The organism is Variovorax sp. V213 (assembly GCF_041154455.1).
Classification (GTDB): domain Bacteria; phylum Pseudomonadota; class Gammaproteobacteria; order Burkholderiales; family Burkholderiaceae_C; genus Variovorax.
This window is the reverse complement of the sequence record NZ_AP028664.1, coordinates 4,137,652-4,195,083: the sequence shown is the minus strand read 5'-3', so window position 1 is coordinate 4,195,083 and position 57,432 is coordinate 4,137,652. Positions and strand designations below refer to the sequence as shown.

At 67.4% G+C, this 57,432-nt stretch carries 45 protein-coding genes and 1 pseudogene (2 of these 46 cut by a window edge); 26 read left to right on the top strand and 20 right to left on the bottom strand.

Annotated features, from left to right (window positions below):
• From ACAM55_RS19915 to ACAM55_RS19895, 5 genes are all read left to right on the top strand, one after another.
• A protein-coding gene (locus ACAM55_RS19915; RefSeq protein WP_369653194.1) for a helix-turn-helix domain-containing protein crosses the window boundary here: on the top strand, positions 1-408 show its 3' portion. The gene continues 180 nt to the left of window position 1, outside the view; only the last 408 of its 588 coding nucleotides appear in the window; the start codon falls outside the window, past its left edge; the stop codon is at positions 406-408.
• Position 409: 1 nt separating this feature from the next.
• On the top strand, positions 410-946 hold the full coding sequence (locus ACAM55_RS19910; RefSeq protein WP_369653193.1) for an N-acetyltransferase family protein: 537 nt from the start codon (positions 410-412) through the stop codon (positions 944-946).
• Between the two features lie 94 nt (positions 947-1,040).
• Positions 1,041-5,861 carry a CapA family protein gene (locus ACAM55_RS19905; RefSeq protein WP_369653192.1) on the top strand — a complete coding sequence of 1,607 codons (4,821 nt, stop codon included), beginning with the start codon at positions 1,041-1,043 and terminating at the stop codon, positions 5,859-5,861.
• Positions 5,858-6,826 (top strand): hypothetical protein, encoded by a 969-nt coding sequence (locus ACAM55_RS19900; protein ID WP_369653191.1) that lies wholly within the window; start codon positions 5,858-5,860, stop codon positions 6,824-6,826. The genes ACAM55_RS19905 and ACAM55_RS19900 overlap by 4 nt, the downstream gene beginning before the upstream one ends.
• A gap of 20 nt (positions 6,827-6,846) precedes the next feature.
• Positions 6,847-7,947: an aldose epimerase family protein gene (locus tag ACAM55_RS19895; RefSeq protein ID WP_369653190.1), complete on the top strand. Its 1,101-nt coding sequence runs from the start codon at positions 6,847-6,849 to the stop codon at positions 7,945-7,947.
• Here the strand turns inward: ACAM55_RS19895 and ACAM55_RS19890 are convergent.
• Positions 7,944-8,897 (bottom strand): SMP-30/gluconolactonase/LRE family protein, encoded by a 954-nt coding sequence (locus tag ACAM55_RS19890; protein ID WP_369653189.1) that lies wholly within the window; start codon positions 8,895-8,897, stop codon positions 7,944-7,946. The two genes, ACAM55_RS19895 and ACAM55_RS19890, sit on opposite strands and share 4 nt — an antisense overlap.
• A 134-nt stretch (positions 8,898-9,031) precedes the next feature.
• On the opposite strand from ACAM55_RS19890, the gene ACAM55_RS19885 reads away from it, so the two are divergent.
• Positions 9,032-9,808 (top strand): SDR family NAD(P)-dependent oxidoreductase, encoded by a 777-nt coding sequence (locus ACAM55_RS19885; protein ID WP_369653188.1) that lies wholly within the window; start codon positions 9,032-9,034, stop codon positions 9,806-9,808.
• Here ACAM55_RS19885 and ACAM55_RS19880 read toward each other — a convergent pair whose 3' ends face one another.
• Positions 9,809-10,768, bottom strand: a complete 960-nt coding sequence (locus ACAM55_RS19880; protein WP_369653187.1) for a LysR family transcriptional regulator — start codon at positions 10,766-10,768, stop codon at positions 9,809-9,811.
• 145 nt (positions 10,769-10,913) lie between these two features.
• Between ACAM55_RS19880 and ACAM55_RS19875 the strand changes: the two genes are divergently transcribed.
• From ACAM55_RS19875 to ACAM55_RS19830, 10 genes are read left to right on the top strand one after another with little or no spacing between them, the layout of a single operon-like run.
• Positions 10,914-12,365 carry an aldehyde dehydrogenase family protein gene (locus tag ACAM55_RS19875; RefSeq protein ID WP_369653186.1) on the top strand — a complete coding sequence of 484 codons (1,452 nt, stop codon included), beginning with the start codon at positions 10,914-10,916 and terminating at the stop codon, positions 12,363-12,365.
• Between the two features lie 51 nt (positions 12,366-12,416).
• Positions 12,417-13,382 (top strand): ABC transporter substrate-binding protein, encoded by a 966-nt coding sequence (locus ACAM55_RS19870; RefSeq protein ID WP_369653185.1) that lies wholly within the window; start codon positions 12,417-12,419, stop codon positions 13,380-13,382.
• Between the two features lie 30 nt (positions 13,383-13,412).
• Entirely contained in the window at positions 13,413-14,483 is a 1,071-nt protein-coding gene (chvE, locus tag ACAM55_RS19865; RefSeq protein ID WP_369653184.1) for a multiple monosaccharide ABC transporter substrate-binding protein, read from the top strand.
• An 8-nt stretch (positions 14,484-14,491) separates the two neighbouring features.
• Positions 14,492-16,051, top strand: a complete 1,560-nt coding sequence (gene mmsA / locus ACAM55_RS19860) for a multiple monosaccharide ABC transporter ATP-binding protein (protein ID WP_369656431.1) — start codon at positions 14,492-14,494, stop codon at positions 16,049-16,051.
• Complete coding sequence (gene mmsB / locus ACAM55_RS19855; RefSeq protein ID WP_369653183.1) at positions 16,038-17,264, top strand: multiple monosaccharide ABC transporter permease; 1,227 nt, start codon at positions 16,038-16,040, stop codon at positions 17,262-17,264. Before mmsA ends, mmsB begins: the two co-directional genes overlap by 14 nt.
• Before the next feature lie 4 nt (positions 17,265-17,268).
• The gene (locus tag ACAM55_RS19850; protein ID WP_369653182.1) at positions 17,269-18,789 is read left to right on the top strand and encodes a sugar ABC transporter ATP-binding protein; all 1,521 of its coding nucleotides are present in this window, start codon (positions 17,269-17,271) and stop codon (positions 18,787-18,789) included.
• Entirely contained in the window at positions 18,786-19,820 is a 1,035-nt protein-coding gene (locus ACAM55_RS19845; RefSeq protein ID WP_369653181.1) for an ABC transporter permease, read from the top strand. Before ACAM55_RS19850 ends, ACAM55_RS19845 begins: the two co-directional genes overlap by 4 nt.
• Entirely contained in the window at positions 19,817-20,845 is a 1,029-nt protein-coding gene (yjfF, locus tag ACAM55_RS19840; protein WP_369653180.1) for a galactofuranose ABC transporter, permease protein YjfF, read from the top strand. The genes ACAM55_RS19845 and yjfF overlap by 4 nt, the downstream gene beginning before the upstream one ends.
• Before the next feature lie 38 nt (positions 20,846-20,883).
• Positions 20,884-22,635, top strand: a complete 1,752-nt coding sequence (locus ACAM55_RS19835; RefSeq protein ID WP_369653179.1) for an IlvD/Edd family dehydratase — start codon at positions 20,884-20,886, stop codon at positions 22,633-22,635.
• 6 nt (positions 22,636-22,641) lie between these two features.
• Entirely contained in the window at positions 22,642-23,559 is a 918-nt protein-coding gene (locus ACAM55_RS19830; protein ID WP_369653178.1) for a dihydrodipicolinate synthase family protein, read from the top strand.
• Between the two features lie 31 nt (positions 23,560-23,590).
• Here the strand turns inward: ACAM55_RS19830 and ACAM55_RS19825 are convergent, their stop codons facing one another.
• From ACAM55_RS19825 to cphA (ACAM55_RS19805), 5 genes are all read right to left on the bottom strand, one after another.
• Entirely contained in the window at positions 23,591-23,845 is a 255-nt protein-coding gene (locus ACAM55_RS19825) for a hypothetical protein (RefSeq protein ID WP_012746204.1), read from the bottom strand.
• A gap of 165 nt (positions 23,846-24,010) precedes the next feature.
• Complete coding sequence (locus tag ACAM55_RS19820; RefSeq protein WP_369653177.1) at positions 24,011-24,538, bottom strand: hypothetical protein; 528 nt, start codon at positions 24,536-24,538, stop codon at positions 24,011-24,013.
• An 81-nt stretch (positions 24,539-24,619) separates the two neighbouring features.
• Positions 24,620-25,021, bottom strand: a complete 402-nt coding sequence (locus tag ACAM55_RS19815) for a hypothetical protein (protein WP_369653176.1) — start codon at positions 25,019-25,021, stop codon at positions 24,620-24,622.
• 170 nt (positions 25,022-25,191) lie between these two features.
• On the bottom strand, positions 25,192-27,759 hold the full coding sequence (cphA, locus tag ACAM55_RS19810; protein WP_369653175.1) for a cyanophycin synthetase: 2,568 nt from the start codon (positions 27,757-27,759) through the stop codon (positions 25,192-25,194).
• 67 nt (positions 27,760-27,826) lie between these two features.
• Entirely contained in the window at positions 27,827-30,070 is a 2,244-nt protein-coding gene (gene cphA, locus ACAM55_RS19805) for a cyanophycin synthetase (protein ID WP_369653174.1), read from the bottom strand.
• Between the two features lie 139 nt (positions 30,071-30,209).
• Here cphA (ACAM55_RS19805) and ACAM55_RS19800 point away from each other — a divergent pair, with 139 nt between their 5' ends.
• Entirely contained in the window at positions 30,210-32,489 is a 2,280-nt protein-coding gene (locus ACAM55_RS19800) for an ABC transporter ATP-binding protein (RefSeq protein WP_369653173.1), read from the top strand.
• Positions 32,489-32,983, top strand: a complete 495-nt coding sequence (locus ACAM55_RS19795) for a DUF1854 domain-containing protein (RefSeq protein WP_369653172.1) — start codon at positions 32,489-32,491, stop codon at positions 32,981-32,983. The genes ACAM55_RS19800 and ACAM55_RS19795 overlap by 1 nt, the downstream gene beginning before the upstream one ends.
• 25 nt (positions 32,984-33,008) lie before the next feature.
• Here ACAM55_RS19795 and ACAM55_RS19790 read toward each other — a convergent pair whose 3' ends face one another.
• Positions 33,009-34,112 carry an acyltransferase family protein gene (locus ACAM55_RS19790; protein ID WP_369653171.1) on the bottom strand — a complete coding sequence of 368 codons (1,104 nt, stop codon included), beginning with the start codon at positions 34,110-34,112 and terminating at the stop codon, positions 33,009-33,011.
• A gap of 164 nt (positions 34,113-34,276) precedes the next feature.
• On the opposite strand from ACAM55_RS19790, the gene queC reads away from it, so the two are divergent.
• Positions 34,277-34,981 (top strand): 7-cyano-7-deazaguanine synthase QueC, encoded by a 705-nt coding sequence (gene queC, locus ACAM55_RS19785; RefSeq protein WP_369653170.1) that lies wholly within the window; start codon positions 34,277-34,279, stop codon positions 34,979-34,981.
• Here the strand turns inward: queC and ACAM55_RS19780 are convergent.
• Both ACAM55_RS19780 and ACAM55_RS19775 read right to left on the bottom strand, forming a co-directional pair.
• Positions 34,978-36,768, bottom strand: a complete 1,791-nt coding sequence (locus ACAM55_RS19780; protein WP_369653169.1) for an ABC transporter ATP-binding protein/permease — start codon at positions 36,766-36,768, stop codon at positions 34,978-34,980. The genes queC and ACAM55_RS19780 overlap by 4 nt on opposite strands.
• 106 nt (positions 36,769-36,874) lie before the next feature.
• Positions 36,875-37,435, bottom strand: coding sequence for a phosphonate degradation HD-domain oxygenase (locus ACAM55_RS19775; protein WP_369653168.1), 561 nt, complete (start codon positions 37,433-37,435; stop codon positions 36,875-36,877).
• Positions 37,436-37,656: 221 nt separating this feature from the next.
• Between ACAM55_RS19775 and ACAM55_RS19770 the strand changes: the two genes are divergently transcribed.
• The 7 genes from ACAM55_RS19770 (at position 37,657) to ACAM55_RS19740 (ending at position 45,044) form a co-directional block, all read left to right on the top strand.
• On the top strand, positions 37,657-38,691 hold the full coding sequence (locus ACAM55_RS19770) for a putative 2-aminoethylphosphonate ABC transporter substrate-binding protein (protein WP_369653167.1): 1,035 nt from the start codon (positions 37,657-37,659) through the stop codon (positions 38,689-38,691).
• Between the two features lie 22 nt (positions 38,692-38,713).
• Entirely contained in the window at positions 38,714-39,787 is a 1,074-nt protein-coding gene (locus ACAM55_RS19765) for an ABC transporter ATP-binding protein (RefSeq protein WP_369653166.1), read from the top strand.
• Positions 39,788-39,790: 3 nt separating this feature from the next.
• On the top strand, positions 39,791-41,506 hold the full coding sequence (locus ACAM55_RS19760) for a putative 2-aminoethylphosphonate ABC transporter permease subunit (RefSeq protein ID WP_369653165.1): 1,716 nt from the start codon (positions 39,791-39,793) through the stop codon (positions 41,504-41,506).
• A complete protein-coding gene (locus tag ACAM55_RS19755) occupies positions 41,506-42,642 on the top strand; it encodes a TIGR03364 family FAD-dependent oxidoreductase (RefSeq protein ID WP_369653164.1) in 1,137 nt (378 codons plus the stop codon). The genes ACAM55_RS19760 and ACAM55_RS19755 overlap by 1 nt, the downstream gene beginning before the upstream one ends.
• Positions 42,643-42,652: 10 nt before the next feature.
• Positions 42,653-43,480, top strand: a complete 828-nt coding sequence (phnX, locus tag ACAM55_RS19750; RefSeq protein WP_369653163.1) for a phosphonoacetaldehyde hydrolase — start codon at positions 42,653-42,655, stop codon at positions 43,478-43,480.
• A 72-nt stretch (positions 43,481-43,552) separates the two neighbouring features.
• Positions 43,553-43,687, top strand: coding sequence for a hypothetical protein (locus ACAM55_RS19745; protein WP_369653162.1), 135 nt, complete (start codon positions 43,553-43,555; stop codon positions 43,685-43,687).
• A gap of 91 nt (positions 43,688-43,778) precedes the next feature.
• Complete coding sequence (locus ACAM55_RS19740) at positions 43,779-45,044, top strand: MFS transporter (RefSeq protein WP_369653161.1); 1,266 nt, start codon at positions 43,779-43,781, stop codon at positions 45,042-45,044.
• A gap of 5 nt (positions 45,045-45,049) precedes the next feature.
• Here the strand turns inward: ACAM55_RS19740 and ACAM55_RS19735 are convergent, their stop codons facing one another.
• The 10 genes and pseudogenes from ACAM55_RS19735 to gspL form a co-directional block, all read right to left on the bottom strand.
• A complete protein-coding gene (locus ACAM55_RS19735; RefSeq protein ID WP_369653160.1) occupies positions 45,050-47,293 on the bottom strand; it encodes a phosphocholine-specific phospholipase C in 2,244 nt (747 codons plus the stop codon).
• A gap of 13 nt (positions 47,294-47,306) precedes the next feature.
• Positions 47,307-49,493: a phosphocholine-specific phospholipase C gene (locus tag ACAM55_RS19730; RefSeq protein WP_369653159.1), complete on the bottom strand. Its 2,187-nt coding sequence runs from the start codon at positions 49,491-49,493 to the stop codon at positions 47,307-47,309.
• A 52-nt stretch (positions 49,494-49,545) separates the two neighbouring features.
• A complete protein-coding gene (locus ACAM55_RS19725; RefSeq protein ID WP_369653158.1) occupies positions 49,546-49,743 on the bottom strand; it encodes a hypothetical protein in 198 nt (65 codons plus the stop codon).
• A 194-nt stretch (positions 49,744-49,937) separates the two neighbouring features.
• Entirely contained in the window at positions 49,938-50,837 is a 900-nt protein-coding gene (locus tag ACAM55_RS19720; protein WP_369653157.1) for a 5'-nucleotidase, read from the bottom strand.
• A 24-nt stretch (positions 50,838-50,861) separates the two neighbouring features.
• Positions 50,862-52,097: a type II secretion system inner membrane protein GspF gene (gene gspF / locus ACAM55_RS19715; protein WP_369653156.1), complete on the bottom strand. Its 1,236-nt coding sequence runs from the start codon at positions 52,095-52,097 to the stop codon at positions 50,862-50,864.
• Between the two features lie 15 nt (positions 52,098-52,112).
• Positions 52,113-53,504 carry a GspE/PulE family protein gene (locus ACAM55_RS19710; protein ID WP_369653155.1) on the bottom strand — a complete coding sequence of 464 codons (1,392 nt, stop codon included), beginning with the start codon at positions 53,502-53,504 and terminating at the stop codon, positions 52,113-52,115.
• A 7-nt stretch (positions 53,505-53,511) separates the two neighbouring features.
• Entirely contained in the window at positions 53,512-55,821 is a 2,310-nt protein-coding gene (gene gspD, locus ACAM55_RS19705; protein WP_369653154.1) for a type II secretion system secretin GspD, read from the bottom strand.
• Between the two features lie 2 nt (positions 55,822-55,823).
• The gene (gene gspN, locus ACAM55_RS19700) at positions 55,824-56,624 is read right to left on the bottom strand and encodes a type II secretion system protein N (RefSeq protein ID WP_369656430.1); all 801 of its coding nucleotides are present in this window, start codon (positions 56,622-56,624) and stop codon (positions 55,824-55,826) included.
• Between the two features lie 11 nt (positions 56,625-56,635).
• Positions 56,636-57,168, bottom strand: a pseudogene (gene gspM / locus ACAM55_RS19695) (type II secretion system protein GspM).
• Positions 57,165-57,432 carry the 3' end of a type II secretion system protein GspL gene (gspL, locus tag ACAM55_RS19690; RefSeq protein ID WP_369653153.1) on the bottom strand. The gene runs 944 nt beyond the window's last position, so the window shows 268 of its 1,212 coding nt (coding positions 945-1,212); its start codon lies off the right edge, out of view — the gene reads right to left on this strand; it ends in the stop codon at positions 57,165-57,167. Before gspL ends, gspM begins: the two are co-directional and overlap by 4 nt.

Genomic DNA, 57,432 nt, shown 5'->3' with positions numbered 1-57,432 from the left:
ACAGGCCTCGGCGTTCCGTTGGCCTCGTTGTTCGAGGCACCTCGGCCTGTGCCTGGGCCGGTATCGCGGCTGGCCGATCAGCCGCAATGGCGGGATCCGCATTCCGGCTACGTGCGCCGGAACGTGTCGCCGAGCGGCGCCGCATCACCCATCCACATCGTCGAAGTTCTGTTTCCGCCCAAGGCGCGCGTGGCCTATGAAACCGGCGCGCGGGAACCCCAGGTTCATCAGCAAGTGTGGGTGCTCGAAGGAACCATCGAAATCACGGTCGGCAACGATCACTACCGCCTGGACGGGGGCGACTGCCTGGCGCTGGTGCTCGACCGCCCCATGAGCTACTACAACCCCACCAGGCAGATTGCGCGCTATGCCGTCGTTATCGCAACCTCGCCCTCTTCGTGGAGATGACATGACGTTCGACCTTGCAACCCCTGTGCCACGCGTTCGCATCCTTTCCGACTTCGCCGACGCGCAGCTCCGGCAGCTGGCCGACGTGCTCATCGATTGCGTCGAAGGCGGCGCGTCGGTCAGCTTCATGCTGCCGCTGACCCCCGAGCGCGCACTGGCGTTCTGGCAACGCGTGGCCGAAGGCGTGTCACGCGGCGAGCGCGCGCTACTGGTGGCCGAAGACGCGCAGGGCATCGTCGGAACCGTGCAGCTCGTGCTCGAACTGCCGGAAAACCAGCCGCATCGCGGCGAGGTGGCGAAGTTGCTCGTGCACCGGCGCGCCAGGCGCCAGGGCATGGGTGCGCTGCTCATGCAGGCCGCCGAGCAGCTCGCCCGCCAACGCGCAAAGACCTTGCTCGTGCTCGACACGTCGGGCGCCGAGGCCGAACGGCTCTATGGCCGCCTCGGCTGGACGCGCCTCGGCGTGATCCCGGGCTTTGCGTTGCTGCCGGACGGCGGGCTGTGCGACACCACTTACTTCTATCGCTCGCTGGCCTAGGGCGTGGCGCCAAAGGTGCGGTCGTCCGGGATTTGCGGACGCGGCGCAGCCTGTCATCATTCGCGGCTGCATGACCCAAGAACCGACGCCCCCCATGGATCTGTTGAACCGCGCCAGGCAGGTCCTGGCGGGCCCGGACGGCACGCTGCAGTGCCAGCCCGCCACGCCCGAGGCCGGCTGCGTGGTGTTCATTGCCCTGGGCGACGGCATGAGCCGCGCACGCGTGGCCGTGGGCCGCGGGGGCAGCGCCGAGGAGGCTTGGCGCGAGGCATGCGATGCGGCGCTCGCGCTCGTCCAGCGCATCGGCATGCGGCCTGGCCGCGTGCGCGTGGAGCTCGTCGAACAGGTCGAGGCCATGACCTGGGGCACGCTGAAGGCCCGCCTCTCGCGAACCAAGCGCAACTACTTCAGCCAGGGCGTGTCGTTCGATGCGAGGTTCGACGCGGCGCTGCTCGCACAAGAGATCAACGGCAGCGCCATCTTCTACAACGGCACCGTGGAACACGCGGAGCCCAACCCCGGCAACCTGCGCCTCCATGCCAAGAGGCGCTTCGGCGCCGAGTCCGATTTTCCGTCCGACGATGCGGCGCCGGTGTGGTGCTTCATCACGCGCGGTGCCTACGCCGATGCCGAGGGGGCCTGGCCGCTCACGGCCACGGGGCAGGCCGCGGGCTATCGCACGCTGCCCGACTGGAACGCGGGCCAGGTGCGCCGCCTCGTCGACACCGCGAGCGAGTATCTCGCCGCGCAGGTCAAGCCCACGGGCGAGTTCCACTACGGCTGGTTTCCGTGCTTCGACCGCGCGATTCCCACCTACAACACCCTGCGCCACGCCAGCTCGACCTATGCGCTGCTCGAAGCCTGGGAGCTGACCCGCAGCGATACCCAAAAGGCTGCCATCGACCGTTCGCTGGGCTTCCTGACGGCACGGCTCATCCGACAGGTCGAGCTGCCCGACGGCACGCGCGCGGCCTACCTGCTGGACGTCGGCAATGAGATCAAGCTCGGCGGCAACGCGGTGTGCCTGCTGGCCTTCGTCAAATACACCGAGCTCACCGGAGATACGCAATACCTGCCGCTGATGGCGCAACTGGCGCTTGGCATCCAGGCCATGCAGGACCCGGCGAGCGGGCGCTTCGTCCACGTGCTCAACCACCCGGCGCTCGACGTGAAGGATGCGTTCCGCGTGATCTACTACGACGGGGAAGCGGCCTTCGGCCTCATGCGCCTGTACGGGCTCACGCGCGATCCGCGCTGGCTCGCGGTCGTCGAGAAAGCCTTCGACCATTTCATTGCCGCGGAGCACTGGCGCGCGCACGACCACTGGTTGAGCTATTGCGTGAACGAGCTCACGCGCCATCGGCCCGAGACGCGCTACTACCGCTTCGGCCTGCAGAACGTGGCCGACTACCTGGACTTCGTGCTCGAGCGCATCACCACCTTTCCGACGCTGCTGGAACTGATGATGGCCGCGCGCGACATGGTGGCGCGGCTCGCTGCCGACCCCGCGCTGCGGCCCCTGCTCGAGGGCTTCGACCGCGACAAGTTCGACCGCGCGCTGGAGCATCGCGCGCGCTACCTGGCCAACGGCTACTTCTGGCCCGAGCTGGCGATGTTCTTTCGCAACCCCGACCGTGTTGCCGGCTCGTTCTTCATCAAGCACCACAGCTTTCGCGTGCGCATCGACGACGTGGAGCACTATCTCTCGGGCTATGTGGCCTACCTCAAGTTCATGCAAGCGCGGGAGAACGAAGACCCCCACAAGTGTGCCGCGCATGCGGACGAAAAGGCGGCCGCATCGGTGGTGGCATGGGGTGGCGACGTCAACCTGGGCCGCAGGCAGCACTACCGCACGCGGCAACTCGGCGTGGCGTCGGTGCTCGGCGGCGTGCCGGTGCTGGCCGAGGCGGACCTGCGCATCGTCAATCTGGAGTGCGTGGTTGCCAGTCGGGGCGAGCAGGGAGTGCCCAAGGGCGAGGCCGGTCCGCACTACTACCGCGCACGGCCCGAGATGTTGCGCCTGCTCACCGAGGCCGGCATCGACGTGGTCGCCACCGCCAACAACCACAGCGGCGACTACGGCGCCGAGGCACTCGCGGAGCAGGCCGCGCTGCTCGACGCCGCCGGCATCGGGCATGCAGGTTCGGGTCCGAACCTGGACGCCGCGCTCACGCCCGTGCTGCGGCGCGCAGGGCGCCTGAACGTGGCGCTTTTCGCCCTCGACGCCACCCAGCCGCGCTTTGCCGCGGGCAAGGCCACGGCCGGCAATGCGTACCTGCCGCTGTCATCGCCCTCGGAGTGGGCGGCGTGCCTCGCACCCCGCATCGCCGCCGCGCGCGAAAAGGCGCATGTGGTGCTGGTGGCGGTGCATTGGGGAAAGAACCGGGAGCCTTGCCCTGGCACCGAAGAGATTGCCGTCGGCCGTGCCATCATCGAGGCCGGCGCCGACGCGGTGCTGGGTGCGTCGGCGCACGTGCTGCAGGGCGTAGAGATCCACAATGGCCGGCCCATCATCCATGACGCCGGCGATCTCCTGTTCGACGCCATCAGCCGCAGCAGCAAGGACAGCGACGAAAGCGGCGTGTTCTCGCTGCACCTGGGCGTCGACGGCGTGCGGCGCGTGGTGTTCACGCCGATCGCAACGGGCTTCGGCCATACGGCGCAGCTCGAAGGCGAGCGCGCGGTGGCGGCGGCCAGCCGCTTCTTGCAGAAATCCGCGGCACTCGGATCGGACTTCACGTGCGCGCCCAGCGGCCAGTGCACGCTCGACCTGCTTCCGCCCGCCAGGAAGCCGAAGGCATTGCCGGCGCTGCCGCAGGTGGCTCGCAGGCCCGAGGCTGTCCAGCCCGTGCAACAGCCGCGCGAGGAATGGCTTGTTTCGGCGGTGCCACCCGGGGCGGCGCTCGAACAGCCCCTGTCGTTGGGGCCGCTGCGGCTGCTCGGCGTGCGGGCCGCGCCAGCAGCCATGGCAGGCCGCGGCATGCTGTACGTCGAGACCTTCTGGCAGATCGACGAGGCCATCGACACCGACTGGCGCCTCGACATTCGTGCCGTGCCGGCAGCGCCGGCCACCATGCCGCCCTGGGGCCTCGCAATGGACCACGACCCCTGCGACTGGATGTGGCCCACCAGCCGCTGGCAGCCGGGCCGCATCTATCGCGACTTCCATGGCCTGCGGCCACCCGCAGCCAGACTGCTGCACGACGCGCAGCTTCGGCTCGAGATCGGCCTGGCCAGCGATGCCGGGCCCATCGAACGGATCGGCGTGCCGCGGCCTGTTTCGTTCGCGGTCCGGTCCCATCGGGATGCACGGCCGCCCGCGCCGCGCTACCGCGTGACGCCGCCCGATGCGCTGCCACCCGACCTGCCCGACGAACCAGGGCAGACCTGGAATGCCGCGCAGCTGGCGGCGGTGACCGGGGGCACCTGGCTGGTCGAACCGCCGCCCGGCTGGTTCGTGCGTTCGGTGCCGCGCGGAGAAAAGTTTCTGCGTCTGCTGCCCGGGCCGGCGCTGTTCGCTGTCTCGGACGCAAAGACGCGGGCACTGCACGAACGCTATGCCAAGCCCCAGGGCCCACAAACGCCGGACTGGTCCGAGCATCTGGTGCGGCTGCAGCCGCGCCTGGCGGGCGCGATGCTGAGCAAGCCCGTCGACGGGCTCGATCCGAAGCTCCCGGTGCTGCGGGTCGACGATCCGATCCAGGCGCTCATCGAACTGGGCGCCGCGGCGCGTCAGCGCTTGCGGGGCCGCGTGGTGGCCGTCACGGGGAGCGCCGGCAAGACCTCGGTGTGCCAGATGCTGGCCCAGGCGTTCTCGTCGTCGCTGCGCGTCTTTTCGACCGTCGACAACTACAACTCGCGCGTGGGCATGCTCGCCATGCTGGCCAACGTTCCGGCTGCGACCGACCTTGTGATTCTTGAAGCCGCCGTGAGCGGCATCAACGCGCCGGAATTCCAGAACATCAAGCTGGTCCAGCCCGACCTCGCCATCATCACCAACGTTGGCGCATCGCACCTGGGCAAGGGCCAGACGGCCCGCGACATTGCACGGCGCAAGGCCAATATCTTCGAAGGCATGCGCCCGGGTGCCCATGCCGTGCTGTGCACCGAGAGCGATCACTTCGACCATCTGCTGGAAAGGGCACGGGCCAAGGGGCTCGAGGTGCTGACGTACGGAGAGGCCGCCTCGGCGGACATCCGGCTCGAAGCGCACGATCCGCTTTCGGGCCGAATCACGGCCCGCTGCGAGGGCCGGACCTTCGAGTATTCGCTTGCCGCGAAAGGCCGCCACATGGCGCTGAACAGCCTGGCGTGCTTTGCCGTGGCGCGGGCGTTGGCGCTCGACGATGCCGCCGTCCCTTCGCAACTGGCAGCGTTTGCAGCCCTGCCGGGGCGCGGCCAGCTCGAGGCGTTCCCAATCGAGGGTGGGGTATTCCGGCTCGTCGACGAGTCCTACAACGCCAATCCGCTGTCCATGGCATCGGCCTTGGCGATGGTCGCCCAGGAACCATGCACCGCCGGCCGAAAGATATTGGTGCTGGGCGACATGCTGGAGCTTGGCAGCGGCGCGGCTGAATACCATGGGGCGCTCGTGGCACCCATCGCCCGATGCGAACCTGCGCTCGTCTTCCTGTTCGGCCCCCGGATGAGCGCACTGCGAGAGCGCATTGCGCTTGCGTTGCCGCCCGCGTCGCTGGTCCATGCGCCGGGCACGCTGGAGGAACTCGAGCGGACCCTGATCGATTCGATTCGGTCCGACGACCTGGTTCTGGCCAAGGCTTCCAATGGCATGCAGCTCTGGCAGATCGTGCGCAACCTGGCCAGCCGGAAGCAAGAGCCGCGGCAGCGCCATGCAACGCCGCCGTTGCCATTGCCACCGGCCGTCGTCATCCGCCGGGCGGGAACGGCGGCATGAGGCGCAAGAGCACCACGGCCCACGGAACCGTAGGCGCGACGGCCGGACGCTGGAGGCTGGTTCTTCTCGCGCTGCTGGCGCTGGCGCAGACCGCGTGCGCGCAACGCGGCGGCCTGGAGCCGCAGGCTCCCCCGTTTGCGGCCGAAGGCGCAACGCTGCAATGGAACCAGCCCGCCGTGCGCGCCAACTGCCCCGACCGCGCCGGCTACCTCTGGGTGCAGCCTGTCGAAGGGCCGGCCTGCATCCGCTACTTCGCGAGCAGCGACATCGACGGCGCGCGCATGGCCATCGTGCAGTTTTCGGGCGACCGCGACGGCGTCATGAACCAGGCGCCCGAACGCATTCCGGGCAACACCGAAGCCCTGCGCATGCTGGACGCCCAGCGCAGCCGCGATCGCGCGGGCGTGCCGTGGGTCTTCGTGGCACGGCCCGGAACCTATGGGTCCTCGGGCGATCACCGCAAGCGGCGGGAGCTGGCCGAGTTCCACGCGCTCGATGCCGCGCTCGATGCGCTGGTGCAGCGGCACCGGATCCAGCGCATCGTGATCCTGGGCCACAGCGGCGGCGCGACCGCGGGCGCGGCGCTCCTCACGCTCGGCCGCACGCGCATCGCCTGCGCGGTGCTGACCTCCGGCGCCTACGGCCTTTTGGAGCGCGCACGCCGGCTGGGGCAATCGCGCGACGGCCGCAGCGACACCACCGGCAGCACGCAGTTCTACGATCCGCTCGACCACGTCGGCGGCATTGCGAGCGATCCGACGCGGCGCATCGTACTGATCGGCAACCGGGACGACAGGAACACGCCCTTCGACTTGCAGGAGCGGTTTGCCGATGCGGTCGCCAAGGCCGGCCATCGCGTGGACGTCAAGACCCACGCGGCCGAGCCGCCGCAGAATCACGACCTCAAGGACCGCATCGGCTTGCAGACCGCGTCGCTGTGCGCACGCGAAGCGATGTTTCAATAACGACAGAGACCCTCAAGACAATGCCCTCGCCGAACAGCAGCAGTAGCAGCCCCACCGCCCGCATCGCCACGCAGGAGTTCGGCCGCATGCCCGACGGGCGCGCGGTGACCGAATTCACGCTCGACAACGGCCGAGGCCTCGGCCTCAGCGCCATCAATCTCGGCGGCATCGTCACCGCATTGCACGTGCCCGACCGCCACGGCCAAAGCGGCAACGTCGTGCTCGGCCTGCCCTCGCTCGAGGAGTACCTGAAGCCGCATCCGCACTTGGGCACCATCGTCGGCCGCTATGCCAATCGCATCGCGGGCGGGCGCTTCACGCTCGACGGCGTCGCGCATCGACTCCCGCTCAACAACGGCGCCAACTCGCTGCATGGCGGGCACCAGGGCTTCGGCACGCGCTTCTGGCAGATCGAAGCGGTGCCGGCGCGCGGAGATGGCGATGAGGTCGCCATCGAACTGCGCTACACCAGCGCCGACGGCGAAGAGGGCTATCCTGGCGAGGTGCAGGTGACCGTGCGCTACGCGCTCAGCACGAAGGAGAACGCCTGGCGCATCGACTACCGTGCCGTGGCCGACCGGCCCACGGTGTTGAACCTGAGCCACCATGATTACTTCAACCTGGCGGGCGGTGGCGCGGTGCTCGATCATCGCCTGTCCATTCCCGCAAGCCGCTTCTGCCCGGTGGATTCGGGCCTGATTCCGCAGGGCCTGGCGCCGGTGGCCGGAACCCCGTTCGACTTTCGCGTGGCCACGCAGATCGGCGAGCGCATCGACGATCCGCACGAGCAACTGCGTGTCGCTGGCGGCTACGACCACAACTGGGTGCTCGACCGCGAGCCGACGGGCATGGCGCTGGCGGCACGCCTCGAACACGAGCCCTCCGGGCGAGTGATGGAAGTGCATACGACCGAACCCGCGGTGCAGTTCTATTCGGGCAACTTTCTCGACGGCAGCCTTCGCGGCCGCGACGGCGAGAGCTTCAAGCGGGGCGCCGGGCTGTGCCTGGAAACGCAGCACTACCCCGACTCGCCGAATCAGCCGGACTTTCCTTCGACGGTGCTCCGGCCCGGAGAAGTGTTCAACAGCGCCACGGTTCACCGCTTCGGCATTTCGGCCTAGGCCTTGGCTGCGGCGACGCCGAACTCGGCAGCGGGCAGGCCGGGGCTTGCGATGCGCACCGAAAACAGTGCACCGGCCAGCGGCTCTGCCTTCAGTTGTTCGTCCGAGAGCCCGCTGCGCGCGGTGGTGATGTAGAGCGTGCAAAGGTCGTTGCCGCCAAAGGCGCAATCCGTGACGTTGCTCGCGGGCAGTTCGATGCGGCACAGCTCGGCGGCACTCACCGGGTCGTGGCAGCTCACGCAATGGCCGCCCCAGCGCGCGATCCACAGCCGCCCGGCCGCGTCGGTCGTCATGCCGTCGGGCAGGCCGTCGCCATCCGCAAAGCGAAGCCACACCCGCTTGTTGCCCACCGTGCCGGCTGCGCTGTCGAAGTCGTAGGCGTACACGCAGCCTTCCACGGTGGCGTTGAAATACATGGTGCGTTCGTCGAGCGACCAGGTCGGCCCGTTGGTCACGGCAAAACCGTCGTCGTGGCGCGTGCAGCGGCCGTCGGCGTCGAAGCGATAGAGCGCGCCCGTCGGTGCCACGCAATCGAAGTCCATGGTGCCGCCCCAGAAGCGGCCCTGCCGGTCGCACTTGCCGTCGTTGAAGCGGTTGCCGGGGCGGTCGGGCTCCGGCTGGTGCAGGTAGCGCGGCGGCGCATCCACGGCCGGGTCGAAGAAGGCGAAGCCGCGGCGCAGCGTCACGATCAGCCCCGGCGCATCGGCGCGCTCGGCGAGTGCGGTGATCTCCTCGTCGAACTGCCAGCTCTGCCGCGCGCCGCCTGCCGGGTCATGGCGGTACAGGCGGCAGCCGAGGATGTCGATCCAGTAGAGCGCCTGTTCGCGCTGCGACCACAGCGTGCCCTCGCCCAGCGTGGCACCGGCAGGCCACAGGCACTCGGGTTGGCCGAGGACTGTGGGTGCACCCAGGGGTGCCAGAGGAGATGCGGAGCTGCCGTTCTGGGTCATTGTTTTGCGCCTTCGTTGTCTCGGTCCTTGACGCGGCGGATCGTATCAAGGCATATTGATAATAGAAACCACAATATATGGCATCAAGTGATATTGATTTTGCAATGTCACGGCCAGCTCTCTGGAGACGCATCTTGAAGGATTTCCCGCAGCTTTCGATTCATCCCAGCCTGAAGGGACGCACCGTGTTCGTCACCGGCGGCGGCAGCGGCATTGGCGCGGCCATTGTGGCGGCGTTTGCCGCGCAGGGCGCGCGCGTGGCGTTCGTCGACATTGCCGAAAGCGCCAGCGCCGCGCTCGCAGAGCAGATCGCCGAGAAAGGCCATGCGGCGCCGTGGTGGCGCACCTGCGACGTGCGCGACATCGGCGCGCTGCAGAAGGCCATTGGCGACGCGGCCGGCGAGCTGGGCGACTTCGCCGTGCTGGTCAACAACGTGGCGAGCGACGACCGCCACACGCTCGAATCGGTCACGCCCGACTACTACGACAACCGCATGGCCATCAACGAGCGGCCCGCGCTGTTCGCCATCCAGTCGGTGGTGCCGGGCATGCGGCGGCTGGGCTTCGGCTCGGTGGTCAACCTGGGTTCGACGGGCTGGCAGACCAAGGGCTCGGGCTACCCTTGCTATGCCATTGCCAAGTCGTCGGTCAACGGCCTCACGCGCGGCCTCGCCGTGGAACTGGGCAAGGACCGCATCCGCATCAACACCGTGTCGCCGGGCTGGGTGATGACCGACCGGCAGGTGAAGCTCTGGCTCGACGACGAGGGCGAGCAGGCGCTCAAGCGCAACCAGTGCCTGCCCGACAAGCTCCTGCCCGAAGACATCGCGCGCATGGTGCTGTTCCTGGCGTCGGACGACGCCAGGATGTGTACCGCGCAGGAGTTCACCGTCGACGCGGGCTGGACCTGATCAGTCCATCTCGAGTTTGCGGCCGTAGACGCTGAGGCTGGCGGTCTTCAGCGCCTTCATCATCACCTTCGCGGCCGGCGAAAGCAGGCGGTCGGTGCGGGTGATGATGCCGAAGGCGTCCATGTGGCAGGGCATGTCCAGCGGCAGCAGCGACACGATGCCGTGCGCGGCGTAGTAGCGCGCCACGTCGGAGGCGAGCACGGCGACCATGTCGCTCTGCTGCAGCATGCGCGTGATGAAGAGCAGGGCCGAGCTTTCGATGATGTTGTTCGGCGGCACCAGGCCCTCTTCCTGGAACATCAGCTCGAAGCGATGGCGCAGCACGCTGCCCGCGGGCGGCACGATCCAGCCGGCGCCCACCACGTCGCGCAGCGTGAGGCCGCTCACGCCCAGGAGCGGGTGGCCGGGTCGCACCAGCGCGCACACGGGCTCCTCGGCCAGCGCTTCGTAGCGAAGCTGCGACTTGTCGTGCTCGGCGAAGAGCCGCGCCACCAGGATGTCGAGCTTGCCCTGTTCGAGCCGCTCGATCAGCACCGCACTGGTCTCGATCTCCAGCGACACGCGCAGGTCGGGCTGCTCGCGCTTCACCATCGCCACCGCGGGCGGCATCAGCGTGAGGCCGGGCGCGGTGATGGCGCCCACGCCCACCTGGCCGAAGCGGCCGGCCTTGAGCGCGGTGAGTTCGTCGTGCGCCTGGTTCAGGCTCGCCAGCGCCACGCGGGCGTGGCGAATCATGGTTTCGCCATACCAGGTCGGGCGCATGCCGCGCGGGAGCCGGTCGAACAGCGGCACCTCCAGCACGTCTTCCAGGTCTTTCAGCAGCTTGGAGGCGGCGGGCTGGGTCATGTTGAGCACCTGCGCGGCGCGGTGGATGTTGCCTTCCTCCGCCAGCGCCACCAGCAAAAGTAGTTGCCGCGTCTTGAGGCGGGCGCGGATGAACCAGTGGTTGTAGTTGGTCATGTCGTTGTTAAAGCTTTGGGCTGAGAGGGTTTTCCAGAATCCAGCGATTGATATGCATTTTGTCGAAAAAATGATTGGATCGATATCAATTCTGTTCCTAGACTTCGCCCCACTTCCAAAAACCAGAGACAAGGTCGGCGCAGTTGTGATTCACGGCGAGATCCATCAGAACGTGCGGCAATACATCAACGGCCGCTGGGAAACCAGCGCGACCACCGGTGTCAGCGCCAATCCTTCGGACACCAGCGAAGTGGTGGCCGAATACGCACGTGCCGATCGCCGCCAGGTGGAATCCGCGATCCGCGCCGCCGCCGACGCCTTTGCGCACTGGAGCCACAGCACGCCGCAGCGCCGGGCCGACGTGCTCGACCGCATCGGCACCGAGCTCCTGGCGCGCAGGGACGAGCTGGGCCTGCTGCTGGCGCGCGAAGTCGGCAAGACGCTGCCCGAAGCCGTGGCCGAAGCCACGCGCGCCGGGCAGGTGTTCAAGTTCTTTGCGGGCGAGGCGCTGCGCGGCGGGGGTGAGAACATGGCCTCGCTTCGCGCGGGCGTGCAGGTCGACGTCACGCGCGAGCCGGTGGGTGTTGCCGGACTCATCACGCCGTGGAACTCGCCGCTGGCCGTGCCGGCGACCAAGATCGCACCCGCATTGGCCCATGGCAACAGCGTGGTGTTCAAGCCGGCCGAACTGGTACCGGCCTGCGGCTGGACGCTGGCCGAGATCATCAGCCGTGCCGCGCTGCCCGCGGGCGTGTTCAACCTCGTGATGGGCAGCGGCCGCGAGGCCGGCCAGGCGCTGGTCGACAGCCCGTTGGTCGATGCGGTGAGCTTCACCGGGTCGGCCCGCAATGGGGAACGCATTCTCCAGGCGGCCGCCGCGCGGCGCGCCAAGGTGCAGCTCGAAATGGGCGGCAAGAACGCGCTCGTGGTGCTGGCCGACGCCGACATCGATCACGCGGTCGACTGCGCGGTGCAGGGCGCCTACTTTTCCAACGGCCAGCGCTGCACGGCATCGAGCCGCCTCATCGTCGAGGCCGCCGTGCACGACGTGTTCGTCGCGCGGCTTCGCGAGCGCCTCAAGGCGCTGAAGATCGGCCATGCGCTGGAGCGCGGGGTCGACATCGGTCCCCTGGTGGACGAAGAGCGGCTGGCGCGCAGCCTGGCCTGGGTCGGCATTGCACGCGAAGAAGGCGCCGAGCACGTGTGGGGCGGCGAGCCGCTCAAGCGCGCCACCGCCGGCCACTACATGAGCCCGGCGCTCTTCCTGGCCAGGCCGGAGCACCGCATCGCGCGCGAGGAAATCTTCGGCCCGCTGGCCTGCGTGCTGCGCGTCGCCGACTACGACGAGGCGCTGGCGCTGTGCAACGACACGCCCTCGGGCCTGAGCGCCGGCATCTGCACCAACTCGCTCAAGCACGCGATGCATTTCAGGCGCCATGCCGAGGTCGGCATGACGATGGTCAATCTGCCGACCGCGGGCGTGGACTTCCACGTGCCCTTTGGCGGCCGCAAGGGGTCGGGCTACGGGCCGCGCGAACAAGGGCGCCACGCCGCGGAGTTCTACACGACGGTCAAGACCGGCTACATGCTGGCCTGACCACCACGGACGGTTTTCATCAAGCAAACAGAGAAAGAAGGAGACATTCCCATGAAACTCAATCGCCGCACCCTCAACATCGCACTCGCCGCTGCCTCGCTGGGCAGTCTCTTGCCGGCCACCGCGCTGGCGCAGAAGAAGATCGTGCTGGGCTTCAGCCAGGTCGGCGCCGAGAGCGAATGGCGCACCGCCAATACCGAGTCGATCAAGGCATCGGCCAAGGAAGCGGGCATCGAGCTCAAGTTCTCCGACGCGCAGCAGAAACAAGAGAACCAGATCAAGGCCATCCGCTCGTTCATTGCGCAGAAGGTCGACGTGATCGCGTTCTCGCCGGTGGTCGAATCGGGCTGGGAAACCGTGCTGCGCGAAGCGAAGGCCGCCAAGATTCCGGTGGTGCTGACCGACCGCTCCGTGAACACCAAGGACGATTCGCTCTACGTGACCTTCATGGGCTCCGACTTTGTCGAGGAAGGCCGCAAGGCGGGCCGCTGGCTCGTCGAGAAGATGAAGGACCAGAAGGGCGAAGTGAACATCGTCGAGCTGCAGGGCACCGTGGGCTCGGCGCCGGCCATCGACCGCAAGAAGGGTTTCGAGGAAATCATCAAGGCCGATCCCAAGTTCAAGATCGTGCGCTCGCAGACCGGCGACTTCACGCGCGCCAAGGGCAAGGAGGTGATGGAAGCCTTCCTGAAGGCCGAGGGCAAGAAGATCAACGTGCTGTACGCGCACAACGACGACATGGCCATCGGCGCCATCCAGGCCATCGAAGAGGCGGGTCTCAAGCCCGCGAAGGACATCACCATCATCTCGATCGACGCCGTGAAAGGCGCCTTCGAAGCCATGATCGCCGGCAAGCTCAACGTGTCGGTGGAATGCAGCCCGCTGCTCGGGCCCCAGCTGATGAGCGCCGTGAAAGACATCAAGGCCGGCAAGGCGCTGCCCAAGCGCATCGTGACCGAAGAGACGATCTTCCCGATGGAAGTCGCCGCCAAGGAATTCCCGAATCGAAAGTATTGAGCTCTCTCCATTGAAACAACGGATCGCACCATGAAACGCAACTTCCTCAAGGCCTCGCTCGCAGGCATCGCGCTGGCCATCGCCGGTATCGCACCACTCGCGCATGCGCAGGACAAGGGCCCGATCGCCATCTCCATGCCCACGAAGTCGTCGGCGCGCTGGATCGCCGACGGCGCCAACATGGTCAAGTACTTCAAGGAAAAGGGTTACAAGACCGACCTGCAGTACGCCGACGACGACATTCCGAACCAGCTCGCGCAAATCGAGAACATGGTCACCAAGGGCTCGAAGGTGCTGGTCATTGCGGCCATCGACGGCTCCACGCTGTCCGACGTGTTGCAGAAAGCCGCCGACAAGGGCGTGAAGGTCATCGCGTACGACCGGCTCATCAAAGGCTCGAAGAACGTCGACTACTACGCCACCTTCGACAACTTCCAGGTCGGGGTGCTGCAGGCGCAGTCGATCGAGGCGGCCCTGGGCCTCAAGAGCGGCAAGGGTCCGTTCAACATCGAGCTGTTCGGCGGCTCGCCGGACGACAACAACGCCTTCTTCTTCTACAACGGCGCCATGTCGGTGCTGGACCCGTACATCAAGAGCGGCAAGCTGGTGGTGCGCAGCAAGCAGATGGGCATGGAAAAGGTCGGTACGCTGCGCTGGGACGGCGCGGTGGCGCAGGCCCGCATGGACAACCTGCTGTCGGCCTACTACACCAAGGACCGGGTCGATGCAGTGCTGTCGCCGTACGACGGCCTGTCGATCGGCATCCTGTCGTCGCTCAAGGGCGTGGGCTACGGCTCGGCTTCGCAGCCGATGCCGGTGGTGTCGGGCCAGGACGCGGAGATCCCGTCGGTCAAGTCGATCCTGCGAAAGGAACAGACCTCGACCGTGTTCAAGGACACGCGTGAACTGGCCAAGGTCACGGTGGCCATGGTCGATGCCATGCTGTCGGGCAAGACACCCGAGGTGAACGACACCAAGACCTACAACAACGGCATCAAGGTGGTGCCCTCGTACCTGCTCAAGCCCGTGAGCGTGGACGGCGGCAACTGGAAGCAGGTGCTGGTCGACAGCGGCTACTACAAGGAAAGCCAGGTCAAGTGAGCATCGGCATGGCGGCAGCGGACACGCGCAGCATCCTCGAGATGCGCGGCATCACCAAGACGTTTCCCGGCGTGAAGGCGCTCTGCGACGTCAACCTGGCGGTGCGCGCGGGCGAGATCCACGCGGTGGTCGGCGAGAACGGCGCGGGCAAGTCGACGCTCATGAAGGTGCTGAGCGGCGTCTACCCGTGCGACTCGTACACCGGCGAGATCCACTTCGAGGGCGAGTTGCGCCGCTTCAAGGGCATTGCCGACAGCGAGAAGCTCGGCATCATCATCATCCACCAGGAGCTGGCGCTGGTGCCGCTGCTGTCCATTGCCGAGAACATCTTTCTCGGCAACGAGATTGCGCATGGCGGCGTGATCGACTGGTTCGCCGCCTATGCGAAGACTCGCGAGCTGCTGACCAAGGTGGGCCTCAAGGAGCCGCCCACCACGCTCGTGACCGACCTGGGCGTGGGCAAGCAGCAGCTGGTGGAGATTGCCAAGGCGTTGGCAAAGGAAGTCAAGCTGCTGATCCTGGACGAGCCCACCGCCAGCCTCAACGAGAACGACAGCGATGCATTGCTGATGCTGCTGCTCGAACTGAAGCGGCAGGGCATCGCGTCAATCTTGATCTCGCACAAGCTCAACGAAATTGCCAAGGTGGCCGACTCGATCACCGTGCTGCGCGACGGCGCCACGGTGGAGACGATGGACTGCCGCGGCCAGCCGATCAGCGAAGACCGCATCATCCGCGGCATGGTCGGCCGCGACATGGCGCACCGCTATCCGCAGCGCCATCCGAAGATCGGCGAGACGGTGTTCGAGGTGCGCGACTGGCGCGTGCACCATGCGCTGCATGCCGACCGCGAGCAGATCAAGGGCGTGAACCTGCATGTGCGGCGTGGCGAGATCGTCGGCATCGCAGGCCTCATGGGCGCGGGGCGCACCGAACTCGCGATGAGCGTGTTCGGCAAGTCCTACGGCCAGCGCATCAGCGGCACGGTGCTGATGCACGGCCAGCCGGTGGACGTGGGCACGGTGCGCAAGGCCATCGACCATGGCATTGCCTATGTCACCGAAGACCGCAAGGGCCTCGGGCTCGTGCTCGAGGAAGACATTCGCAAGAACGTGAGCTTGGCCAACCTGGAGGCGGTTTCCAACGCCATGGTGATCGACGACGCGCGCGAATTCAAGGTCGCGGTCGACTACCGCAAGGCACTCAACATCCGCTCTTCGGGCGTGGAACAGCTGGTGGTCAACCTGTCGGGCGGCAACCAGCAGAAGGTGGTGCTCAGCAAATGGCTCTTCACCAAGCCCGAACTATTGATTCTTGACGAACCCACGCGCGGCATCGACGTGGGCGCCAAGTACGAGATCTACACCATCATCGACCAGCTCGCGAGCGAGGGCAAAGGCATTCTCATGATTTCTTCCGAACTGCCGGAACTGCTCGGCATGTGCGACCGCATCTACGTGATGAACGAGGGCCGCTTCGTGGCCGAATTTCCGGCGGCCGAGGCTTCGCAAGAGCGCATCATGCACGCCATCGTGAGCGCGGGGAGTTCCGTCCATGTCGCAGCCTGACGTCAACGCGGCGGTGAACGCCGCCGTCCCCGTCGCGGAGGCCGGCCCGAAGCTGCACGCCGGCTTCCTGAAGAACAACCTGCGCGAATACGGCATGCTGATCTCGCTGGTCGCGATCATGGTGCTGTTCCAGGTGCTGACCGACGGCACGCTGCTGCGTCCGCTGAACCTCACCAACCTGCTGCTGCAGAACAGCTACGTCGTCATCATGGCGCTCGGCATGCTGCTGGTGATCGTGGCGGGCCACATCGACCTGTCGGTCGGTTCGGTCTGCGGCTTCATCGGGGCGTTGGCGGCCGTGCTGATGGTCGAGTACGAATGGCATTTCGTGCCCACGGCCATCATCAGCATTGCGGCGGGCGCGGTCATCGGCGCGGCGCAGGGCTGGTTCGTGGCGTTCCGCAAGATTCCGTCGTTCATCGTCACGCTTGCAGGCATGCTGGTGTTCAAGGGGCTCACGCTGGCGCTGTTGGCGGGACAGTCGGTGGGGCCGTTTCCGGTCGAGTTCCAGCGGCTGAGTTCGGGCTTCATTCCCGATCCGATGGGTGGCCTTGATGCCGGTGGGCTGCGCATCACCTCGCTGGTGGTGGGCGCACTGGCAGCGGCGGCGCTGGTGTTCTTCAAGCTGCGCGGCCGGGCCAAGCTCGCGGCGCACGGCATGGAAACCGAGCCCTATGCGTTCTTCCTGGTAAAGAACCTGTTCTTCGCGGGCATCATCCTCTTCTTCAGCTATCTGCTCTCGACCTACAAGGGCCTGCCCAATGTGCTGATCGTGATGGCGGTGCTGATCGTGGTGTACGACTTCGTCACCAACCGAACCACCATCGGCCGGCGCATCTATGCGCTGGGCGGCAACGAGAAGGCGGCACGGCTGTCGGGCGTGAAGACGCAGCGGCTCGCGTTCCTGACCTTCGTGAACATGGGCGCGCTGGCTGCGCTCGCGGGCCTGGTGTTCGCGGCACGGCTCAACACGGCCACGCCCAAGGCCGGCCTGGGCTTCGAGCTCGACGTGATCGCGGCCTGCTTCATCGGCGGCGCCTCGGCCTCGGGCGGCGTGGGCCGGGTGATGGGCGCGGTGATCGGCGCCTTCATCATGGGCGTGATGAACAACGGCATGTCGATCCTCGGCATCGGCATCGACTACCAGCAGGTCATCAAGGGCCTGGTGCTGCTGGCCGCGGTGTTCATCGACGTCTACAACAAGAACAAGTAGTCGCATGAGCCAGAGCAGCATCAGCCCCGTGCTCGAACTGCGGGGCATCCACAAGCAGTTCGGCGGCATTCCGGTGCTGCGCGACGTGCAGCTGCGGCTCTATCCGGGCGAGATTCACGCGCTCATGGGGCAGAACGGCGCGGGCAAGTCGACGCTGATCAAGGTGCTCACGGGCGTGCTCCCTTCGAGTGGCGGCGAGATCAACCTCGACGGCAAAGCCATTCATCCCGCGTCGCCGCTCGAGGCGCAGAAGCTGGGCATCAGCACGGTGTACCAGGAGGTCAACCTGTGCCCGAACCTCTCGGTGGCCGAGAACGTGTTTGCGGGTCGCTATCCGCGTTGCGGCGCGGCGCAGGGTTTCCGCATCGACTGGGCGGCCGTCAACCGTCGTGCCGAGGAGCTGCTGGCGCGCATCGGGCTCGACATCGACGTGACCCGACTGCTGTCGAGCTACTCGGTCGCGGTGCAGCAGATGGTGGCGATAGCGCGCGCGCTCGGCGTATCGTCAAAGGTGCTGATCCTGGACGAGCCGACCTCGAGCCTCGACGATGACGAGGTGGAGAAGCTGTTCGAGGTGCTGCGGCGCCTGCGCGGCGAAGGGCTCGCCATCGTCTTCGTGACGCACTTTCTCAACCAGATGTATGCGGTGTCCGACCGCATCACGGTGCTGCGCAACGGCAACTGGGTGGGCGAGTGGCGTGCGGCGGATCTTGGCCCGCAGGCATTGATTGCCGCAATGCTCGGACGGGAACTCGCGGCCCAGTCGGCGCGGCCGGCTGCGCTTCCCTCACTCGACGAAACGGCGCCGGCGTTGCTGCAGGCCGAGGCCCTGGGCCAGGCAGGGCAGCTGCAGGCGACCGACTTGCGCGTGCGCGCCGGCGAGGTCGTCGGCATTGCCGGCCTGCTCGGCGCTGGGCGCACCGAGCTTGCGCGTTTGCTGTTCGGGCTCGAAACACCCGACCGGGGCGTGCTGAGGATCGACGGCCGAACCGTCAACTTCTCGAACCCCGCCGACGCCATTCGCGAAGGGCTGGCGCTGTGCCCCGAAGAGCGCAAGACCGACGGCATCGTGGCCGAGCTGTCGGTGCGCGAGAACATTGCGCTCGCGCTGCAGGCGCGGCTCGGCACACGGCGCTTTCTGTCGCACGCCGAGCAGACCGCGATGGCCGAGCGGTTTGTCTCGTCGCTGGGCATCAAGACCGCGAGCGTGGAAACTCCCATCGGCCTGCTGTCGGGCGGCAACCAGCAGAAAGCCATGATCGCGCGCTGGCTCGCGACCGAGCCGCGCCTGTTGATCCTGGACGAGCCGACGCGCGGCATCGACGTGGCGGCCAAGCAGGAAATCATGGAAGAGATATTGCGGCTCGCACGCGCGGGCATGGCGGTGATCTTCATCTCTTCCGAAATCAGCGAGGTGGTGCGCGTGGCGCATCGCATCGTGGTGCTGCGCGATCGCAAGAAGGTTGGAGAGCTGCCGGGCGGTTCGACCGAAGACGAGGTCTACGAAATGATTGCAGCAGCATGAAACGCCTCTCGTCCCTCATGGGCCATCGCCTCGCGTGGCCGATAGTCACGCTGGTACTGCTGCTCGCGGTCAACACCGCATTCAACGCCAGCTTTCTGCACCTCGAATGGCGCGACGGCCATCTCTACGGCAGCCTGGTCGACATCCTCAACCGCGCGGCGCCTTTGGTGCTGGTATCGCTCGGCATGACACTGGTCATTGCCACGCGCGGCATCGACATTTCGGTGGGCGCGGTGGTGGCCATTGCCGCGGCACTGGCGGCCTGGATGATCGGCGGCTCCGTGGCGAGCGACGTGAGCCGCTTTCCGATGTGGCTGGCCATTGCGGCGGCACTCGGCATTGCGCTGCTGTGCGGCCTATGGAACGGAATGCTGGTCGCCAAGGTCGGCATGCAGCCGATCATCGCAACGCTGATCCTCATGGTGGCGGGCCGCGGCATCGCACAGCTCATCGCCGACGGGCAGATCATCACGATCTACTACAAGCCTTTCTTCTTCCTCGGCAGCGGCTATCTGCTGGGGCTGCCGTTCTCGCTGTTCATCGTGGCGGCGGTCTTCGTGCTGCTCTATCTCGCCATCACGCGCACTGCGCTGGGCCTGTTCATCCAGGCGGTGGGCATCAACCCGACGGCCGCGCGCGTGGCGGGCGTGCAGGCACGCCGGCTCATTGTCGGCGCCTATGCGTTCTGCGGCGTCTGCGCCGGCATCGCGGGTCTTCTGATCAGCTCCAACGTGAAGAGCGCGGACGGCAACAACGCGGGACAGCTGCTGGAGCTCGACGCGATCCTGGCGGTGACGCTGGGCGGTACCGCGCTCACGGGCGGGCGTTTCAGCCTCATGGGCAGCGTGATCGGCGCGCTGATCATCCAGACGCTGACCTACGCCATCTACTCGCTGGGCGTGCCGCCGGAGATCAATCTCGTCGTGAAGGCCGTGGTGGTGTTCGCGGTGATGCTGTTGCAGTCGCCGGAGTTCAGGGCGGAGATCCGGGCGCTGGTGCAGCGGCCGGTGCATGAGGGGGCCAGGTCATGAGCGCGGTGATCGAAGCGGCACCCTCACCCCAGCCCTCTCCCGCACGCGGGAGAGGGGGCAAGGCAGGGTTCAATCCCAAGTACCTGCCGTTGACGGCGACCATCTCGCTGTTCGTGCTGATGGCGACGCTGGGCTCGGTGTTCTACGACGGTTTCTTTTCGGCGCAGGTGTTCCTCAACCTGCTGATCGACAACGCCTTCCTGATCGTCGTCGCCGTGGGCATGACCTTCGTGATTCTTTCGGGCGGCATCGACCTCTCGGTGGGCTCGGTGATCGCGCTCACCACGATGGTGTCGGCTTCGCTGGTCGAAAAGCACGGCTGGAGCCCCGCGGTGGTGATTCCGCTGGTGCTGGCCATGGGCACGGCCTTCGGCGGGTTCATGGGGCTGCTCATCGAACGGTTCAGGCTGCAGCCCTTCATCGTCACGCTGGCGGGCATGTTCCTGGCGCGCGGGCTTTGCTATCTGATCAGCATCGATTCGATCAGCATCACCAACGCGTTCTATTCCGAGGTTTCGCAGATCCGCATTCCGGTGTGGGGCGAGGCTTCGCTGTCGATCAGTGCGGTGATCGCCATCGCTGTGCTGCTGGCGGCGGTGTTCGTTGCGCATTGCACGCCCTTCGGCCGCACGGTGTACGCCATTGGCGGCAGCGAGCATTCGGCCATGCTGATGGGCCTGCCGGTGCGTTCCACGCTCGTGGGCGTCTACACGCTGTCGGGTTTCTGCTCGGCGCTGGCGGGCGTGATCTTCACCTTCTACATGCTGTCGGGCTACGGCCTGCACGCGCTCGGGCTGGAGCTCGATGCCATCGCGGCGGTGGTGATCGGCGGCACGCTGCTCACGGGCGGCGTGGGCTACGTGGCGGGCACGCTGTTCGGCGTGCTGATGCTCGGGATCATCCAGACGCTGATTTCCTTCGACGGCACGCTGAGCTCGTGGTGGACACGCATCGTCGTGGGCGCGCTGCTCTTCGTGTTCTGCCTGCTGCAGCGCTTCTTCACTTCGCGCGCGCCACGGCGCTGAAACTTTCTTTTTCTCTCTCGCTTTTCAGGAACCCCCGCATGCCGGACGATACCCCCAAGAAGAAGCTTCGCTCGACCGAATGGTTCGGCTCGGCCGACAAGAACGGCTTCATGTACCGCAGCTGGATGAAGAACCAGGGCATACCGGACCATGAGTTCGACGGCCGGCCGATCATCGGCATCTGCAACACCTGGTCGGAGCTCACGCCCTGCAATGCGCACTTCCGCAAGATCGCCGAGCATGTGAAGCGCGGCATCTCGGAAGCGGGCGGCTTCCCGGTCGAGTTTCCGGTGTTCTCCAACGGCGAATCGAACCTGCGGCCCACGGCCATGCTCACGCGCAACCTGGCGAGCATGGACGTGGAAGAAGCCATCCGCGGCAACCCGGTCGATGCGGTGGTGTTGCTCACGGGCTGCGACAAGACCACGCCCGCGCTGCTGATGGGGGCCGCGAGCTGCGACATACCGGCCATCGTGGTGACGGGCGGACCCATGTTGAACGGCAAGCTCGAGGGCAAGAACATCGGCTCGGGCACGGCCGTGTGGCAACTGCACGAATCGCTCAAGGCCGGCGAGATCAACCTGCATCAGTTCCTCTCGGCCGAAGGCGGCATGTCGCGCTCGGCGGGCACCTGCAACACCATGGGCACCGCTTCGACCATGGCCTGCATGGCCGAGGCGCTGGGGACTTCGCTGCCGCACAACGCGGCGATTCCGGCGGTCGACGCGCGGCGCTACGTGCTCGCCCAGATGTCGGGCATGCGCGCAGTGGAGATGGCGAAAGAAGGGCTCACGCTGTCCAAGATTCTCACGCGCGAGGCTTTTGAGAACGCCATTCGCGTCAATGCGGCCATCGGCGGATCGACCAATGCGGTGATCCATCTGAAGGCGATTGCGGGTCGCATCGGCGTCGATCTCGAGCTGGAAGACTGGACGCGCATCGGCAGCGACACGCCCACCATTGTCGATCTGCAGCCTTCAGGCCGATTCCTGATGGAGGAGTTCTACTACGCGGGCGGCCTGCCCGCCGTGTTGCGCCGCCTGGGCGAAAGCGGCCTGCTGCCGCACCCAGGCGCGCTCACCGTCAACGGCCAGTCGCTCTGGGACAACGTGCGGGACGCGCCGAGCCTCAACGACGAGGTGATCCGTCCCCTGGACAACCCACTGATTGCCGATGGCGGCATCCGCATCCTGCGTGGCAATCTCTCGCCGCGCGGCGCGGTGCTCAAGCCCTCCGCGGCGTCGCCCGAGTTGCTGAAGCACCGGGGCCGCGCGGTGGTGTTCGAGAACCTCGAACACTACAAGGAGCGCATCGTCGACGAATCTCTCGATGTGGATGCGAGTTCGGTGATGGTGCTGAAGAACTGCGGCCCAAAGGGCTATCCAGGCATGGCCGAGGTGGGCAACATGGGGCTGCCGCCGAAGTTGCTGCGCCAGGGCGTGAAGGACATGGTGCGCATCTCGGACGCGCGCATGAGCGGTACGGCCTATGGCACCGTGGTGCTGCACGTCGCTCCTGAAGCCGCGGACGGCGGACCTTTGGCCGCGGTGCGCGACGGCGACTGGATCGAACTCGATTGCGATGCGGGCCGGCTGCACCTCGATATCAGCGACGACGAACTCGCATCCCGCCTGGCTTCGCTGTCGAGCGCCGATGCGCAGCCCATGAGCACGCGCGGCGGCGGCTACCAGAAGCTCTACGTCAACCACGTGCTGCAGGCCGACGAGGGCTGCGACTTTGACTTTCTGGTGGGCTGCAGAGGCTCCGCCGTTCCCCGCCATTCACACTGATCCATCATGACTCCCAGATACCGCGGCATCTTCCCGGTGGTGCCCACCACCTTCACCGAACAGGGCGCCCTCGATCTCGAAAGCCAGAAGCGCTGCGTCGATTTCATGATCGATGCGGGCTCCGACGGGCTGTGCATCCTTGCCAACTTCTCGGAGCAGTTCGTTCTCTCCGACGAAGAGCGCGAGGTGCTCACGCGCACAGTGCTCGAGCACGTGGCCGGCCGCGTGCCGGTGATCGTCACCACCACCCACTACAGCACCCGCATCTGCGCCGAACGCAGCCGCCGCGCGCAAGACATGGGCGCCGCCATGCTGATGGTGATGCCGCCCTATCACGGCGCCACCTTCCGAGTGCCGGAGCCGCAGATCTTCGAGTTCTACGCCGGTCTCTCGGATGCGGTGGGCATTCCGATCATGATCCAGGACGCGCCCGCGAGCGGCACCTTGCTGTCGGCGCCTTTTCTGGCGCGCATGGCACGCGAGATCGAGCAGGTGGCGTATTTCAAGATCGAGACCCCGGGTGCGGCGTCCAAGCTGCGCGAGTTGATTCGCCTGGGCGGCGATGCGGTCGAGGGCCCGTGGGACGGCGAGGAAGCCATCACGCTGATGCCCGATCTGGATGCGGGTGCGACCGGCTCCATGACGGGCGGTGGCTATCCCGATGGCATCCGCCCGATCATCGAGGCGCACCGCGCGGGCGACCGAGAGAAGGCCTTTGCGCTTTACCAGCAATGGCTGCCGCTCATCAACTACGAGAACCGCCAGGCCGGCTTGCTCGCCTGCAAGGCGCTGATGAAAGAAGGCGGCGTGATCGCCTGCGAGGCGCCGCGCCACCCGCTGCCGACGATGCACCCCGACACGCGCGCCGGCCTGATCGAAACCGCGAAACGGCTCGATCCGCTGGTGCTGCGCTGGGGGCGTTGAAGAGCGTAGAGAAGGAAAGAGAGAAGGGCGCTCAGCTCTTCTCGAGTTCGCTGACCTGCAGCGACAAATCGAACAGCTTCGACTTGCTCGCGTAATAGCGGTCGAGCCGCCATTCCTTCAGGATGTCCATGGCGAGTTCGAAGCTCTTGTAGTCCAAGCTGTAGAGCGTGACCAACTCGAAGCTGCGTTCGGATTCGAGCGCCAACACGAGCTGCGCCAGGATCTTGGCCGATTCGTTGGCCGGGTCCGTTTCGATGAATCGGCGAGCGACCTTGATGGCATTCATGGGAAAGAGTTCCTCGGTAGGCAGAGACCGAGAACTATAGCTAGCACGCGCCCGTGCTTTATGACAGTCTCGTGACAAGCGGGGTCATCGCGGCGCTTGCGCGTGGTGGAGGCGCCCGGCCGCCGCACCGAATGGGCGGCGCGTGCGGCATGGGTGTCCTGCGCTTCAGCGAACAGGTGTCGGCATCGGCATAGGCATCGGGGCCGGCATCGGCTCCATGGGCGCAGGTGCCATCGGTTCCACCGGTGCAATGGCCGGTGACGGGACGCGGGAAGGCGCGGGCATCGGCGCTGGCATCACCGCAGGCGCGGGCATCACGACGGTAGTGACCGACTCGCGAATCACGCCGCCGCCCATCACGCTGCCGTCGACAGTGCCGCGGCTATTGCCGCTGCCGCCAAGCACGCGTGCCTCGCAGTCTGCGCGGTCGGCTGGCGGTTGGAGCCCGCAGCGCGCGAGGGCATTGCGCTGGTAGTCGGGTGCGCTGGTCAGCCCGCCGCGCGCAGCCTCCTGGCGTGCGGCGCCGGCTTCGCGGATACAGGCCGCGCGGTCTTGCTGGTTGTTGCCGCAGACCGAGAGCTCCTGCCGGTAAGTGGAGTCGCCGCGGCGCGGCTGGGCCGAGGCCGACGTGACCGCGGCAATACCGCCCACGGCAATGAGGGCGGCAATCATCGAACGGGTGGTGCTGTTCATGGTGTGCTCCTTGGAGTGACCTGAAACATGAGGTGAATTAGTTGGAAAGGACGGGCCGCGCCAGGTTCCGCGCGGCGATGCTCAACGCGTGGGTGAGGCGGGTTGCGGCGGCAGCGGCGTGACCGTTTCGCGGATGATGCCGCCCCCCATCACGCTGCCCTCGGTGCTGGTGCGTGCGCCGCCCTGCAGGCGCGCTTCGCAATCGGCGCGGTCGGCCGAGGGCTGTTCGCGGCAACGCGCCATGGCATTGGCGTCGGCGCGGCCGGGGCCGACACTGGTCAGCCCGTTGCGGCCTGCTTCCTGCCGCGCGGCACCGGCTTCGCGAAGGCACGCGGCGCGGTCCTGCTGAACGCCATCGCAGGTGGCGCGCTCCTGCTGCGCGCGCTCGGCGGAGCCGGGCGCCTGTGCCTGCGCGATCGACGCGCTGAACACTGCTGCAAGAAGCGCGGCAGCAGAAAGGGTGGAACGAACTGTTGTTGTCATCGGGTGCTCCTGATTGAGGCGCGCCCTCCGAAAGCGCGACCGGACCCGCAGTGTGGTCCGGTGCACCCCTTGCAGGGTGTGGGACTGCGCAGACAGCAGGCCCGGCCAGACTCGCCCATGTGTGTGGGACGTGTCCGGCATGGGGCCGGCGGTGGCCGGCCCGTGGCGGGTCAGCCCGCCGCGATGCGCTGCGCGAGGTGCGCGAGCGCTTCCTCGACCTGGTCGACCAGGATCAGCGACAGGTCGCCAGGCTGCAGCCTGGCGAGCGCGGTGTCGATGGCAACGAACTCGCCGCGGATCTCGTCGATGTAGCGCGTGCGCGCCGCGTCTTGCAAGCCCTGGCGCAGCAGCGCCATCACCTCGCCGTCGGCGCGGCCGCGCTGGGCTGCGTCCTGGTACAGGATGACGTCGTCGAAGGCCTGGCCCAGGATGGCGGTCTGGTCGCGGATGTCGGAATCGCGCCGGTCGCCCGCGCCGCTGATCACCACCGAGCGCTTGTTGGCCGGCATCGTGTCCACGGCCGACACCAGCGCGCGCATGGCGTCGGTGTTGTGGCCGTAGTCGGCGATCACGGTGGCGCCGCGGTAGTCCATCACGTTGAAGCGTCCCGGCACGCCGGCCGCGTCGTTCATGAAGCTCGCGAGGCCGCTGCGGATGGTGTCCCAGTCGAGCCCCACGGCCCATGCTGCCGCCACCGAGGCCATCACGTTGTCGACCTGGAAGCCGATGGTGCCGTTGCGCGTGATGGGCACGTCGCGCAGCGCGATGCGCTCGCGCCACGAGCCTTCGGCCGCCACCAGCGTGTCCTGGTCGACATAGACGGTGCGCTTGCCCTGCGCGCGGTGCGTGGCCATCACCGGATGCTGGCGGTCGGCGGTGAAGAAGATCACATGGCCGGGGCAGCCCGCGGCCATGGCGGCCACGTTGACGTCGGCGGCGTTGAGCACCGCATAGCCATCGGGCGCGACGTTGCGAACCACCACGCGCTTGAGCACCGCGAGGTCTTCGACCGTGGTGATGTAGTTCAGGCCCAGGTGGTCGCCGCTGCCGATGTTGGTGACCACCGCCACCTGGCAGCGGTCGAAGCCGAGGCCTTCGCGCAGCACGCCGCCGCGCGCCACTTCGAACACGGCCGCATCGACGTCGGGGTGCATGAGAACGTTGCGCGCGCTCTTGGGGCCGCTGCAGTCGCCACTGTCGGTCTGGCGCCCGTCGACATACACGCCGTCGGTGTTGGTCATGCCGGTGCGCAGCCCGCTCGATGCGAGCAGGTGGTTGATGAGGCGCGCCGTGGTGGTCTTGCCGTTGGTGCCGGTCACGGCCACCACCGGAATGCGGCCATCGTCGCCGGGTGCGAAGAGCGTGTCCATGATGGCCTCGCCGACCGCGCGGCCGCGGCCGAACGAAGGCGAGATGTGCATGCGCAGGCCCGGCGCGGCATTCACTTCGACCACGCCGCCATGCTGTTCTTCGAGCGGACGCAGAACGTTCTCGCACACCATGTCGACGCCGCAGATGTGCAGCCCGACCATCTGTGCCGCATCGACGGCGCGCGCAGCCACTTCGGGGTGCACGGTGTCGGTCACGTCGGTGGCCGTACCGCCGGTGGACAGGTTGGCGTTGTTGCGCAGCACCACGCGCTGGCCGCGATCGGGCACGCTACCGGGCGTGAGGCCCTGCGCCTCCAGGCGGCCGATGGCGATGTCGTCGAGCCGGATCTTGGTGAGCGACGTGGCATGCCCTTCGCCGCGGCGCGGGTCGAGGTTGACGGTGTCCACCAGCTGGCGCACGGTGGAGCTGCCGTCGCCGATCACGTGCGGCGGGTCGCGCCGCGCGGCGGCCACGAGGCGGTCGCCCACCACCAGCAGGCGGAAGTCGAAGCCCGGCAGGAATTTCTCGACCATGACTTCACCGTACACGGCGGCCGAGTCGTAGGCGGCCGTGAGTTGCTCGCGCGTCGTGATGTTGACCGTGACGCCCTTGCCCTGGTTGCCGTCCTGCGGCTTCACGACCACGGGCAGGCCGATTTCCATGGCTGCGGCCCAACCGTCCTCGGCATCGGAGACGGGACGGCCCAGCGGCACGGGCACGCCCGCGGCATTGAGCAATTGCTTGGTGAGTTCCTTGTCCTGCGCGATCGATTCGGCCACGCCGCTGGTGCTGTCGATCTCGGCGGCCTGGATGCGGCGCTGCTTGGAACCCCAGCCGAACTGCACGAGGCTGCCGCTGGTGAGGCGGCGGTAAGGAATGCCGCGCGCCACGGCGGCGTCGACGATGGAGCCGGTGCTCGGGCCGAGGCGCTCGGATTCGTCGAGGTCGCGCAGCTCGGTGATGGCAGCGGTGGCGTCGAAGGCCGTGTCGGCCAATGCGGCCGCGATCAGCTCTTCGGCCAGTGCGAGCGCGCGGCGCCCGACCTCTTCTTCGCTGTACTGGAAGGTGACCTGGTAGACGCCTTCTTCGACCGTAGGCGCGGTATGGCCGAAGTTGACGGCGCAGCCGGCTTGCGACTGGAGCGCCACGGCGGCGTTCTCGAGCACGTGTGCCAATGCCAGCGGCTGGCCTAGCACCATCGGATGCAGTTCGCCGATGGTGGGAAAGCGCGCACGCAGGCGGGCTTCGAAGCCCGGCAGCCTGCTGATGGCGTTCTCGTCGCCTTCGCAGGCCACCACGGCCTCGATGGCGGTGTGGCGGCTCCAGAGATTGGGACCGCGCAGGGCGCGGATACGGGTGACTTTCATGGGGCGACGCGGTTCGGTTGGACGATGGGGGCCGCCTCGCTTGGTGGAGTCGGGGCGGCGTGGCGCATCAGGCAAATTGTGGTTGGGACGAAAGCGGCTGGGTCTGCGAAAGCTGCAGCGAGGCCAGCGCCGCCTGCAGGTCGGCCTCGAAGGCTTCGACGCCGGCGCCGATGAGGTTCAGCGGAATGCCCAGTGCCCAGGCGGCGGCCACCGCGGCCAGCAGGCTCTCGAGGCTGACGCCCGCGTGGGTGGCCCGCCAGATGGTCAGCCGGCCGAGGCCCGGCAGGAAGGATTCGCTGCTGCCATTGGCGAGCACCACGCGGTCCTGCCGCACCAGCACGGCCTTGCCGCCGGCGGTCTGGTGCGCGGTGAGCGCGGCGGCTTGCGGATCGGCGGCGTAGAGAATGACGGCGCCATCGCACAGCGGCGCCAGGCCGGCCACGCGCGGATCGCCCGCGTTCAGTACGGCCGTGCCTTCGCCGAGCACCACGTCGACCTGCGTGCGCAGCACCTTGACCATCTGGTCGCTCTCGGTGATGTCGTAGTCGGCCAGCGCTTCGGCGCCTTCGAGGTCGGTCACGATGCCGACTTCGCAGCGGTCGTAGGCGAGGCCGTCGCGCAGGATGGTCCCGGCACCGTTCTCGATCACCACGGCCTGCACGGCACGGTTCACGAGCAGGCGGTGGCCGGCGTCCCAGTTGGCGCTGTCGCGCGCATCGACGCGGCGGCGCTCGAGGAACAGGCCGTCGCGGCAGGCCAGGCCCGTGTGGCGCCCGCCCAGGTTGATGAGCCAGGCGACCAGGCGCGCGAGCACGGCGGTGTCCTTGGAGCCGGCCACGCCAACGACCGGAATGCGGCCCGGCGCATCATTGGGAAACAGGTGGTCGCAGATCGCGCGGCCCACCGGGCGCGGCGAGCCTACGGCCGGCTTCAGGTGCATCAAGAGGCCGGGGCCGGCATTGACTTCGACGATGGCGCCGCGCTGCGGGCCGAGCGGCTTGCCGATGTCCTGCGCCACGAGGTCGATGCCCGCGATGTCGAGGCCCACCACCCGCGCGGCCAGCACGGCGGCGTGTGCCACTTCGGGGTGGACCTGGTCGGTGCAGTCGTTGGCCATGTTGCCGTTGCGCTGGATCGTGACCACGCGGCCGGCGGCCGGCACGGAAGCACCGTCGAGTTCCTGGCGCTTGAGTTCGAGCTGCAGCTTGGCGTCGGTGTCCAGCACGATCAGGTCGAGCGGGTATTCCTCTTCGGCGCCGCGGCGCGGATCGCTGTTGAGCTGCTTCTCGATCAGCTCGGCGACCGTGCTCTTGCCGTCGCCCGTGACGGTGATGATCTCGCCGCGCGCGGCGGCCACCACTTCGCCGCCCACCACCAGCAGGCGGTGTTCGTGGCCGCGGATGAAGCGCTCGACCATCACGTCGCTGCCCTCGGGCTCGGCGACCGCGAAGGCGGCCATGACTTCTTCGCGCGTGGTGAGTTCGAGCGACACGCCGCGGCCGTGGTTGGCGTCCGACGGTTTCACGACCACCGGCAGGCCGATATCTTCGGCGGCTTCCCAGGCTTCTTCGGCGTTGGCCACCACCTGGCCCTCGGGCACCGGCACGCCGCAGCTCGCGAGCAGCGACTTGGTCAGCTCCTTGTCGCTGGCAATCGATTCGCCGATGGCGCTGGTGTAGTCGGTCTCCGCGGTCCAGATGCGCTGCTGGTTGGCGCCGTAGCCCAGCTGCACCAGGTTGCCGCTGTTGAGCCGCATGTGCGGAATGCCGCGGTCGGTGGCGGCGGACACGATGGCCGCGGTGCTCGGGCCGAGATAGCAGTCTTCGACCTTGGCCTTGACCGCATCGACGGCTTTTTGCACGTCATGGGCGGTGAACGGGTCGTTGTTGATGGCGGCCATCAGCAGGCGGTGGCCTTCGGCCAGTGCCACCCGGGCCACCTGCTCGTCGCGCGCGCGAAACACCATGCGGTAGACGCCGTGCTCCGAGGTACTGCGGGTCTGGCCGAAACCGGTCGGCATGCCGGCCAGGTTCAAGAGCTCGATCACCACGTGCTCGAGCACATGGCCCGACCAGGTGCCTTCGGTCAGCCGCTGGATGAAGCCGCCGCGCTCGCCCACGCCGCAGTGGTGCTCGATGAGCGCCGGCAGCAGGGCCGTGAGGCGGTCGGTGAAGCCGTCGATCTTGTTGGACGGGTAGTCTTCCAACTGCCCCAGATCGAGCCAGACTTCCAGCACGGGCCGGTAGGTCCAGAGGTTGGGACCACGCAAATAATTGATGCGCAGCAGGCGGATGTCGTCGAAACGGGTCATGCAAACGTTCGATGTGCTTTGGCCGAGCACCACGGCGCCTTCAAGCGCGCCCATGGCAATCGGTCAGAATCGGCGCCCGACAAAGGACGCCATGAAGCGGTCCATGCGGCCCGCGACGGGAAAGAGTCAAAGAAACACAATGCAACATCACGATCCAGTCGGCGCCCGGGAGGGCGAAACCGAGGCGGCCTCAGACGCGCTGAAAAGCCGGCTCGCAGTCGCGGAAAACGTTCTGGTCACATTACCGGTTGACCTCGACGACGAACTTCTGTTTACCTTTGGTCTCGTCGCCCTCACCGATCGGCGCCTGCTGGCGCTGCAACCGGGCGGCCAGTGGTGTGAGTGGACACTATCAGATTCCTCGCTCGGTTTGCAATTGAGCGACCATTCGGGTGTCGGAACGCTCGAATTGATGGGTGCTGAAGGGCTTTTGGCGCGCTGGCGTTACACGCTGGCCAACCAGCCGGCTGCGCTGCGGCTGCTCAAGCTTTTCGGCCAGCGCGAAAACGGCACTGTCGCTGAGGTGACAGTCGAACCCGACGGCGACGAACTGGCCGGCACCGACACCGAACTGCAGACGCCCCCCTCGACCTGGGTGCTGCTGCGGCTGGGCCGCTTTGCCAAGCCCTATCGCAAGCAGCTGATCGCGGGGTTTCTGCTGACGCTGATTTCCACCGCCGCAACGCTGGTGCCGCCTTACCTGACCATCCCGTTGATGGACGACATCCTGATTCCATTCCAGAACGGTCAGAAGATCGATCCGGCGCGGGTGGGCTTGTATCTGAGCGGCCTGCTCGGCGCAGCGCTGGTCGGCTGGGGCCTTGGCTGGGCCCGCACTTATCTGCTGGCGCTGGTGTCGGAGCGCATCGGCGCCGACCTGCGCACCACCACCTACGAGCACCTGCTGACGCTGCCGCTCGACTATTTCGGCGGCAAGCGTACCGGCGACCTGATGGCACGCATCGGCTCCGAAACCGACCGCATCAACGTGTTTCTTTCGCTGCATGCACTCGATTTTGCGAACGACGTGCTGATGATCGTGATGACCGCGGTCATCCTCGTGTCCATCAATCCGCTGCTTGCGGTGGTCACCCTGGTGCCGCTGCCCTTCATCGCCTGGATGATCCACGTGGTGCGCGACCGCCTGCGCACCGGGTTCGAGAAGATCGACCGTGTCTGGTCGGAGGTCACCAACGTGCTGGCCGACACCATCCCCGGCATCCGCGTGGTCAAGGCCTTCGCACAGGAGCGCCGCGAGGCCGAGCGCTTTCGCATCGCCAACGCCTACAACCTGCAGGTGAACGACAAGCTCAACCGCACCTGGTCGCTGTTCACGCCCACCGTGTCGCTGTTGACTGAAATCGGTCTGCTCGTGGTCTGGGGCTTCGGCATCTGGCAGGTGGCGCGCGGCAGCATCACCGTGGGTGTGCTCACCGCGTTCATCGCGTACATCGGCCGCTTCTACACGCGGCTCGATTCGATGAGCCGCATCGTGTCGGTCACGCAGAAGGCGGCGGCCGGCGCCAAGCGCATTTTCGACATCCTCGACCACGTGAGCAACGTGCCCGAGCCGGCCAACCCCGTGAAGATCGAGCGCGTGCAGGGGCGCATCGAAATGAGCGGCCTGGGCTTCCGATACGGGTCGCGCGCCGTGATCCGCGACCTCGACCTGACCATCGAGCCCGGCGAGATGATCGGCCTGGTGGGCCACAGCGGCTCGGGCAAGAGCACGCTGGTCAACCTGATCTGCCGCTTCTACGACGTGACGGACGGCGCCATCAAGGTCGACGGCACCGACATCCGCCGCTTTGCGGTGGCCGACTACCGGCGCCATGTCGGGCTGGTGCTGCAGGAGCCATTTCTCTTCTTCGGCACCATTGCGCAGAACATCGCCTACGGCAAGCCCGACGCCACACGCCAGGAAGTGGTGGCCGCCGCGCGCGCCGCGCATGCGCACGACTTCATCCTGCGCCTGCCGCACGGCTACGACTCGCTCGTGGGCGAGCGGGGCCAGGGCCTTTCGGGTGGCGAGCGCCAGCGCATCAGCATCGCGCGTGCGCTCTTGATCGACCCGCGCATCCTGATCCTCGACGAAGCGACTTCGGCCGTGGACACCGAGACGGAAAAAGAGATCCAGAAGGCCCTCGACAACCTCGTGCAGGGCCGCACCACCATCGCCATCGCGCACCGCCTGTCGACGCTGCGCAAGGCCGACCGGCTGGTGGTGATGGACCGAGGCGAGGTGGTCGAGGTGGGGCCGCACGACGCCTTGATGGCGAAGCAGGGCGCCTATTGGCGGCTCTATCAGGCACAGTTGCGCCAGGCCGACGAAGATGCGAGCGAAGGCGCAATCGACGAACGCGCCGGCGCCCAGCTGCCGCTGGTCAGCCATGCAGCCCACCCGGCGGGAGACGCGTGATGAGCACCCCCAACGACAACACCACCCCTCTTCCCGTTTTCGATCTCGAGCGCGACTCCTTCGGCCGGCTGGTGCTGACCGATGCGCAGGGCGAGCGCCACGTCGGCGTCACGCCCGTGCGGGCCTTTCCGCTCAGTGCGCCCGGCGAAGGCGTGTCGCTGGTCGGCAGCGAGGGTCGCGAGCTGGTCTGGATCGACCGCGTCGAAGCGCTGCCGCCGCCGACCCGCGCACTGCTCGAACAGGAACTGGCGGTACGTGATTTCGCGCCCACGCTGCTGAAGCTGCACGGTGTGTCGAGCTTCGGCGTGCCCAGCACCTGGACGGTGAGCACCGACCGCGGCGACACCAGCTTCGTGCTCAAGGCCGAGGAAGACATCCGCCGGCTCGAGGGCGGCGCGTTGCTGATCGCCAGCGCGCATGGCGTGCAGTTCCGCATTCCCGATGTGAAGGTGCTCGACCGCGCCTCGCGCAAGCTGCTCGAGCGCTTTCTTTAAAAGCGCACGGCCAGCGCGAACGGATTCAGGCCGACGCGGCGCCGCCCGGCGCGGCGGGCAGTGCACGCGCCTGCTGCCCTGTGGCCCTGGCGCGCTGCTGGCCCCAGTCGGTGATGGGCTTCTCGAACCGGCGGTACAGAAAATCGGATGCGACGAGTGCAACGCCGAAGGACGCGAACAGCAGCAAGGGCCCTGCGACCGTGGCGGGCGACATGCCGATCACGGCTTGGGCGGCCAGGTACTGCACCAGGTACATCGCGTACGAACGGCGTCCCACGAACAGAAGAAAACGCGACGAGAGAACGCGGCGCAACCAGGTGTTCGCAACCAGCGCAGGCAGCAGCATGCCCACCAGCAGCACGTAGATCGCGATCAGCTGCGGCTGGCCGATCCAAGCGGAGATGGCCAGCGATTTGCGGTGCACGGCGACGAGCGCAAGCCCAACCGCAAGGGCTGCCGCCTGCGTCATGAAAATGCGCATCCAGCCAAAGGTCCTGCGCGAATGCATCGCGATGGCCACCATCGAGCCGACCAGCATTCCGAGGTAGTGCCAGGGCGAAAACCAGGACGGGTGAGCGCCCGTCATCCAGACCGCGGCCAGCAGCGCAAGGCCGCATGCCGCGGTTCCGAAGCGCGAGGCGCAGGTCGAGCCGAACAGCGCGAACACGGCCGGCCACAGGAGGTAGTACTTCCACTCGACGCCCAGGGTCCAGGTCATCTGGAGCGGCGCGAAGTCGGCGAGCTCGTTCAGCAGCGTGAGGTAGTAGGGCGTGGCCGCCTTCATCTGTTGCCACGCCGCGCCCTGGGCGACGAAGCTCAGGCCCAGCACCAGCAGATAGACGAGAAAGTAGAGCGGCAGGATGCGGGCCGCGCGCCGGATGTAGAACGCCCTCAGCGACACCGTGCCGGTGGCATCGCGCTCGCGCAGCAGCAAGGTGGTGATCAGGAAGCCGGAGAGCACGAAAAAGGCATGCACGCCCAGCCAGCCGGAGAACTTGTCCCAGCTGGGGCCGCCGAAGTGAAATCCGAAAACGAGGAAGACGGCAACGGCTCGCAGGCCGTCCAGCGCTGCGAAATTCCGTGTTTGCAGATAGTCGTCAAGGTCGTGGATCGACCCTTGTTCGCGCATTTTGGCGGCCTCCTCCGAGGGAGCGGATTTTGCCCCGGCAGAGTACTTTTGTGGTGCACTGAACGTGTCCCGGCGGTCTCTCTTGTTGCCCCCGCGCGACGCTGCGTCCCACGGGCTGCGAAAATCGACGCTTTGAACCGGCAACGGCCCCCCGTTGAAGCGAAATGCCCTTGCACACCACCGCCCTCGTCCTGTTTTCCGGTGGCCAGGACTCGACCACCTGCCTCGCGGATGCGCTTTCGAAGTACCAGCGCGTCGAGACGCTGGGTTTCGACTACGGCCAGCGGCACCGCGTCGAACTCGACGTGCGCGGCACCATCCTCACGAAGATGCGCCAGCGCTTTCCCGACTGGGCCCCGCGCCTGGGCGAAGACCACGTGCTCACGCTGGCGGCACTTGCCCAGCTCGGCGGCTCCTCGCTGACGGAAGAGGTGGCCTTCGAAATGCAGGCCGACGGCCTGCCCAACACGTTCGTGCCCGGACGCAACCTGCTGTTCCTGACCCTGGCCGGTGCGCTGGCCTACCGGCGCGGCCTGCAGGTGATCGTCACCGGCGTCTGCGAGACCGACTTTTCCGGCTACCCCGACTGCCGCGACGACACCATGAAGGCGATGCAGCTCGCGCTGTCGCTCGGCCTGGAGCGCCGCCTGGTCATCGAGACGCCGCTGATGTGGATCGACAAGGCCGAGACCTGGCAGATGGCCGAGCGCCTGGGCGGCGAGGCGCTGGTCGAACTCATCGTGGAAGAAACCCACACCTGCTATCTCGGCGACCGCGAGCATCGCCAGGCCTGGGGCTACGGCTGCGGCGAATGCCCCGCCTGCGACCTGCGCAAGAAGGGCTGGGAGCGCTACGCCTCCCGCGCTTAAGAAGCTGGGGAGGCCGAGGTTTCGAGCCGGTAGCGTGCGCTGCCGGCCGGTGCGCCGTCGGCCTGAGGCACCAGTGTCCAACGCTGGTTGTGGAAGTCGCCCACCGCCGCGCGGTGCGCAATCGACACCATGGCGCCGCCCGCGGCCTTCACCCGGTCGGAGAGCCGCTTGTAGAGCACGCCCTCGGCCTCGGCATCGAGCGCGCTGGTGATCTCGTCGGCAAAAAGCCATGACGGTTTCTTCAGCAGCACGCGCGCGATGGACAGGCGCTGCTGCTCGCCACCCGAGAGCTTCTGGCTCCAGACATCGCTGTCGTCGAGCCGGTTCACCAGGTCGGGCAGCAGCGCGTCGACGAGAGCCTGGCGCAGCTCGGCGTCGCTGTAGTTCTCGGCCGGATTGGGGTAGGCCAGCGCGTTGCGCAGGGTGCCGTCCGGCACGTAGGGCCGCTGCGGCATGAACACCGCGCCTTCAGGCACCTTCACGTGGCCGCGCGCAAACGGCCAGATGCCGGCAAAGGTGCGAAACAGGGTCGACTTGCCGCTGCCCGATGGGCCTTGCAACAGCACGCTGTCGCCCGGCTTCACGGCCAGCGCCGCGCCCGAGAGGAGCGAGGTGCCGTTGGGCAGCGCCACGCCGAGATCGCCGGTTTGCAGCGCGGGCGCGGTGCCGTCGCGGTCGAGCGCCTGACTCTGGGCCGCATGGGCGCGCATGGCATCGTCGAAGCTGGTGAGCCGGTCGGTGGTGGCGCGCCAGACGGCCACGCGGTCGTAGTTGTCGACGAACCAACTGAGCGAATCCTGCACCTTGCCGAAGGCCGACGAGATCTGCATCAGCTGGCCGAGCTGGATCGCGCCGCTGAAGAACCTCGGTGCGGCCACGATGAATGGAAAGATCACGGCGGCCTGCCCGAAGAAGGCGGTGAAAGTGATCAGGTTCTTCTGCTGCTTGATGAGCACCAGATAGTTGCGCAGCACGCTGCCGAAGCGCAGGTCGAGTTGGCCGTGCTCGACCTTCTCGCCCTTGTCCAGCGCAATGGCCTCGCTGTACTCGCGTACCCGGACCAGGTGGTGCCGGAAGTCGGCCTCGAAGCGCTGTTGCCGGAAGTTGGTGCCGATCAGCGGGCGGCCGATGTAGTGCGTGATGACCGTGCCGACCACGCAGTACACCACCGCCAGCCAGACCATCGCACCCGCGATCTGGTAGGTGGTTCCGCTCAACGTGAGATCGAAGTTGCCCGACAGCCCCCAGAGAATGCCCACGAAGCTCACGAGCGTGACCACCGCGTTCAGGAGGCCCATGGACAGCGACATCGTGTAGTCGGTGAACATCTGCATGTCCTCCTGGATCCGCTGGTCGGGATTGTCCGGCGTATGGCCGTCGTTCTGGGCGTAGCGCGCGAGTTCGAGGTGATAGAAGGTCCGGTCGGACATCCAGCGCGACAGGTAATCGCGCGTCATCCAGGTGCGCCAGCGCAGCTGCAGCAGTTGCGTCACATAGAACTTGAGCACCTGGACCGCGATGTTGGCGAAGGCGATCCAGCCGAAGACGCCGACCTCGCGCCAGAAGACAGCCGAGTCCTTGTTCTGCAGCGCATCGTAGAAGCGCCCGTACCACTGGTTGCCCAGCACGGCCACGTACACATAGAACAGGTTCAGCGCGACGATGCCCAGCAGCATGGCGCGTGCGCGCCATTTCTCCTCGGAACGGAAGTAGGGCGCCGCAAGCGCGAAAACGCGCCGCAGGACCTGGGCGAACGTGGCGGCACGCGCCGGGACGGATAAAGACATGCAGATTTCCTCGGTGGGCGCGGGTGCGCCGGACATCGTGAGGAACCATGGTAGTCAAATGTTCCTTAAACGGGCCTGAAGCCCCGCCCGGAACCTCGAAAAGTGCTCAGCGCAGCATGACCCGTGCCGCGGTCTCCAGGAAATGCCTGAGCGTCGGCGTCTCGAGCCCGGCCACTTTCGCCTCGTCATCCCAAAGGCGCAGCCGCACCGCGTCGCCGGCCCAGCGCTGATCGGCAAAGCGCTGCGCCGTCTGGGCATCCATCACACCGCCTTGCAGCGCCAGGCTGCGCACCGAATCTGGCGAGAGTTGCGAGAAGTAGTCGGGCCGCGTCGCGCAAAGGTAACGCTTGGCATCCACGTGCAGGCGGATCGGCTCGCGCACCTCGGCGCCGAAGGCTCCGCGCAGCAGGGGCATGGCGATGTGCTGGTGGCGGTCGTCGATGCCCAGTTCGGTGGGCGAGCGCGACAGCGTCTGGTGCTCGGCGATCAGCAGGTGCCCGAGGTCATGCAGCAGCGATGCGGTGACCAGCGCGTCGCCCGCGCCGGCCTGCTCGGCAAGCCATGCGCACTGCAGCGCGTGTTCGAGCTGCGATACCGGCTCGCCCGCATAAGCGACTCCGCCGCGTTCGGCGAACAGGCGGGCGATCTCGGCGAGGTCGAGTGTCATGGATCCGAAACGAAGGCGGTCCGCGCGAGGCGGCGGCACCCCAGCTTCGAGCATCGCAGTGACAAGGACATGACGAAGCCCCCACAAGCGCCACGCAGGCGCGTGCCTTCTGACAAATGCCTGTCACACGCCGCTGCCAGCATCGCCGCGTTCATGGCGCTTGCCGTGGGTACTTTCTTCCGCGTACGTCCCGCTCCGTCTTCATTTCCGAGGGTTTCCCCATGCTGCGTCGTTCTATCCGCTGGTCTGCCGTGCCGGCCGCTCTGCTCTCGCTGGCCTTTGCCGCTTCGGCCCAGGGCCGCACCGAGCTGCTGGTCTACACCGCGCTCGAAGCCGACCAGGTGCAGGCGTACAAGTCTGCGTTCGAAAAAGAAAACCCGGCCATTGAATTGAAGTTCGTGCGCGACTCCACCGGCATCGTCACCGCCAAGCTGCTGGCCGAAAAAGCCAACCCGCAAGCCGACGTGGTGTGGGGCCTGGCCGCCACCTCGCTGATGCTGCTCGACAAGGAAGGCATGCTCCAGCCCTACGCGCCCAAGGGCCTCGAGGCCATCAAGCCCACCATGCGCGATGCGGCCAACCCGCCCAAGTGGGTCGGCATGGACGTGTGGTCGTCGGCCATCTGCTTCAACACCGCCGAAGCGCAGAAGAAGAGCCTGCCCAAGCCCACCAGCTGGGCCGACCTGACCAACCCTGTCTACAAGGGCCAGATCACCATGCCCAACCCCGCGGCCTCGGGCACCGGCTACCTGATGGTGTCGGGCTGGATCCAGATGATGGGTGAAGAAAAGGCGTGGAAGTACATGGACGCGCTGCACCAGAACATCGGCATCTACAGCCAGTCGGGCAGCAAGCCCTGCCGCCAGGCCGGCGCCGGCGAGTTCGCGCTCGGCATGTCCTTCGAGTACCGCGCCAACAAGACCAAGCGCGACGGCGCGCCCATCGACATCGTGCTGCCGAAGGAAGGCCTCGGATGGGACATGGAAGCCACCGGCATCATGAAGACCAGCAAGAAGCAGGACGCCGCCAAGGCGCTCGCTGATTGGGCCGTGACGAAGCAGGCCAACGAGCTCTACGCAAAGAACTTCGCCGTGCTCGCGCTGCCGGGCATCCAGGAGAAACTCGAATTCGTGCCGGGCGACGTCGAGAAGCTGCTCGCCAAGAACGACTTCACCTGGGCTGCCGCGAACCGCGACCGCATCCTGACGGAATGGTCCAAGCGCTACGAATCGAAGTCGGAAAAGAAGCCGATGTGATCGTGCATCCCGGCGACAGCACATGACAAGCTTCCTTTCCCTTCGCGGCATCGGCAAGTCCTTTGGCGCCACCCGCGTGCTCGATGGCATCGATCTCGACATCGAGCCCGGCGAATTCGTGTGCCTGCTCGGTCCCTCGGGTTGCGGCAAGACCACGCTGCTGCGCATCGTGTGCGGCATCGAGCGTGCCGACGGCGGGCAGATCCTGCTCGACGGGCAGGACATCGCGGGCCTGCCGCCCGCGGCGCGCGGCTTCGGCGTGGTGTTCCAGTCGTATGCGCTGTTCCCCAACCTCACGGCGGCGCAGAACATCGCCTACGGCCTGCACCCCACCGGCGCACTCGCGCGCGAGATGGCCAAGCGCTCGCGCGAGATGCTCGACCTGGTCGGCCTCGCCGCGCACGCCGACAAGTACCCGGTGCAGCTTTCGGGCGGCCAGCAGCAACGCGTCGCACTGGCGCGCGCGCTCGCGCCCAACCCGCGCCTGCTGCTGCTCGATGAGCCGCTCTCCGCGCTCGACGCGCAGGTGCGCGCCAGCCTGCGCAGCGAGATCCGTTCGCTGCAAAAACGCCTGGGCATCGTCACCATCATGGTCACGCACGACCAGGAAGAAGCCCTTTCGATGGCCGACCGCGTGGTGCTGATGCACAACGGCCGCATCGAGCAAGCAGGCACGCCCGACGAGCTGTACCGCGAACCGCGCACCCGCTTCGTGGCGGGCTTCGTCGGCCGCATGAACATGCTGCCCGCGACCGTGCTGGCCGATGGCAAGGTGCGGGTGCGCGACAGCGAACTGTTCTGCGCACCGGGCAACCTGAGCGTCGGTTCGCAGGCCACCGTAGGCATCCGCCCCGAGCACGTGGTGGTCAGGCGCTTCGGCACCGAGCTCGGCGCCAACAGCTTCGCGGCGCGCCTGCTCGATACGGAATTCTTCGGCAACCGCACTTCGGCGCGGCTGGCCTGCGAACCGCTGGGCATCGAGATCGAGGCCGAACTGCCCGCCGATGCGCGCAACGGTGGAGACGAGCCGCTGGTGCCCAGCAGCATGGTGCACATCCAACTGCCCCTGAATGCACTCTCGGTCCTGGCGCACTGAGCCATGAGCAGCCCCCCCGAAGCCATCGCCGCCCGGCCGATGGCGATGGCGCGCAGCAGCGCTTTCGACCGTGAGCGCTGGCTGACGGGCGCGGCCGTCTCGCTGCTCGTGCTGCTGCTGGTCGTGATCGTGGCGCTGCCCGTCGGCGCACTGGTCGGCCAGAGCTTCTTCGACCGCGCGGGCGCCTTCGTCGGCCTCGCGAACTTCGCGCGCTACCTCGACAATCCCGCACTTGTGCAGTCGGCCTTCAACAGCCTGTGGCTCGCGGCGGTGAGCGCCGTGATCTGCACAGCCATCGCCTATGTGTACGCCTATGCGCTCACACTGTCGTGCATGCCGGCCAGGGGCATGCTGCGTGCCGTGGCGCTCATTCCGCTGCTTGCGCCTTCGCTGCTGCCGGCCATCAGCCTGGTCTATCTGTTCGGCAACCAGGGGCTCTTCAAGGGATTGCTGGGCGACGTGTCGATCTATGGCCCGCTCGGCATGGTGCTCGGCTCGGTGTTCTGGACATTGCCGCATGCGCTGCTGATCCTCACCACCGCCATGGCCACTTCCGATGGCCGTCTCTACGAAGCGGCGCAGACGCTCGGCGCCTCGCGCTGGCGCATCTTCCGCACCGTGACGCTGCCTTCCTCTCGCTACGGGCTCATCGTTGCCGCGATGGTGGTGTTCGTGCTGGTCATCACCGACTTCGGCGTGCCCAAGGTCGTCGGCGGCCAGACCGGCGTGCTCGCCACCGACATCTACAAGCAGGTGGTCGGCCAGCAGAACTTCCAGATGGGCGCCGTGGTCGGTCTGGTGCTGCTGATTCCGGCGGTGCTTTCGTTTCTGGTCGAACGCCGCGTGCGCAGCAGGCAGGCCGCGGCGCTTTCGGCACGTGCCACGCCCTACCAGCCGGAGCCCGTGGCATCGCGCGACCGCGCGCTGCTCGTGTTCTGCGGGCTCACTGCTTGCGCCATCCTCGTGATGATCGGCATGGCGGTGTTCGCGTCGCTCGCCACCTACTGGCCCTACCAGCTCGCACCGTCGCTGAAGAACTACGACTTTAGCAACATGGACGGCGGCGGCTGGGGCAGCTACCTCAACTCCCTGCGGCTCGCGTCGTGTGCCGCGGTCGCGGGCGCGCTCGCCACCTTCGTCTCGGCCTATCTGGTGGAGAAGCCGCGGCACTTCGGCCTGCTGCGCGAGTTGCTCAACCTGCTCGCCAACCTGCCGCTCGCGGTGCCGGGGCTGGTACTGGGCGTGGGCTACATCTTCTTCTTCATCTCGCCGTCGAATCCACTGCGCGGGCTCTATGGCGGCATGGCGATCCTCGTCATCTGCACCGTCGCGCACTTCTTCTCGGTGGCGCACCTCACCTCGCTCGCCGCGCTGCGCCAGCTCGATCGCGAGTACGAGCTGGTGTCGGAGTCGATGGGCGTGCCCTTCTGGCGCACGCTCTGGCGCGTGCACCTGCCGGTGGCGCTGCCCACGGTGCTCAACGTCGGCGGCTACTTCTTCGTCAACGCGATGACCACCGTGTCAGCCGTCGTGTTCCTCTACTCGCCGCAGACCACGCTGGCCGCCATCGCCGTGCTCAACATGGACGATGCCGGCGACGTGGCACCCGCTGCCGCCATGGCCTCGCTGATCATGCTCACGGCCGCCGTCGGCCGCGGCGTGTTCGCGCTGGCTGGACGTTGGACGCTCGAACGCACCCAAGCCTGGAGAAACCGGTAATGCCCGGAACACCCGACAACAAAGACAGTTTCGACCTCATCGTCGTCGGCGCCGGCATCGTCGGCCTGGCCCATGCCTACACCGCCGCGCAGCGCGGCCTCAAGGTCTGCGTGGTCGAGCGCGATGCGGCCTGCATCGGCGCATCGATCCGCAACTTCGGCTTCATCACCATCACCGGCCAGGCGCCGGGCGACACTTGGCGCCGCGCCATGCATTCCCGCGAGGTCTGGCAAGACATCGCACCGCAGGCTGGCATCGGCATCGTGCACCGCAATCTGTGGCTTGCGGCCTACCGCAGCGAGGCACACGACGTGCTCGAAGCCTTCATGCGAACGCCGATGGGCGAAGCCTGCCAGCTGCTCGATGCGGCCCACGCCCAGGCCAGGGCGCCGGCGCTGAGCCTGGCCGATGCGAGCTCGGTGCTGTTCAGCCCGCACGAGCTGCGCGTCGAATCGCGCACCGCCATCGGCCTGCTCGCGAAATGGCTGGCCGAAGTGCACGGCGTGGTGTTCCGCTTCGGGGAGACCGTACACGAGGTGGAGACGCCGCGCGTGCGAACCTCGCGCGGCCTGCTTCGCGGCGAGCGCGTGGTGGTCTGCACCAACACCGATCTGCACGGCCTCTTTGCCGACCGCATTGCCGCGCACGACCTCACTCTGTGCCGCCTGCAGATGCTGCGCGTGAAACCCGAAGCGGGCTTCCGCCTGCCGGGCTCGGTGATGATGGACCTGAGCCTGGTGCGCTACGAGGGCTATAGCACCCTGCCCGAGGCGACCGCACTGCGCGAGCGGCTGCAGGAGGAGGAGGCCGCTTCCCTCGCGCACGGCATTCACCTGATCGTGGTGCAGAGCGCCGACGGCTCGCTGGTGGTCGGCGACTCGCACCACTATGGCGACGCGCCCGAGCCGTTTGCAATGGAAGAAGTCGACCGGCTCATCCTGCGCCACCTGCGCGGCACACTGAATCTCGAAACAGCGCAGATCACCGAACGCTGGACCGGCGTGTACCCCTCGTCGAAGACCACCCCCTGCGTGATCGATGCGCCCGACGAGGCAACGCGCGTGGTGCTGGTCACCAGCGGCACCGGCGCGAGCACGGGTTTCGGCATTGCGCACGACGTATTCATGACATGGTGAGTACCTTCATATGAACGCCCACAATCACTCCAAGCTCCAGGCCGTCGTCTTCGACTGGGCCGGCACCATCATCGACTTCGGCTCGTGCGCGCCCATGGGCGCCTTCGTGAAGCTGTTCGGGCAGTTCGGCGTGGACATAAGCATTGCCGAAGCGCGCGGCCCCATGGGCATGGCCAAGTGGGACCATATCAAGGCGCTGGGCACGCTGCCGCGCATTGCGGCGCAGTGGGAGGCGAAGCAGGGCCATGCCTTCAACGATGCGGACGTGGACCGCCTCCATGAAGTGTTCACGCCGATGAACGCCGCCAGCGTGCGCGACCATGCCGACTTCGTTCCCGGCGCGCTCGACGCGGTGAATGCCGCGCGCGAGCGCGGCCTCAAGATCGGCTCGACCACCGGCTACAACCGCCCGATCATGGAAGTGGTCGCGCCCATCGCGGCGGCCGGCGGCTACGCGCCCGACAACCTCGTGTGCGCCGGCGACCTCGCGCAAGGCCGTCCGTCGCCGCTCATGATGTACCGCTGCTTCGCCGACCTCGGCGTATGGCCGCCGCACACCGTGGTCAAGGTCGACGACACCGGCGTGGGCCTGCAGGAAGGCCTCAATGCCGGCACCTGGACCGTGGGCCTTGCGGTGAGCGGCAACGCGGTCGGCCTCACGTTCGCCGAATGGCAGGCGCTCGATGCTGCACAGCAGCAGGAGCACCGCGAGCGCGCCACCGCCCAGCTCCAGGCTGCAGGCGCTCACTACGTCATCGATAGCGTTGCCAACCTGCCGAACGTCCTCGAAGACATCGAGCGCCGGCTGCAGGGCGGCGAGCGGCCGGCAGCCGCCTGACGGCGCCCGGCCGTTCCGATTCGGCACGGCGTCCGACTTGACTTGCAGGGCGGCGGGCATAGCATCCGCCGCATGAGAAGCACAGCCTTTGTTCTTCTGTTCTGCATCGGCCTGGTGACGGCCGGCTGCAACGACAAGCCCAAGCCGGGCGGGCCGGTGCCCAAGGCTTCGGCGAGTGTCGTGGTGCCGGCGCTGCCCGCGGCCTGATCCGCCCCTGGACGCGAAGGCGGCCGCGTGCCGCCGGCCATTGTGCGCTCCTGTTTTCGTGTCCGAGGGTATCCTCGGTGCGAAGCAAACAATGAAAACATCCGAGACAACCGCCTATCTGGCGGATTCGCGCTATGCCATGCTGCGGCTCGCCCTCACGCTGCTGATCATGACGGTCGGCAGCAGCGGCATGTACGTGGTGTCCGTGATGCTGCCTGCCGTGCAGGCCGAGTTCGGCGTCGCCCGCGCCGATGCATCGCTGCCGTACACCCTGCTGATGCTGGGCTTCGGCCTCGGCGGCGTGCTGATGGGGCGGCTGGCCGATCGCTTCGGCGTGATGTGGCCCCTGCTGGGCGGTGCCGTCAGCCTGGGCCTTGGGTATGTCGCCTGCGGCATGGCCGACGGCATCGTGGCCTTCACCCTGGCGCAGGCGGTGCTGGTCGGCCTGCTCGGCAGTGCCGCGGCCTTTGCGCCGCTGGTGGCCGACACCTCGCTCTGGTTCGTGAAGCGGCGCGGCATTGCGGTGGCGGTATGCGCGAGCGGCAACTATGTCGCCGGTGCCATCTGGCCGCCTGTCGCGCAGCATTTCATCGAGACCGTGGGATGGCGGCAGACCTACATCGGCATGGGTGTGTTCTGCGGCTTGGCGATGGCGGCGCTTGCGCTCTTCATGCGAGCCCGGCCGCCGTGCATTGCTGTCGAGCCTTCCGGTTCGGCGCTTGCCATGGGGCCGGGCGCGGTGCGCAAGCGCGACATGACGCGGCCATTCGGCCTCGGCATGGGCACGGCGCAAGGCCTGCTGTGCGTGGCCGGCGTTGCCTGCTGTGTGGCCATGTCGATGCCGCAGGTGCACATCGTGGCCTATTGCAGCGACCTGGGCTACGGTGCCGCGCGCGGCGCGCAGATGCTGTCGCTGATGCTGGCTTTCGGCGTGGTGAGCCGGCTGGTGTCGGGCGCCATCTGCGACCGCATCGGCGGCCTGCGCACGCTGCTCTTGGGCGGCGTGCTGCAGTGCGTGGCGCTGCTGCTGTTCCTTCCCTTCGACGGACTCGTGCCGCTCTATGTGATCTCGGCGCTGTTCGGGCTGTTCCAGGGCGGCATCGTGCCGTCTTACGCGATCATCGTGCGCGAGCACTTTCCGCCCGCCGAAGCCGGCGCGCGCGTGGGCACGGTGCTGATGTTCACGCTCTTCGGCATGGCGCTGGGCGGCTGGATGTCGGGCAAGGTGTTCGACCTCACCGGCAGCTACCACGCGGCGTTCCTGAACGGCATCGGATGGAACCTGCTGAACGTGAGCATCGCGGCGATGCTGCTGTTCAGGGTTCGGCATCTTCGGCTTCGCCCCGCCGCGGCGTAGCGCCGTCAGAGGTCGGCTAGGCCCATCGCAGGATCGCTCACCGTGTGCTTGCCGGTTTCCACCCGGCCGGCGAAGCGGCGCGAGTAGCTGGGGTCGGCATCGCAGGTGACTGCGAAGTCGTACCAACGGCCGCTGGCGGCGAGCTCCCAGTGCTGTTCGGTGGTGGCGCCGCCTTCGACTGTCGCGATCCATGGGCCGTCATCGCGATAGGCCTTCGCACGCACCGTGAACCTGCAGGCCTTGGTGCCGCCACTGCGCATCTCCAGGTAGACGTTGCCGTTGGCAATGTCGTAGCACACGCGCACTTCAGGGTTGGCGCCGTTCGTGCGCAGCGCATTGAGATCGCCCTTGAAGTGGCGGTGAAAGCCATTGGGACCAAGCACCCAGAGGTCGTAGAAGCCGCTGTTGTCGGTCGCTGCGTTCCATGTGCCGTCGAGCGTCTTGCCGGGCTCGACCATGTAGCGGCGCGGCAGGCGGCCGAGGTTGAGCTTGTCGTACACATGGAACACCGCGCCTGCCTTGCCCGTGTTGGCGAACAGCAATCGAACGGTACCTGCCGCGGTGTCGGCGCGTGCGCTGGTGTGCAGTTCATAGGGCAGCGCACGCGAGGGCCGCGTGCCGGTGGCCTGGCGCGGCAACTGCGGATCGAGCGGCAGCGGGACCTGGCCCAACGCCTCCTGGCTGAGCCGCAGCTGGTCGGCCTGGTCACGGGTGCTGCGGCCAGCGAGCGTGGGCAGCGGCTCGTCGTTGGGATTGGCGAAATTGAAGGCGCTCGTGAGGTCGCCGCACACCGCGCGGCGGAAGGCACTGATGTTGGGTTCCTTCACGCCGAAGCGCGTCTCCAGGAAACGCAGCACCGAAGTATGGTCGAAGGCCTGCGAGTTGACCCAGCCGCCGCGGCTCCAGGGCGACACCACATACATCGGCACGCGCGGGCCCGGGCCGTACACACGGCCGTCGGGCGCGGGCTGGCCGGTGCTGCCGGGCGGCGCCGCATGGGTGAAGTATTCGGGCCCGAGGTCCGCATCGGGCAGCGTGGTCCTGCCGGCAAAGCTGCCATCGCTGACCGGTGAAGGGGCCGAGGGCGAGGGCAGGTGATCGAAGTAGCCGTCGTTCTCGTCGAAGTTGACGAAGAGCACGGTCTTGCTCCACACCTCGGGCACGGCGGTGAGCGCATCCAGCACCTCTTGCAGGAACCACGCGCCTTGCACCGGGCTGGAAGGGCCCGGGTGCTCGCAGTAGATGGACGGTGCGTTCATCCAGCAGACCTGGGGCAGCTTGCCTTCGCGAATGTCGCGCTTGAAGGCGTCGAGGTAGTTCTCGGGACGGGTGCCCGGCAGCGTATTGGCCACGCCCTTGTACAGCGGGTTCTTCGTGTTGTCCGTCGCCGCGTCGTAGGCGTGGTAGGGCAGCGGCTGGCCGGTATCGGCATACGGTGTGTTCGGCTCTCCGCCGCTGGACACCGGAAAGCCCGAATCGAGGTTCGCCTGGCGGAACTGCCGGAAGGCGCCGAGCATGTTGTCGCCCCATTCGTCGGGCATGTTCTGGTAGCTGATCCAGCGCACGCCTGCTGCCTCGAGACGCTCGGCATAGGTCTTCCAGGTGTAGCCGGTGTTCACCGATCCGGGGCGGCCGTCGATCCAGTCCCACTCGTTGCGCACGAAGGCGGTGCCGGTCGCGCTCGCGCCGTTGGTGCCGGTGAGATGGAAGGAGCGATTGGCGTCGGTGCCGGTGTGCATGCTGCAGTGGTACGCGTCGCAAAGCGTGAAGGCGTTGGCCAGCGCGAACTGGAACGGGATTTCCGCTTCCTTGTGGTAGCCCATGGCCTTGACGGTCTTGTAGCGCGGCCACTGGTACATGCGGCCGCTGTCCCAGGCGTTCTGGCTGTCCGCCCAGTCGTGGGGCGTGCCGCCGTCGCGCTGCGCGTTGCCCTTGCTGCTGTCCAGGTGGTAGGGCAGCACCAGCTTGCCGCTGGCATCGGTCTGCTGCCACACGTTCAATCCCTTGGGCAGCGGGATGGTGAAGCGGTCGCCAAAGCCGCGCACGCCCATCAGCGTGCCGAAGTAGTGGTCGAACGAACGGTTCTCCTGCATCAGGATGACGACATGCTCGACGTCCTGGATGGTGCCGGTCTTGCTGTTGGCAGGAATGGCGAGCGCGCGGCGAATGCTCGGGGGAAAGGCCGAGAGTGCGAGCGCGGCAACGCCGGTGGTGGCGGTGCCCGCGAGGAATTGGCGGCGGGAGGTCATTGCGGTGCAGCCATCACAGATCGGCCAGGCCCATGGCCGGGTCGCTCACCGTGTGCCTGCCGGTTTCGACGCGTCCGGCAAAGCGGCGCGCATAGCCCGCGTCGGCGTCGCAGGTCACTTCGAAGTCGTACCACGCGCCGCTTGTCGCCAGGTCCCAGTGCAGCTCGGCCTTGGCGCCGCCCTGCACGGTCGCGGTCCACGGGCCGTCGTTTCGGTAGGCCTTGGCACGCACCGTGAACTTGCAGGCGCTCTTGCCGCCGTTGAGCATCTCCAGGTACACATTGCCGTTGGCGATGTCGTAGCACACGCGTACTTCTGGAGCGGCGGCATCGCCTGCGCGCAGGCGGTTGAGGTCGCCCTTGAAATGGCGGTGATAGCCGTTGGGCCCGAGCACCCACAGGTCGTAAAAGCCGCTGTTGTCGGTGGCTGCATTCCACGTGTCGTCGAGCGTCTTGCCGGGTTCGACCATGTAGCGGCGCGGCAGGCGGTCGAGGTTGAGTTTGTCGTACACGTGGAAGACTGCCGCCGCCTTGCCGGTGTTGGCGAACAGCAATTGCACCTTGCCGCCGACGGTATCGGCGCGCGCGCTGGTGTGCAGCTCGTAAGGCAGCGCGCGCGAGGGACGCGTGCCGGTGGCCTGGCGCGGCAGCTGCGGATCGAGCGGCAGCGCAATCTGGGCCAGGGCTTCCTGGGACGCGCGCAGCTGGTCGGCCTCGGCCTTGCTCTTGCGGCCGGCCAGCGTGGGCAGCGCCTCGCTGTTGGGATTGGCAAAGTTGAAGGCGCTCGTGAGGTCACCGCACACCGCGCGGCGGAAGGCGCCGATGTTGGGCTCTTTCACGCCGAAGCGCGATTCGATGAAGCGGATGACCGAGGTGTGGTCGAAGGCCTGCGAGTTGACCCAGCCGCCGCGGCTCCAGGGTGAAACCACGTACATCGGCACGCGCACGCCCGGGCCATAGACGCGGCCGTCGGGCGCGGGCTGGTCGGTGGTGCCGGGCGGATTCGGATGGTTGAAGCGCTCGAAGGCAATGTCCGATTCGGGCAGCGTGGTCTTGCCGGCGGCCGTGCCGTCGGCGTTGAGCGATGGTGCCGCGGGCGAAGGGTAGTGGTCGAAGTAGCCGTCGTTCTCATCGAAGTTGATGAACAGCACGGTCTTGCTCCACACGTCGGGCACGGTGGTGAGCGCGTCCAGCGTTTGCTGGACGTACCAGCCGCCCTGCACGGGGCTCGAGGGGCCGGGGTGCTCGGAATAGGTCGCGGGCGCGATGATCCACGACACCTGCGGCAGCTTGCCGTTCTTGATGTCCTGGCGGAACTGCTCGAGAAAACCGCCGTCGGGCATGGTGTTGGCAATGCCCTTGTAGAGCGGATTGCCGGCGTCGTCGCTCGCCGGGTCGTAGGCCGGCGAGGCCACGTCGTTGCTCACGGGCTTGCCCGAGGCCTCGTTGGCGAGCCGGTACTGCTTGAAGCCGGCCAGCGGGTTGTCGCCGAAGTTCTCGGGCATGTTCTGGTAGACGATCCAGCTCACCTTGGCTTCCTGCAGCCGCTCGGGGTAGGTCTTCCACTCGAAGCCCTTGGCCGAGCTGTCGATCGAGTCCCACTCGTTGTTGACCGAGGCCACGTTCGCGCCGGTGGGGCCGTTGGTGCCGGTCCAGAGGAACATGCGGTTCGAATTGGTGCCGGTGTGCATGCTGCAGTGATAGCCGTCGCACAAGGTGAACGCGTTGGCGAGCGCGAACTGGAAGGGCAGCTCGGCCTCCTTGTAGTAGCCCATGGCCGCATTGGTCTTGTAGCGCGGCCACTGGTACGTGCGCCCGCCGTCCCAGGCGTTCTGTCCGTCGATCCACGAATGCGGCGTGCCGCTCACGCGCTGTGCGTTGCCCTTGCGGCTGTCCAGGTGGTAGGGCAGAACCGGGTTGCCCGTGGCATCGCTCTGCTGCCACACGCTCCGGCCCTTGGGCAGCGGAATGGTGAAGCGGTCGCCGAAGCCGCGCACGCCCATGAGCGTGCCGAAGTAATGGTCGAACGAGCGGTTTTCCTGCATCAGGATGACGATGTGCTCGACGTCCTGGATCGTGCCGGTCTTGTTGTTGGCCGGAATGGCGAGCGCGCGGCGAATGCTCGGCGGAAAGGCGGCGATTGCGAGCGCGGCGGCACCGGTGGTGGCCGTGCCCTGCAGGAATCTGCGGCGTGAGTTCATGGTCTTGTGGTGTTTGGTCATGAGGTAGGACGATGGGCGCTTCGATGGACGCTCAAGGTGCGCAACGCATGTCGGGCTTGGTGCCGGTGTCGGGCGGGTTGCCGGGCGTTGCCGGTGTGCCGGCAGTCGGCGTTCCCGAGCCGGGCAGGAAGCCCGAGAAGCCGCCGCCATCGCCGCCGCCGCAGGCGGAAAGAGCGCAAGCCAGGATCAGTGCGGGAACGAGCCGCACGGGCAGGGATGAAAATCGCATGGTGGGTTCCTTGGAGTTGTCGCGTGTGGGCACTCGGATGCGGCAAAAATGGCGCCTCGAAGGCACCGCGCACCGGACAGGCACAAGACTAGGGAGAACCCGTTACATCGCCGTGAACGAGCGATGACAAGGCAAAGGCGCCAAAGGCGCCAGGAGGGCGAAGCACAGCGAAGGTGCTCGCCCCCGGACGAGGTTCAATGCTCGTTGCTGATGCCGCTGGAGACGTGGCCGGCAGGCACGTGGCGTGCCGCGGCATCGACGTGGCCGGTCTGGTCGTCGAAGAAGAAATCGGGTTCGAACTCGCGCAGGAACTCACCCTTGGGCAGTCCGCCGAGGAACATGGCCTCGTCCACGCGGATGTTCCACTTCATGAGCGTGCGGATCGCGCGCTCGTGCGCGGGCGCGCTGCGCGCGGTGACCAGCGCGGTGCGGATGCGCATCTGCGCATTGCCGGCCATCTGCAGGCGATGCAGCGCGGCCAGCAAGGGCTTGAAGGGACCTTCGGGCAAGGGCAGGTCGGCCTTGCTGAGTTCGTGGGCCTGGAAGGCGTCGAGGCCTTCCGCCTGGAACACGCGCTCGGCTTCGTCGGAGAACAGCACCGCGTCGCCGTCGAAGGCAATGCGCACTTCGTTGGGCCACGCATCGCTGGCCTTCACCGACTCGACCAGCACCCGCGCGGCCGGGAAGCCCGCGACCAGGGCCTCGCGCACGTCCTCTGCGTTGACCGACAGGAACAGGTGCGCGCGCAGCGGCCGCAGGTATCCGAAAGGCGGACGGCCCTGCGTGAACACGCCGCGCTGCAGCTTGATGTCGGCCGCCGCGCTGGAGCGGAAGATGCGCATGCCCGAAACCGGGTCGTTGCGCGAGAGGATCACCACCTCGACGCGCTGCATGCCGTCGTCGTTGAAACGCAGCAGCTTGCGGATCAGCGAGTACGCGATGCCCGGCGCGGCCGGCACGTCGATGCGGTCGAGCTGCAGTTTCATGTAGCCCTCGTTGTCGCCGGCCTCGAAGATCCTGTTTTCTTCTTCGAGGTTGAACAGCGCGCGCGACGAGATCGCGACCACGAGTTTGTCTTCGAGCGTGACGGGCATGAGGTGCAGTACTTCCTGGCGGCGTTACTTGACGAACTGATTCAGCTGGATGATAGGCAGCATCACCGCCAGCACGATGAGCATCACCACGCCGCCCATGGCCACGATCAACAAGGGTTCGAGAATGGTCGCCAGGTGCATCGCCCGGCGCTGCACTTCGGCGCCGAGCTGGTTTGCGGCGCGCTGCAGCATCAGCGGCAGCGTGCCGGTCTGCTCGCCCAGCCGCGCGAACATCGACACCAGGCCCGGAAAGCGCTTTTTCTGCGCCAGCGCCGAGGCCAGCGGCGCGCCTTCGCGCACCAGCACGAGCGCATCGAGCGCATCCGCGCGCATGGCGCGGTTGCCCAGGGTTTCGGAGGCCGCCTGCAGCGCGCGCAGGATCGGCACGCCGGCCGTGGCGAGCATGGCCAGCGTGCTGGCAAACCGCGCCGCGTTGTAGCCGCGCGCGAGCTTGCCGACCAGCGGCAGCCTGAGCCAGGCGGCATCGAACTTCAGCCGGAAGGCCTCTTGCGCCAACGCGAGTCGCACGGCAATGGCAGCGCACACCACGCCACCCAGCATCCACCACCCGTAATCGCGCACCGCCGCGCTCAACGAAAGCATCACCGTGGTGAGAAAGGGCAGCGAGCGCTTGGTGCCCGCGAACACTTGTGCCACCTGCGGCACCACATAGCTCACGAGGAAGATCACGATCACGATCGCCACCAGGGTGACGATGGCCGGGTAGAGCGCCGCGCCGACGAGCTTCTGCTGCAGCGCCTGCCGCTCTTCGAGATCGTCGGCGAGCCGGTCCAGCACGAGGCCGAGGTTGCCGCTTTGTTCGCCAGCGCCGATCACTGCGGTGTAGATGGGCGAGAACTCGCGGGGGTGGGCCGCCAGCGCGCGTGCAAAGGGCGAACCCGCGTTGACTTCGGCGCGCAGCGATGCGACCAGGTTGCGCTGTGGCTCGGTCTCGGCTTCGTCGGTGAGCGCGGTCAATGCGCGTTCGAGCGGCAGGCCGGAGGACACGAGCCCCGCGAGCTGGCGCGTCCACACCGCGAGGCCGGTCGAGCTGAAAATCCTGGCGCCGCCCCCGAGCCATCGGCGCAGGCCACCGTTGCCGGTGCCGTTGACGTGGCTGCTGCCGACCGGTGTGACCGACAGCGGAATGAGCGCCTGCGCGCGCAGCAGGCTGCGCGCGCTGCGCGCGGTGTCGGCCTCGAGCACGCCTTCTCGCGACTGGCCGCTGGCATCGATGGCTTCGAAGGAATAGGCGGGCATGGCAGAGCGAAAGGATTATTCGCGCGTGACCCGCACCAGCTCGGCGCGCGAGGTGACGCCGGACTGCACCAGCCGCTCGCCGTCCTCGCGCATCGAACGCAGGCCGCCGCGCGCGCCGGCTTCGAAGAGCTGGCTTTCGGCCGCCTTGCCATGAATGAGCGCCTGCACTTCGTCGTTGGCCACCAGGAGCTCGAAAATGCCGGTGCGGCCCTGGTAGCCGGTTTGGCCGCAGGCCTCGCAGCCGGCGCCGCCGCAGCTGGTGCAGACCTTGCGCACCAGGCGCTGCGCGAGCACGCCCAGGAGCGAGGAGCTCAGCAGGAAAGGTTCGACGCCCATGTCGGTCAGTCGCGTGACGGCGCTGACCGAGTCGTTGGTGTGCAGCGTCGCCAGCACGAGGTGGCCGGTGAGCGAGGCCTGGATGGCGATCTGCGCGGTTTCGAAGTCGCGGATTTCGCCGATCATGATCACGTCCGGGTCCTGCCGCAGGATGGCGCGCAAGGCCTTCGCGAAGGTGAGCTCGATCTTGGCGTTGATCTGCGTCTGGCCCACGCCCGGCAGCTCGTATTCGATGGGGTCTTCCACCGTCATGATGTTGCTGCGGCCCGCGTCCAGCCGGGCCAGCGCGGCATACAGCGTGGTGGTCTTGCCCGAGCCGGTGGGCCCGGTCACCAGGATGATGCCGTGCGGCTGCGCAATGAGGCGCTCGAAGCGCTCCAGCGTATCGCCCTGCATGCCGACCGATTCGAGCGTGAGCTTCGATTCGGTCTTGTCCAGCAGGCGCAGCACCGCGCGCTCGCCGTGGGCGCTTGGCAGCGTGGAGACGCGCACGTCCACCGCGCGCGTGCCGATGCGCAGCGAGATGCGCCCGTCCTGCGGCAGCCGCTTCTCGGAGATGTCGAGGTCGGCCATGATCTTGAGGCGCGAGATCAGCGCGGCGTGCAGCGCGCGGTTGGGCTGCACCACTTCGCGCAGCGTGCCGTCGATGCGAAATCGCACGGACGAGGTGCGCTCGTAGGGCTCGATGTGGATGTCGCTCGCGCCGTCGCGCGCGGCCTGAGTGAGCAGCGCGTTGAGCATGCGGATGATGGGCGCGTCGCCTGCGCTCTCCAGCAGGTCTTCGACCGCCGGCAGCTCCTGCATCATGCGCGAGAGGTCGGCGTCGCTCTGCACCTCGCTCACCACCGCGGCTGCGCTCGATTCGCCCTGTGCATAGGCTGCGCTGATGCGCTGCGCCAGCGGGCCGTCGGCCAGCACCTCGAAGGCCTGTACGCCGTACTTGCGCGTGACCTCGCCGAGTGCGCTGCGCGAGGGATGGCTCGACATCCACAGCGTGTAGCGGCCGTCGTCGGTTTCCTCGAGCAGCAGTTGCTGGCTGCGTGCGAACGCGTAGGGCAGGGGGTGGCGCATGGGCGGGTCAGGGCAGTTCGCGCGAGGTGGTCGGGTCGGCCGTGGGCGGCAGGGCGCCGCGCAGCGGGCTCGGGCGCAGGCTGCGCGGGTCGGCCGGAGGGCGGGGCGGCGGAATGAGCTGCGTGCCCTGGATGCGCTCGCTGCTGCTGCTCGTGCGATCGGCCGAGCGCGGAGGCGCTTCCGGCAGCACGGGGGCGGAGTCCACGCCGCGCAGCATGATGTTGTCGGTGTTCGGCTGCGTGCGCTGCTGCATGCCGCGGATCTCGTCGTAGCGGTCGTAGGAAAACGCTTCGGTGGAGGCGCCGTCGCGCATGACGGCAGGGCGCAGGAACATCATCAGGTTGCTCTTGGTGCGCGAGCGGATTTCGTTCTTGAACAGGTTGCCGAACACCGGGATGTCGCCGGCCACGGGCACCTTTTCGATGGTGTTGTTGTAGTCGTCCGAGAGCAGGCCGCCGAGCATGACGAGGCCGCCGTCTTCCACCAGCACGCTGGACTCGATCGAGCGCTTGTTGGTGGTGGGCCCGTTGGCGTTGTTGACCGTGTTCTGGTCGACGGTCGAGGTTTCCTGGAAGATGGTCATCTTCACGGTGCCGTTCTCGTTGATGGTCGGGCGCACGCGCAGCGTGAGGCCCACGTCCTTGCGCTCCACCGTGGTGAACGGATTGATGCCCACCGAGCCCGAGGTGCTCGCGTACTGGCCGGTGACGAAAGGCACGTTCTGGCCGATGACGATCTTGGCTTCTTCGTTGTCCAGCGTCAGCAGGTTGGGGGTCGAGAGCACATTGGCGTCCCCGTCGCTGTTGAAGAAGTTCGCAATCGCGCCCAGGATGTACTGGCCGCCGATCTTGCCGGCGATGCCGAGGTTCAGGCCGGTCGATGGCCGGACGTTGGCCACGTCGCGCGTGGCCAGGGCCTGGGTCAGCGTCAGGATGTTGGCGCTGGCCAGGCTCGAGTTGGTGCCGATGACCGCGTTGTTGCCGAGGGCGCTCTGCCATTGGACGCCGAAGTTGGCGGCCTTCTTGGCGCTCACCTCGACGATCAGCGCCTCGATCATGACCTGGGCGCGCCGTCCGTCGAGCTTGTCGATCACCGCGCGCATCTGCCGGTACTGCGGCTCGGGTGCCGTGATGATGAGCGAATTGGTCGAAGGGTCGGCCTGGATCTGTCCACCCGTCGAAGGCTGGTTGGCATTGTTCAGCGGCGCATTGGCGGCCGCCGAGCCGCTTTGCCCGCTGAGGCTGGCCTGCTGCATGGCCTGCGGTGCGCTGGCCTGCGGCTGCGCCTGGCCGCCACCCGCGGCCCCTGGCGTGCCAGTGGTGCCCGGAAGCTGGTTCGCGGCCATGGCGGCGCGCAGCGTGGCCGCGAGGCGAACTGCGTCGGCGTTCTTCAGATAGACCACGTAGATGTTGCCGGCCGCGCCGTTGCTGCTCTCGGCCGGGGCGCGGTCGAGCTTCTCGACCAGCGTGCGCACCAGCGCGGCCCGCGCCGGATTGGCGGCGCGCAGGATGAGCGCGTTGCTGCGCGGATCGGCCAGCAGGGTGGTACGGAACGACGCGTCCGCCGCGCCCGGCGCAGCAGCGCCCGGCGTTGCGCCCGAACCGCTGCCATCGACCAGCCGCGTGATCAGGGGCAGCATGTCGGTGGCGACCGAATGCTTGAGCGGGATGACCTCGATGTCCGACGCATTGGGCACGTCGAGCGCCGCGATGATGCGTGCCAGCCGGCGCATGTTGTCCGCGTAGTCGGTGATCACGAGCGAGTTGTTGCCCGGGTTCACGTTGATAGTGTTGTTGGGCGGAATGAGCGGGCGCAGCACCGGCAGCAGGCTGTTCGGCGATTCGTAGTTGAGCCTGAAGATCTGCGTGACGATCTGGTTGCCACCCACGGAGCCCGCGCTGGGCGTGGCGGTGTTGACGGTCTGGGTCTGGAGCTTGGCGTCCGCTTCGGGAACCACCTTGTAGAGCCCTTCGGCCTCCACCACCGCAAAGCCCTGCAGCCGAAGTGCGGAGGCGAACTGGTTGAACGCGGCGGCCGGCGCGATGGCGCGGTCGGTGACGAGGTTCATCGTGCCCTTGACGCGCGGATCGACCACCACGTCGCGGCCGGTGACCACGGCCATGGTGCGGGCCACGGCCTCGATGTCGGCGTTGGCGAAGTTGAGCGTGATGGGCTCGCCCCGGCGGGGCGCATCGGGACTGCCGGCCTGTGCGAACGCCGGCGGCACGGCCTGCATGAAGGTGGCGGCAATCAGCATCTGCGCTGCGAGTGCAACGATGCCGAGGCGGCTGCCGTGCGAAGTCAGTGGCTTCTTCATGATCAACCCAGGGTGATGATCGAACGCGCGTTCTCGCGCCGTCCGATGATGTTCAACAAATTGGAAAGTGCGTCTTCGCGGCCGGCTGCGGCACTGGCTTCGCCATTGAAGCGAAAGGTGGTGCCGTTCCAGCTGCCGCTGCCGTTCAGCTGCAGGCTGCCTTCGCGCGTGCTCAGCAGCAGGCTCGGCCGGCTGCCGCCCTCGAGTGTGAGGCGGTAGCTGCCCATCGGCTTCAGGGTCGAAAGGCTCGACGACACGTCGGTGGCGTCGAGCGTCGCCTGGCCCGCGAGGCGCAGCACGGGGCCGTCCCATTGCAGCGACAGGGCCTTGGTGGAAAGGTCGAGCGTGCCTTCCAGCTTGAGCGTGTTCCAGGGCGCGCCCAGCCCGGCCAGCAAGGTGGCGGGCCAGCGCGAACTGCCGTCGCCCCATTGCAGCTGCATGCCGTCCGCGCGCGGGCTGGCCTTGAGTTCGAGCGGCCGGGCCGTGCAGCAGGGCAGGTCGAGCACGGCGAACATGCCGCTCCAGGTGGGCCGCATCCGCCAGCTGAGCGACCCGGGCAGCGACACCGCTTCGGCGCCGCCGGTACCGCTGGCCAGCACCACGGCCGCCGCGCCGTTCCAGACCGTGCCGCGCGGGTTGACGAGCAGCAGCCGGCCCTGGCTCCAGCTCGACAGCGCCGCGGCCAGCCACCGGGCCGGCGCAAACAGCACGAGCGCGAGCAGTGCGCCAATCACGATGCCGAGCAGGGCCCAGCGCCAGCCGCGGCGCGGCGCCGGTTCGGAAAGGGAAGGGCGCGTCACCATGGCGGGTGTGCTCAACGGGCCGCGGGCAGCGCCATCACCATCGTGCCTTCCCAGCGCACCTTGGCGGGTTCCGGGTCCTTGTTGCCCGCAGCCGGCGGCGCGGCGGCTGCGCGGGTCAGGTGCGCCTCGCGCGGCACGGCGTGGGCATTGCCGCGCGCCTGCGCCAACCACTGGGCCAAGGCATCGGCGGGCACGGCGCGCAGCGTGACGGTGGCGGCGCCGTCGCCGCTGGCCGTCATGAGCTGGCCATTGCTCCCCAGGCTCTGGCGCACCGAGGTGTCGAGGGCGCGCAGCGCGTCGTCGCGGTTCAGGCGCGGCTGGGCTTGCAGCGCCTTGGCGCGGTTCTGCAAGGTGCCATCTGCTGCAGCTGTGCATCGAGCCGTGCGTGCTCGGCCCGTGCCGCCGCCAGGGTGCGCAGCGCGGGGGCGAGCGCAATCCACCACAGCAGCGCGAGCACGACGAGCGTGGCCGCGATGGCGACCATGCGCCGCTCGCGCAGATCGAGGGAAGCCCAGCGGGCGCGGAGTTGTTCGCCGAAGTTCATCGCGAAGCCTCGGCCTGCACCAGCAGCAGATCGCCCTCGGCGCGCACGCTGTAGCCGCGCGGGCCCATTGCGCCCGAAAGCCGCGTGAGCTCGGAAGGCTGCAGGCCCAGGCCGCGCAGGCGCAGCTGGCCGGCGCTGTAGTCGATGGCGCTGGGCGTGCGGCCCGGCGGAAGGTTGGTGGCGAGCGCGCCGATCATCGGTTCGAAGTCGCTGCCCGCGACGTCTCCCACGGCCTGCTGTAGCGCGGCAACCTCGCGCGCCATT

Excerpts from the sequence above, each read along its gene's own strand:
- ACAM55_RS19760 (WP_369653165.1), top strand. The coding sequence starts at position 39,791 with ATGAGCAGCCCCCCCGAAGCCATCGCCGCCCGGCCGATGGCGATGGCG.
- ACAM55_RS19775 (WP_369653168.1), bottom strand. The coding sequence starts at position 37,435 with ATGACACTCGACCTCGCCGAGATCGCCCGCCTGTTCGCCGAACGCGGC.
- ACAM55_RS19910 (WP_369653193.1), top strand. The coding sequence starts at position 410 with ATGACGTTCGACCTTGCAACCCCTGTGCCACGCGTTCGCATCCTTTCC.
- ACAM55_RS19780 (WP_369653169.1), bottom strand. The coding sequence starts at position 36,768 with ATGTCTTTATCCGTCCCGGCGCGTGCCGCCACGTTCGCCCAGGTCCTG.
- ACAM55_RS19900 (WP_369653191.1), top strand. The coding sequence starts at position 5,858 with ATGAGGCGCAAGAGCACCACGGCCCACGGAACCGTAGGCGCGACGGCC.
- ACAM55_RS19710 (WP_369653155.1), bottom strand. The coding sequence starts at position 53,504 with ATGCGCCACCCCCTGCCCTACGCGTTCGCACGCAGCCAGCAACTGCTG.
- mmsB (WP_369653183.1), top strand. The coding sequence starts at position 16,038 with ATGTCGCAGCCTGACGTCAACGCGGCGGTGAACGCCGCCGTCCCCGTC.
- ACAM55_RS19795 (WP_369653172.1), top strand. The coding sequence starts at position 32,489 with ATGAGCACCCCCAACGACAACACCACCCCTCTTCCCGTTTTCGATCTC.
- ACAM55_RS19895 (WP_369653190.1), top strand. The coding sequence starts at position 6,847 with ATGCCCTCGCCGAACAGCAGCAGTAGCAGCCCCACCGCCCGCATCGCC.
- ACAM55_RS19880 (WP_369653187.1), bottom strand. The coding sequence starts at position 10,768 with ATGACCAACTACAACCACTGGTTCATCCGCGCCCGCCTCAAGACGCGG.
- ACAM55_RS19845 (WP_369653181.1), top strand. The coding sequence starts at position 18,786 with ATGAAACGCCTCTCGTCCCTCATGGGCCATCGCCTCGCGTGGCCGATA.
- cphA (WP_369653174.1), bottom strand. The coding sequence starts at position 30,070 with ATGACCCGTTTCGACGACATCCGCCTGCTGCGCATCAATTATTTGCGT.
- cphA (WP_369653175.1), bottom strand. The coding sequence starts at position 27,759 with ATGAAAGTCACCCGTATCCGCGCCCTGCGCGGTCCCAATCTCTGGAGC.
- ACAM55_RS19735 (WP_369653160.1), bottom strand. The coding sequence starts at position 47,293 with ATGACCTCCCGCCGCCAATTCCTCGCGGGCACCGCCACCACCGGCGTT.
- ACAM55_RS19740 (WP_369653161.1), top strand. The coding sequence starts at position 43,779 with ATGAAAACATCCGAGACAACCGCCTATCTGGCGGATTCGCGCTATGCC.
- mmsA (WP_369656431.1), top strand. The coding sequence starts at position 14,492 with ATGGCGGCAGCGGACACGCGCAGCATCCTCGAGATGCGCGGCATCACC.
- ACAM55_RS19745 (WP_369653162.1), top strand. The coding sequence starts at position 43,553 with ATGAGAAGCACAGCCTTTGTTCTTCTGTTCTGCATCGGCCTGGTGACG.
- ACAM55_RS19905 (WP_369653192.1), top strand. The coding sequence starts at position 1,041 with ATGGATCTGTTGAACCGCGCCAGGCAGGTCCTGGCGGGCCCGGACGGC.
- ACAM55_RS19850 (WP_369653182.1), top strand. The coding sequence starts at position 17,269 with ATGAGCCAGAGCAGCATCAGCCCCGTGCTCGAACTGCGGGGCATCCAC.
- ACAM55_RS19790 (WP_369653171.1), bottom strand. The coding sequence starts at position 34,112 with ATGCGCGAACAAGGGTCGATCCACGACCTTGACGACTATCTGCAAACA.
- ACAM55_RS19825 (WP_012746204.1), bottom strand. The coding sequence starts at position 23,845 with ATGAATGCCATCAAGGTCGCTCGCCGATTCATCGAAACGGACCCGGCC.
- ACAM55_RS19725 (WP_369653158.1), bottom strand. The coding sequence starts at position 49,743 with ATGCGATTTTCATCCCTGCCCGTGCGGCTCGTTCCCGCACTGATCCTG.
- ACAM55_RS19765 (WP_369653166.1), top strand. The coding sequence starts at position 38,714 with ATGACAAGCTTCCTTTCCCTTCGCGGCATCGGCAAGTCCTTTGGCGCC.
- phnX (WP_369653163.1), top strand. The coding sequence starts at position 42,653 with ATGAACGCCCACAATCACTCCAAGCTCCAGGCCGTCGTCTTCGACTGG.
- ACAM55_RS19870 (WP_369653185.1), top strand. The coding sequence starts at position 12,417 with ATGAAACTCAATCGCCGCACCCTCAACATCGCACTCGCCGCTGCCTCG.
- ACAM55_RS19730 (WP_369653159.1), bottom strand. The coding sequence starts at position 49,493 with ATGAACTCACGCCGCAGATTCCTGCAGGGCACGGCCACCACCGGTGCC.
- yjfF (WP_369653180.1), top strand. The coding sequence starts at position 19,817 with ATGAGCGCGGTGATCGAAGCGGCACCCTCACCCCAGCCCTCTCCCGCA.
- ACAM55_RS19770 (WP_369653167.1), top strand. The coding sequence starts at position 37,657 with ATGCTGCGTCGTTCTATCCGCTGGTCTGCCGTGCCGGCCGCTCTGCTC.
- ACAM55_RS19830 (WP_369653178.1), top strand. The coding sequence starts at position 22,642 with ATGACTCCCAGATACCGCGGCATCTTCCCGGTGGTGCCCACCACCTTC.
- ACAM55_RS19755 (WP_369653164.1), top strand. The coding sequence starts at position 41,506 with ATGCCCGGAACACCCGACAACAAAGACAGTTTCGACCTCATCGTCGTC.
- gspD (WP_369653154.1), bottom strand. The coding sequence starts at position 55,821 with ATGAAGAAGCCACTGACTTCGCACGGCAGCCGCCTCGGCATCGTTGCA.
- ACAM55_RS19815 (WP_369653176.1), bottom strand. The coding sequence starts at position 25,021 with ATGACAACAACAGTTCGTTCCACCCTTTCTGCTGCCGCGCTTCTTGCA.
- ACAM55_RS19720 (WP_369653157.1), bottom strand. The coding sequence starts at position 50,837 with ATGCCCGTCACGCTCGAAGACAAACTCGTGGTCGCGATCTCGTCGCGC.
- ACAM55_RS19820 (WP_369653177.1), bottom strand. The coding sequence starts at position 24,538 with ATGAACAGCACCACCCGTTCGATGATTGCCGCCCTCATTGCCGTGGGC.
- ACAM55_RS19835 (WP_369653179.1), top strand. The coding sequence starts at position 20,884 with ATGCCGGACGATACCCCCAAGAAGAAGCTTCGCTCGACCGAATGGTTC.
- ACAM55_RS19890 (WP_369653189.1), bottom strand. The coding sequence starts at position 8,897 with ATGACCCAGAACGGCAGCTCCGCATCTCCTCTGGCACCCCTGGGTGCA.
- chvE (WP_369653184.1), top strand. The coding sequence starts at position 13,413 with ATGAAACGCAACTTCCTCAAGGCCTCGCTCGCAGGCATCGCGCTGGCC.
- ACAM55_RS19800 (WP_369653173.1), top strand. The coding sequence starts at position 30,210 with ATGCAACATCACGATCCAGTCGGCGCCCGGGAGGGCGAAACCGAGGCG.
- gspN (WP_369656430.1), bottom strand. The coding sequence starts at position 56,624 with ATGGTGACGCGCCCTTCCCTTTCCGAACCGGCGCCGCGCCGCGGCTGG.
- gspF (WP_369653156.1), bottom strand. The coding sequence starts at position 52,097 with ATGCCCGCCTATTCCTTCGAAGCCATCGATGCCAGCGGCCAGTCGCGA.
- queC (WP_369653170.1), top strand. The coding sequence starts at position 34,277 with ATGCCCTTGCACACCACCGCCCTCGTCCTGTTTTCCGGTGGCCAGGAC.